Annotated in this window: 47 protein-coding genes; 20 read left to right on the top strand and 27 right to left on the bottom strand. The window is 71.0% G+C overall.

Features of this window, described 5'->3' with window-relative positions; genetic code table 11:
- Nucleotides 1-181: 181 nt before the first annotated feature.
- The 8 genes from ACFYR3_RS12960 to ACFYR3_RS12925 all read left to right on the top strand — a co-directional run bounded on the left by ACFYR3_RS12960 (nt 182) and on the right by ACFYR3_RS12925 (nt 9390).
- Nucleotides 182-1375 (top strand): helix-turn-helix domain-containing protein, encoded by a 1194-nt coding sequence (locus ACFYR3_RS12960; RefSeq protein WP_355851171.1) that lies wholly within the window; start codon nt 182-184, stop codon nt 1373-1375.
- Nucleotides 1376-1590: 215 nt separating this feature from the next.
- Nucleotides 1591-2364 (top strand): IclR family transcriptional regulator, encoded by a 774-nt coding sequence (locus ACFYR3_RS12955; RefSeq protein ID WP_355851169.1) that lies wholly within the window; start codon nt 1591-1593, stop codon nt 2362-2364.
- On the top strand, nt 2361-3446 hold the full coding sequence (locus ACFYR3_RS12950) for an SMP-30/gluconolactonase/LRE family protein (protein ID WP_389282802.1): 1086 nt from the start codon (nt 2361-2363) through the stop codon (nt 3444-3446). Before ACFYR3_RS12955 ends, ACFYR3_RS12950 begins: the two co-directional genes overlap by 4 nt.
- A gap of 175 nt (nt 3447-3621) precedes the next feature.
- Complete coding sequence (locus tag ACFYR3_RS12945; protein WP_355851163.1) at nt 3622-4980, top strand: extracellular solute-binding protein; 1359 nt, start codon at nt 3622-3624, stop codon at nt 4978-4980.
- Nucleotides 4977-5918, top strand: a complete 942-nt coding sequence (locus ACFYR3_RS12940) for a sugar ABC transporter permease (RefSeq protein ID WP_355851160.1) — start codon at nt 4977-4979, stop codon at nt 5916-5918. Before ACFYR3_RS12945 ends, ACFYR3_RS12940 begins: the two co-directional genes overlap by 4 nt.
- The gene (locus ACFYR3_RS12935) at nt 5915-6793 is read left to right on the top strand and encodes a carbohydrate ABC transporter permease (protein WP_389282801.1); all 879 of its coding nucleotides are present in this window, start codon (nt 5915-5917) and stop codon (nt 6791-6793) included. Before ACFYR3_RS12940 ends, ACFYR3_RS12935 begins: the two co-directional genes overlap by 4 nt.
- An 18-nt stretch (nt 6794-6811) precedes the next feature.
- A complete protein-coding gene (locus tag ACFYR3_RS12930) occupies nt 6812-7780 on the top strand; it encodes an arabinan endo-1,5-alpha-L-arabinosidase (protein ID WP_355851154.1) in 969 nt (322 codons plus the stop codon).
- Between the two features lie 107 nt (nt 7781-7887).
- A complete protein-coding gene (locus tag ACFYR3_RS12925; RefSeq protein WP_355851151.1) occupies nt 7888-9390 on the top strand; it encodes an alpha-N-arabinofuranosidase in 1503 nt (500 codons plus the stop codon).
- On the opposite strand, the gene ACFYR3_RS12920 is transcribed toward ACFYR3_RS12925, so the two are convergent.
- The 10 genes from ACFYR3_RS12920 to ACFYR3_RS12875 form a co-directional block, all read right to left on the bottom strand.
- Nucleotides 9387-12380, bottom strand: coding sequence for a beta-galactosidase (locus tag ACFYR3_RS12920; protein ID WP_389282798.1), 2994 nt, complete (start codon nt 12378-12380; stop codon nt 9387-9389). The genes ACFYR3_RS12925 and ACFYR3_RS12920 overlap by 4 nt on opposite strands.
- 276 nt (nt 12381-12656) lie before the next feature.
- Nucleotides 12657-13394 (bottom strand): intradiol ring-cleavage dioxygenase, encoded by a 738-nt coding sequence (locus tag ACFYR3_RS12915; RefSeq protein WP_389282797.1) that lies wholly within the window; start codon nt 13392-13394, stop codon nt 12657-12659.
- 420 nt (nt 13395-13814) lie between these two features.
- Entirely contained in the window at nt 13815-15506 is a 1692-nt protein-coding gene (locus ACFYR3_RS12910; RefSeq protein WP_389282795.1) for an aminotransferase class I/II-fold pyridoxal phosphate-dependent enzyme, read from the bottom strand.
- A gap of 229 nt (nt 15507-15735) precedes the next feature.
- Nucleotides 15736-16881, bottom strand: a complete 1146-nt coding sequence (locus ACFYR3_RS12905) for an aldose epimerase family protein (protein ID WP_355851140.1) — start codon at nt 16879-16881, stop codon at nt 15736-15738.
- A gap of 51 nt (nt 16882-16932) precedes the next feature.
- Nucleotides 16933-18177 carry a multiple monosaccharide ABC transporter permease gene (gene mmsB, locus ACFYR3_RS12900; RefSeq protein ID WP_355851137.1) on the bottom strand — a complete coding sequence of 415 codons (1245 nt, stop codon included), beginning with the start codon at nt 18175-18177 and terminating at the stop codon, nt 16933-16935.
- Nucleotides 18174-19724 carry a multiple monosaccharide ABC transporter ATP-binding protein gene (gene mmsA, locus ACFYR3_RS12895; RefSeq protein ID WP_355851134.1) on the bottom strand — a complete coding sequence of 517 codons (1551 nt, stop codon included), beginning with the start codon at nt 19722-19724 and terminating at the stop codon, nt 18174-18176. The genes mmsB and mmsA overlap by 4 nt, the downstream gene beginning before the upstream one ends.
- A gap of 44 nt (nt 19725-19768) precedes the next feature.
- On the bottom strand, nt 19769-20878 hold the full coding sequence (gene chvE, locus ACFYR3_RS12890) for a multiple monosaccharide ABC transporter substrate-binding protein (protein WP_355851131.1): 1110 nt from the start codon (nt 20876-20878) through the stop codon (nt 19769-19771).
- Nucleotides 20879-21019: 141 nt separating this feature from the next.
- Nucleotides 21020-21988: a hypothetical protein gene (locus tag ACFYR3_RS12885; RefSeq protein WP_355851128.1), complete on the bottom strand. Its 969-nt coding sequence runs from the start codon at nt 21986-21988 to the stop codon at nt 21020-21022.
- 118 nt (nt 21989-22106) lie between these two features.
- Nucleotides 22107-23111 carry an alcohol dehydrogenase catalytic domain-containing protein gene (locus ACFYR3_RS12880; RefSeq protein ID WP_355851125.1) on the bottom strand — a complete coding sequence of 335 codons (1005 nt, stop codon included), beginning with the start codon at nt 23109-23111 and terminating at the stop codon, nt 22107-22109.
- A complete protein-coding gene (locus ACFYR3_RS12875) occupies nt 23108-24265 on the bottom strand; it encodes a mandelate racemase/muconate lactonizing enzyme family protein (RefSeq protein ID WP_355851122.1) in 1158 nt (385 codons plus the stop codon). Before ACFYR3_RS12875 ends, ACFYR3_RS12880 begins: the two co-directional genes overlap by 4 nt.
- 253 nt (nt 24266-24518) lie before the next feature.
- On the opposite strand from ACFYR3_RS12875, the gene ACFYR3_RS12870 reads away from it, so the two are divergent.
- The gene (locus ACFYR3_RS12870) at nt 24519-25292 is read left to right on the top strand and encodes a hypothetical protein (protein ID WP_389282791.1); all 774 of its coding nucleotides are present in this window, start codon (nt 24519-24521) and stop codon (nt 25290-25292) included.
- Between the two features lie 378 nt (nt 25293-25670).
- Here ACFYR3_RS12870 and ACFYR3_RS12865 read toward each other — a convergent pair whose 3' ends face one another.
- On the bottom strand, nt 25671-26120 hold the full coding sequence (locus ACFYR3_RS12865; protein WP_355851116.1) for a MarR family transcriptional regulator: 450 nt from the start codon (nt 26118-26120) through the stop codon (nt 25671-25673).
- Nucleotides 26121-26230: 110 nt separating this feature from the next.
- Here ACFYR3_RS12865 and ACFYR3_RS12860 point away from each other — a divergent pair, with 110 nt between their 5' ends.
- The 3 genes from ACFYR3_RS12860 to ACFYR3_RS12850 all read left to right on the top strand — a co-directional run bounded on the left by ACFYR3_RS12860 (nt 26231) and on the right by ACFYR3_RS12850 (nt 29468).
- Nucleotides 26231-27253, top strand: a complete 1023-nt coding sequence (locus ACFYR3_RS12860) for an NADP-dependent oxidoreductase (RefSeq protein ID WP_355851114.1) — start codon at nt 26231-26233, stop codon at nt 27251-27253.
- 427 nt (nt 27254-27680) lie between these two features.
- Complete coding sequence (locus ACFYR3_RS12855) at nt 27681-28544, top strand: hypothetical protein (protein ID WP_389282789.1); 864 nt, start codon at nt 27681-27683, stop codon at nt 28542-28544.
- Nucleotides 28545-28637: 93 nt separating this feature from the next.
- Entirely contained in the window at nt 28638-29468 is an 831-nt protein-coding gene (locus ACFYR3_RS12850) for an EI24 domain-containing protein (RefSeq protein ID WP_389282787.1), read from the top strand.
- 24 nt (nt 29469-29492) lie between these two features.
- Here ACFYR3_RS12850 and ACFYR3_RS12845 read toward each other — a convergent pair whose 3' ends face one another.
- Both ACFYR3_RS12845 and ACFYR3_RS12840 read right to left on the bottom strand, forming a co-directional pair.
- Nucleotides 29493-30806 carry a pyroglutamyl peptidase gene (locus ACFYR3_RS12845; RefSeq protein ID WP_389282785.1) on the bottom strand — a complete coding sequence of 438 codons (1314 nt, stop codon included), beginning with the start codon at nt 30804-30806 and terminating at the stop codon, nt 29493-29495.
- 249 nt (nt 30807-31055) lie between these two features.
- Nucleotides 31056-31631: a TetR/AcrR family transcriptional regulator gene (locus tag ACFYR3_RS12840; protein WP_355851104.1), complete on the bottom strand. Its 576-nt coding sequence runs from the start codon at nt 31629-31631 to the stop codon at nt 31056-31058.
- Between the two features lie 103 nt (nt 31632-31734).
- Here ACFYR3_RS12840 and ACFYR3_RS12835 point away from each other — a divergent pair, with 103 nt between their 5' ends.
- Nucleotides 31735-34197 (top strand): glycoside hydrolase family 3 C-terminal domain-containing protein, encoded by a 2463-nt coding sequence (locus ACFYR3_RS12835; RefSeq protein ID WP_355851101.1) that lies wholly within the window; start codon nt 31735-31737, stop codon nt 34195-34197.
- A gap of 67 nt (nt 34198-34264) precedes the next feature.
- Here the strand turns inward: ACFYR3_RS12835 and ACFYR3_RS12830 are convergent, their stop codons facing one another.
- On the bottom strand, nt 34265-35239 hold the full coding sequence (locus ACFYR3_RS12830) for an aldose epimerase family protein (protein ID WP_356782303.1): 975 nt from the start codon (nt 35237-35239) through the stop codon (nt 34265-34267).
- A 10-nt stretch (nt 35240-35249) separates the two neighbouring features.
- Complete coding sequence (locus tag ACFYR3_RS12825) at nt 35250-36143, bottom strand: SGNH/GDSL hydrolase family protein (RefSeq protein WP_355851095.1); 894 nt, start codon at nt 36141-36143, stop codon at nt 35250-35252.
- Nucleotides 36144-36452: 309 nt separating this feature from the next.
- On the opposite strand from ACFYR3_RS12825, the gene ACFYR3_RS12820 reads away from it, so the two are divergent.
- Complete coding sequence (locus ACFYR3_RS12820) at nt 36453-36947, top strand: DUF3145 domain-containing protein (RefSeq protein ID WP_261702513.1); 495 nt, start codon at nt 36453-36455, stop codon at nt 36945-36947.
- 108 nt (nt 36948-37055) lie between these two features.
- Here ACFYR3_RS12820 and fabF read toward each other — a convergent pair whose 3' ends face one another.
- The 5 genes from fabF to fasR all read right to left on the bottom strand — a co-directional run bounded on the left by fabF (nt 37056) and on the right by fasR (nt 42036).
- Nucleotides 37056-38327: a beta-ketoacyl-ACP synthase II gene (fabF, locus tag ACFYR3_RS12815; protein ID WP_355851092.1), complete on the bottom strand. Its 1272-nt coding sequence runs from the start codon at nt 38325-38327 to the stop codon at nt 37056-37058.
- 127 nt (nt 38328-38454) lie between these two features.
- Complete coding sequence (locus ACFYR3_RS12810; RefSeq protein ID WP_261702511.1) at nt 38455-38703, bottom strand: acyl carrier protein; 249 nt, start codon at nt 38701-38703, stop codon at nt 38455-38457.
- 75 nt (nt 38704-38778) lie between these two features.
- The gene (locus ACFYR3_RS12805) at nt 38779-39810 is read right to left on the bottom strand and encodes a ketoacyl-ACP synthase III (RefSeq protein WP_355851089.1); all 1032 of its coding nucleotides are present in this window, start codon (nt 39808-39810) and stop codon (nt 38779-38781) included.
- Nucleotides 39811-39823: 13 nt separating this feature from the next.
- Complete coding sequence (locus tag ACFYR3_RS12800) at nt 39824-40741, bottom strand: ACP S-malonyltransferase (protein ID WP_389282781.1); 918 nt, start codon at nt 40739-40741, stop codon at nt 39824-39826.
- A gap of 89 nt (nt 40742-40830) precedes the next feature.
- Nucleotides 40831-42036 (bottom strand): fatty acid biosynthesis transcriptional regulator FasR, encoded by a 1206-nt coding sequence (gene fasR, locus ACFYR3_RS12795; protein WP_355851083.1) that lies wholly within the window; start codon nt 42034-42036, stop codon nt 40831-40833.
- Between the two features lie 94 nt (nt 42037-42130).
- On the opposite strand from fasR, the gene ACFYR3_RS12790 reads away from it, so the two are divergent.
- Nucleotides 42131-42787 (top strand): pirin family protein, encoded by a 657-nt coding sequence (locus ACFYR3_RS12790; protein ID WP_355851258.1) that lies wholly within the window; start codon nt 42131-42133, stop codon nt 42785-42787.
- A 154-nt stretch (nt 42788-42941) separates the two neighbouring features.
- On the opposite strand, the gene ACFYR3_RS12785 is transcribed toward ACFYR3_RS12790, so the two are convergent.
- Nucleotides 42942-43541, bottom strand: a complete 600-nt coding sequence (locus ACFYR3_RS12785; RefSeq protein ID WP_389282779.1) for a TetR/AcrR family transcriptional regulator — start codon at nt 43539-43541, stop codon at nt 42942-42944.
- 96 nt (nt 43542-43637) lie between these two features.
- On the opposite strand from ACFYR3_RS12785, the gene ACFYR3_RS12780 reads away from it, so the two are divergent.
- Nucleotides 43638-44459, top strand: coding sequence for an NAD(P)H-binding protein (locus ACFYR3_RS12780; protein WP_389282777.1), 822 nt, complete (start codon nt 43638-43640; stop codon nt 44457-44459).
- A gap of 183 nt (nt 44460-44642) precedes the next feature.
- Here the strand turns inward: ACFYR3_RS12780 and ACFYR3_RS12775 are convergent, their stop codons facing one another.
- Both ACFYR3_RS12775 and ACFYR3_RS12770 read right to left on the bottom strand, forming a co-directional pair.
- A complete protein-coding gene (locus tag ACFYR3_RS12775; protein ID WP_355851077.1) occupies nt 44643-45464 on the bottom strand; it encodes a serine hydrolase domain-containing protein in 822 nt (273 codons plus the stop codon).
- A gap of 19 nt (nt 45465-45483) precedes the next feature.
- A complete protein-coding gene (locus ACFYR3_RS12770; RefSeq protein ID WP_355851074.1) occupies nt 45484-45954 on the bottom strand; it encodes a GNAT family N-acetyltransferase in 471 nt (156 codons plus the stop codon).
- A gap of 96 nt (nt 45955-46050) precedes the next feature.
- Here ACFYR3_RS12770 and ACFYR3_RS12765 point away from each other — a divergent pair, with 96 nt between their 5' ends.
- Both ACFYR3_RS12765 and ACFYR3_RS12760 read left to right on the top strand, forming a co-directional pair.
- On the top strand, nt 46051-46533 hold the full coding sequence (locus ACFYR3_RS12765; RefSeq protein WP_355851071.1) for a MerR family transcriptional regulator: 483 nt from the start codon (nt 46051-46053) through the stop codon (nt 46531-46533).
- The gene (locus tag ACFYR3_RS12760; RefSeq protein ID WP_355851068.1) at nt 46530-47546 is read left to right on the top strand and encodes an aldo/keto reductase; all 1017 of its coding nucleotides are present in this window, start codon (nt 46530-46532) and stop codon (nt 47544-47546) included. Before ACFYR3_RS12765 ends, ACFYR3_RS12760 begins: the two co-directional genes overlap by 4 nt.
- A gap of 53 nt (nt 47547-47599) precedes the next feature.
- On the opposite strand, the gene ACFYR3_RS12755 is transcribed toward ACFYR3_RS12760, so the two are convergent.
- The 3 genes from ACFYR3_RS12755 to ACFYR3_RS12745 form a co-directional block, all read right to left on the bottom strand.
- The gene (locus ACFYR3_RS12755; protein ID WP_355851252.1) at nt 47600-48463 is read right to left on the bottom strand and encodes a DUF4429 domain-containing protein; all 864 of its coding nucleotides are present in this window, start codon (nt 48461-48463) and stop codon (nt 47600-47602) included.
- Between the two features lie 66 nt (nt 48464-48529).
- Complete coding sequence (locus tag ACFYR3_RS12750) at nt 48530-49738, bottom strand: alpha/beta hydrolase (RefSeq protein ID WP_355851065.1); 1209 nt, start codon at nt 49736-49738, stop codon at nt 48530-48532.
- A gap of 515 nt (nt 49739-50253) precedes the next feature.
- On the bottom strand, nt 50254-50943 hold the full coding sequence (locus tag ACFYR3_RS12745) for a TetR family transcriptional regulator (RefSeq protein WP_355851062.1): 690 nt from the start codon (nt 50941-50943) through the stop codon (nt 50254-50256).
- Nucleotides 50944-51064: 121 nt separating this feature from the next.
- On the opposite strand from ACFYR3_RS12745, the gene ACFYR3_RS12740 reads away from it, so the two are divergent.
- Together ACFYR3_RS12740 and ACFYR3_RS12735 are read left to right on the top strand one after the other, a co-directional pair.
- Entirely contained in the window at nt 51065-52687 is a 1623-nt protein-coding gene (locus ACFYR3_RS12740; RefSeq protein ID WP_389282774.1) for an MFS transporter, read from the top strand.
- Nucleotides 52688-52790: 103 nt separating this feature from the next.
- Complete coding sequence (locus ACFYR3_RS12735; protein ID WP_355851056.1) at nt 52791-53090, top strand: small hydrophobic protein; 300 nt, start codon at nt 52791-52793, stop codon at nt 53088-53090.
- Between the two features lie 134 nt (nt 53091-53224).
- Here the strand turns inward: ACFYR3_RS12735 and ACFYR3_RS12730 are convergent, their stop codons facing one another.
- Nucleotides 53225-54004 (bottom strand): potassium channel family protein, encoded by a 780-nt coding sequence (locus ACFYR3_RS12730; RefSeq protein WP_389282772.1) that lies wholly within the window; start codon nt 54002-54004, stop codon nt 53225-53227.
- Nucleotides 54005-54137 lie beyond the last annotated feature (133 nt).

Genomic DNA, 54137 nt, shown 5'->3' with positions numbered 1-54137 from the left:
CTCCGACGAAGGGGAGTCCGGGCGAGGCCGCCCCTCCGGCGCGGGCCGTGGCGGTCCGCCCGGCACGGGCCGCCTTCGCCCTCCCGGCGCCGGACGCGACACCCCGGATCCGGACCAGGACCCGGACCGAAGCGCACCGGGCCGCCCGGGAACCGCTCCCGCGCGCTCGGCCTGGCACGATGTGCCCCGCCTCCAGGTACGACAGTTCGCGACGATCGCCATGGCCGAGGCGCCGGTCCTCGCCGAGGAGATCCTGCGCGAGATCCGCCGCGAGTACCCGCAGTTGCCCCTCGTCCTCGACGACTCCGGCGAGCCCATGGCCCTGGTCGGCATCCGCCGCGCCATCGAGGTCTTCGTCCAGCACCTGGAGACGGCGGAGGGCCGCCCCCGCGTCCACCCCGAGGTCTTCCAGGAATTCGGCCGGGGCGAGGGCATGCACGGCCGCACCCTCGACGCGCTCCAGGCGATCTACCGCCTGGGGGTCAGACTCGCCTGGCGCCGGTTCGCGGAGATCGGGCAGCGGGTCGACATCCCGCCCCCGGCGATGTACGAGCTCGTCGACGCGGGATACGAGTACCTGGACGGCCTCGTCGACCAGTCCGTACGCGGCTACGCCGAGGCCGCCGCCAGGCAGGCCGGGGAGCGGCTGCGTCTCCAGCGCCGCCTGATGGAGCTGCTGCTCTCCGAGCACCACTCCCGGGGCGACACCGAGGGGCTCGTCGAACGGGCTGCCCGGATCGGCTGGCCGCTGCCCGACCGGCTGGCCGTCGGAGTACTGCTGCGCCCGGCCCGGGAAGCCGTCGCGCCCGCCGTCGGACCGGGCGTGCTGCTCGACATGGAGTACGAGCGGCCGCGCATGGTCGTGCCCGAGCCGGCCGCCGCGGGCCGCCCCGAGCTGCTGCACAGGGCGCTGACCGGGTGGGCCGGGGCGATCGGGCCGCCGGTGCCGCTGGCCGACGCCGCGAAGTCGCTGCGCTGGGCCGAGGCCGCCGTACGCCTCATGGAGCGGCGGCTGCTTCCCGCCGGTGAGGTCCTGTACTGCACCGAGCACACCGAGGCCCTGGTGCTGCTCCAGCCCGAGGAGCTGATCGACGATCTCGCCCTGCGCTGCCTGGAACCGCTCGCCCACTGCGGGCCCACGCACGGCCGGCGGCTCGCGGCGACGTTGCTGGCCTGGCTGGAGACACGGGGAGGCGCGCCCGAGGTCGCGGCCCGTCTCGGTGTCCACCCGCAGACCGTCCGTTACCGCCTCCGGCAGATCAGGGAACTGTGGGGCGACGAGATCGACGACCCCGACCGGCGGTTCGAGCTGGAACTGGTGCTCCGCGCACAACGCCTCCGCGGCGAACTCGGAGACCCCCGTCCTCGCCGCTGACCCGGCCGCCGCCCCCGCCCGTCCGGCCGTCGCGCCGGGTGCGAGGATCCATCGCGGGGGTCGCCGTGGGGTCTGTCGTGGGGTCCGCCACGGGCACCGCCGAGCAGGGGGCGCCCCCAAACCATTGCCCGCCCGAGGGCACTATGACTAGCCTGGCCTCTGTTCGTCATCCCGATCGTCTGTTGAAATTTCGAACAAAAGAGAGGGGGCCGGTTGTGGGACGCCTCGTACCTGCCGTGACCCGGGCTCTGGACATACTGGAGCTCTTTCTCGACGGGGACGGGACTCTCTCCGCCCCCGACATCGTGCGCAGACTCCAGCTGCCGCGCACGACCGTGCACGAACTGGTGACCACGCTCGCCGCCCGCTCGTACATCGTGCAGGTGCCCGGTCAGCCGGGACGGTACCGGCTCGGCGTACGCCCGTACCAGCTCGGCAGCCGCTACGCCGAGCAGCTCGACCTCGCGGCCGAGGGCCAGCAGGTCGCCCGCTCCGTCGCCGAGACCTGCGACGAGACCGTACACGTGGCGATCCTCGAAGGCACCGACGTCATCTACATCGCGAAGGTCGACTCCACGCACGCCGTCCGCATGGTCTCGGCGGCCGGCCGCCGCCTTCCCGCGCACTGCACCTCCGTCGGCAAGATGCTGCTCGCCTCCCTCACCGAGCCGGAGCTGACCTCACGCGTCCCCGACGACGCCGACCTCGTCGCGATGACGCCCAACAGCATCACCGAGCCGGGCGCCCTGCGTGAGGCCCTCGCCGAGATCCGCAGCCGCGGGATCGCCGTCGAGAGCCGTGAGTCCAATCCGGACGTCAGCTGTGTGGCAGCCCCGGTGCGCGACCGTGCGGGGCAGGTCGTCGCGGCGCTCTCGATCTCCGTACCGATGATCCGCTGGAGCGACGAACGCCGCGTCGAGCTGGAGCAGCTCGCGGCGAAGGGCGCCGCCGAACTGTCCGAGCGGCTCGGCCACCGGAACGTGCGATGACCGCCGTCGAGGTCGCCGCCGTCGAGGTCGCGGTCCCCGCGCACGCGGCGCTCGGCGAGGGCCCGACCTGGGACACCCGGGCGCGCCGGCTCATCTGGGTCGACGTCCTCGGCTCCCGGATCCACACCTACGACCCCGCCTCCGGCCGCCGCACGGTGATGACCACCGAGCAGCACGTGGGTGCCGCCAAGCCTCGGGCGGGCGGCGGCCTGGTCGTCAACCTCCGCGACGGCGTGGGCCTTTACGGGCCGGCGGACTCAGGAGGGTCCACCACCGGTGCCACCGGTGCCACCGGTGCCACCGGTGTCGCGGGAGCCCACGGTGTCGCGGGAGCCGCGGGAGCCGCGGGAGCCGCGGGAGCCGCGGGAGCCGCGGGAGCCGCGGGAGCCGCGGGAGCCCACGGACCCGCCGGACCCGCCGGACCCGCCGGACCCGCCGGACCCGCCGGTGGCACCGGTGCCACCGGTGCCAAGGCTTCCGCCGGTGCGTTCCGCTGGCTGCACCGGGAGCCCGTCCCCGGCCGGCGTGCCAATGACGCGGCCGTCGCTCCCGACGGCTCACTCTGGGCCGGCACCATGCGCTACGACGAGGCACCCGGCGGGGGCACGCTGTCGCGGATCGCCCCCGACGGCACGGTCCGCCCGATCCTCGACGACGTGACCGTCAGCAACGGCACGGGCTGGAGCCCCGACGGGCGCCATGTCTACTACGTCGACTCGCCGACCCGCCGCATCGACGTCTTCGACATCGGCGACGATCAACTCCCGTTCGGCAGGCGCCCGTTCGCGACCGTGGAGGACGGATTCCCCGACGGTCTGACGGTGGACGCCGACGGCTGCGTCTGGGTGGCCCTCTGGGACGGCGGAGCGGTCCGCCGCTACACGCCGGACGGCACGCTGGACCGGGTCCTCGAACTGCCGGTCCGCCGCCCCACCGCCTGCGCGTTCGGCGGCGCCGACCTCACCGACCTGTACATCACCACCGCCCGCACGGGCCTGACCGCACCGCACCCGATGTCCGGCTCCCTGCTCGTCGTCCCCGGCGCGGGCAAGGGCCTGCCGCAGCCGGAGTTCGCCGGATAACCGACACACCCGAAGCCCCGTCGCGAGTCCCCGCCCAGGTGCCGGTCACCGGGCGGGGACTCGCGTTTTTGCGCCACTGATTTTGCGCAAACCATTGACGAGTAAGCGCTTCCTATCTACGGTCCCGTTCGAAGTTGCGATCACCTGACGAAATTTCGAACAGTGGGAGCACGGTATGGGACGACCTGGCCTGAACCGCAGGCAACTCCTCTCCGCGGTGGGCGGGCTGACGGTCGCGGGCAGTCTCGGCTTCGCCGCGCTCGGCACCGGCGCGGACGCGCTCGCCTCCGGCGCGAGCACCCGGGTCCGTTACTGGAATCTCTTCACGGGAGGCGACGGGGCCAACATGGTCGCGATGGTGGACGCCTTCCGTAAGGAACATCCCGGCATCGCGGTCAAGGATTCCACCCTCACCTGGGGCGACCCGTACTACACGAAGCTCGCGATGGCCGCCGCGGGCAACCGCGCGCCGGACCTCAGCGTCATGCACCAGGGCCGCGTGCCCGGCTTTGCGCCCGGCCGGCTCCTGGACCCCTGGGACATGGACCTGCTCACCAAGTACGGCGTCCGGGAAGCCGACTTCAACCCCGTGCTCTGGAAGCGCGGCATCGTCGACGGCAAGCTCTACGCCCTGCCCCTCGACATCCATGTCCAGCTGAGCTTCTACCGGACGGACGTCTGCCGAAAGGCCGGCCTGCTCGACGCGGACGGCAAGCTGCCGACCGCGACCTCCACCGACGACTGGTTCGCCATCCTCAAGGAGGCCAAGAAGCAGCTGAAGGACGGACAGCAGACCCTCGGCCTGCACGCCTTCGACCAGAACTTCTCCTGGTGGTTCTTCGTCGCCTTCTACCAGCAGCTCGGCGGCGGCTACTTCGACGACGACCGCACCGACGTCACCTTCGACACCGACAAGGCCACCCAGGTCCTGGAGTTCCTGCACCAGCACGTCGCCGACGGCTACACGATCGTCGGCCAGACCGACGCCGAGGCGTTCCTCGCCGGATCGCCGTTCGTGTGGGAGGGGAACTGGTCGGTTCCGTACTTCAGTGGCGAGAAGGTCGGTTACGGGGCCCAGCCGCTGCCCCCGGTCTTCGGCACCCCGGCCACCCACGCCGAGTCGCACTCCTTCGTCCTGCCGCACCAGGCCGACCGCGGCGGCCCCGCCAACGAGGGCGCGCACCTGCTGGCCGCCTACATGGTCAAGCACGCCACCGCCTGGGCGGGCGGCGGCCATGTCCCCGCCTATCTGCCGACCTTCCAGGACCCGGCCTACCTCAAGCTGATCCCGCAGAACGAGTACTCCCGTCCGGCCATGGAACACCCGGCCACCGAACCACGCATCTGGTTCGCCGGCTCCACCGGCACCCTCGCCAAGCGGATCGGCCCGGTCGTCGCCTCCTCCAACGTCGGCTCCGCGAAACCGGCCGCCGCCGCCCGCCGGATGAAATCCGTCCTGGAGGAACTGCTCGCCATGCGGAACCCGATGGACGGCCGCACCGCCGCCCAGGAGCTGAAGGGAACCGCGGCGTGACCACCACCCTCGCCCCCGCCACCGGCCTGCGGCCCCGCGCGGCCACCGCGACCGAATCCGCCCGCGTGCGCTGGGGCCGCCGGTTCCAGCACGGCGGCTGGTTCGTCGCCCCGTTCTTCGTGCTGTACGGGCTGTTCGTCGTCGTCCCGGTCGTGCGCGGCCTCTACCTCAGCCTCACCGACGCCAACATTTCCGGCGACCACACCCGCTTCATCGGCCTCGACAACTACCGCGAGGCGTTCCGGGACCGCCTGGTGTGGAACTCGCTGTGGCACAGCGTCCAGTTCACCCTCTACGTCGTGCCCTGCATCGTCGTCGTGGCCCTCCTCATGGCACTGATCGCCCACCACATCACCCACCTGAAGTGGCTGTGGCGGCTGTGCTTCTTCGCGCCGTTCCTGCTCCCGTCGGCCGTGGTCGGCAACCTGTGGTGGTGGCTGTTCCAGCCCACCAACGGCATGGTCAACCACGTCCTGGGCATCGACACCCCCTGGCTCACCCAGAAGTCCACCGCCATGATCGCGGTCGTCGTCGCGACCCTGTGGTGGACGGTCGGCTTCTCCTTCCTGCTCTACCTGGCCGCGCTCCAGAACATCCCGCACCACCTGTACGAGGCGGCCGAACTCGACGGCGCCAACGCCTTCCAGCGGATGCTGCACATCACCGTGCCGAACCTGCGCAACATCACCGGCCTGGTGTTCGCCCTCCAGGTCCTCGCCTCGCTCCAGGTCTTCGACCAGGCGGTCGTCATGTACCAGTTCGGCCCGGGGCCCGAGGAATCGACCCGCACCTTCGTGCAGTACACCCTCGAACAGGGCTTCACCAGCTACCGCGTGGGCTACGCCTCCGCGATCTCCTTCATCCTGTTCCTCATCATCGCGGCCGTCGCCCTCGGGCGGATGTGGCTGCTGCGGCTCCGCGAGGAGGACGCCCGATGACCACCGCCGACCCGACCACCACCGCCCCGACTCCCGTACCGCGCAAGGCCCGCAGCACCTGGACGCCGGGACAGATCGCGCTGACGGCGGTCGCCGCCGCGCTGTCCCTCGTGTGGCTGGCCCCGCTCGGCTGGGCACTGTCCACCTCGCTGAAGTCCCCGACCGAGTCGGTGACCTCCCCGCACTGGATCCCCGACCACCTCACGGTGGCGTCCTGGAAGAGCGTCCTCGAAGCAGGCAACATCCCCAACTGGTTCGTGAACTCCCTGGTGGTGTCGGTCTGCGTCACCTTCGTCGTGCTGCTCGTCGCGTCCCTCGCCGGATACGGCTTCGCCCGCACCGAGTTCCGCGGCAAGTCCGCCCTGATGGCCCTGACGATGGCGGGCCTGATGTTCTCCCCGGCCATCCTCGGCGTCCCCCTCTTCGCGACCGTGCAGTCGCTCGGCATGGTCGACACCTACTGGGGCATGATCCTGCCGCAGTGCGCCCCGGCGGCCATGGTCTACATCCTCTACAAGTTCTTCCAGTCGCTGCCCCGCGAGCTGGAGGAGGCCGCGTTCATCGACGGCGCGGGCCGCTGGCGGATCTTCTTCACCATCGTCCTCCCGCTCTCCAAGCCGTCCCTGTCGGCGGTCGGGATCTTCACCTTCATCGCCTCGTGGAACAACTTCCTGTGGCCGTACATGGTGACCAACAACCCCGACCTGATGACCATGCCGAACGGCATCGCCACCGTGCAGAACTCCTTCGGCATCATCTGGCCGCAGCTCATGGCGGGCGGCCTGATCGCGGGCCTCCCGCTGATCGTCGTGTTCGTCTTCTTCCAGAGCCAGATCGTGCGGGGTGTCGCCCACACCGGTCTGGCCGGCCAGTGACCGGACGAGGAGCCCCAGTTGACCGCGTACCGACTCGCCGCGCTGCTCGCCGCGGCCGTCGTCGCCCTGCTGCCGACCACCGCACAGGCCGACGTCGGCTACCCCGACCCGCAGCCGATCACCGGACAACAGATCATCCATGACCCGACCGTCATCCACCTCAAGTCCGGCGGATACGTGGCCTATTCGACCGGCGGAGTGATCGGCGCCCGCCTCTCCCGGGACCGGGTCCAGTGGGACGATGCGGGCAACGCCTTCGCCACGCCGCCGAGTTGGTGGTACGAGTACAACTCCACCGGCGACCCCTGGGCCCCGGACATCTCCTACCGCGCCGGCCGCTACTGGCTGTACTACGCGGTCTCGTCCTGGGGCACCAACCACTCCGCGATCGGCGTCGCCACCTCCCCGAGCGGGCTGCCCGGCACCTGGACCGACCACGGCAAGGTCTTCACCTCGGACACCACCGACACCTGGAACGCCATCGACCCGGCGGTGACCGGCGCCGACGGCAGGCTCTGGATGACGTTCGGCTCGTACTGGACGGGCATCCGCATGGTCGAACTGGACCCGGGGACAGGCAAGGCCGAGGCCGCCGCCCCCGTCCACCACCTCGCGACCCGCCCGGACGCCCCGTACGCCGTCGAGGGCCCGTACGTGGTCCAACACGGCCGCTACTACTACCTGTTCGCCTCGTACGACGCGTGCTGCGCGGGCGTGAACTCCACGTACAAGATCAGGGTGGGCCGGTCGACGTCGGTGACCGGCCCGTACACGGACAGCACGGGCACACCGATGCTCGACGGCGGCGGCGACCTCCTGCTGGCCGGCCACGGCCGCTACATCGGCCCCGGCGGAGAGTCCGTCTTCCGGGACGGCGGCCAGGACTGGCTCGCCTACCACTACTACGACGCGGACGACAACGGCACACCCAAGCTGGGCCTGAACAGGCTGAGCTGGACGAAGACCGGCTGGCCCGTCGTCGGCTAGGGCGGTGCGGGGCCGCGTCGGTACGCGGCTCCGCGGCGTGGCCGCGACGGACCGCACAGCCCATGAAACACAGGTACTCCCCTCAAGGCGCCCCCCGAAAGGACCCCATGCGCACCGCCCGCTTCGCCCTCGACCCCGCCTTCACCATCGGCGAGGTCAACCCCCGTCTCTTCGGATCCTTCGTCGAGCACCTCGGCCGCTGCGTCTACACCGGCATCTTCGAACCCGGCCACCCCGCCGCGGATCCCGAAGGCCTGCGCACGGACGTGCTGGAGCTGGTCCGCGAGCTCGGTGTCACGGCAGTCCGCTACCCCGGCGGCAACTTCGTCTCCGGCTACAACTGGGAGGACTCGGTGGGCCCCGCCGAGGAGCGGCCCCGCCGCCTCGACCTCGCCTGGCGCTCCACCGAGTCCAACCGCTTCGGTCTCAGCGAGTACATCGACTTCCTGAAGAAGATCGGCCCGCAGGCCGAGCCGATGATGGCCGTCAACCTCGGCACGCGCGGGGTCGCCGAGGCACTGGAGCTCCAGGAGTACGCCAACCACCCTTCCGGAACGGCCCGTTCCGACCTGCGGATCGCGCACGGCGACAAGGACCCGTTCCGCATCGGGCTCTGGTGCCTCGGCAACGAGATGGACGGCCCCTGGCAGACCGGCCACAAGACCGCCGAGGAGTACGGCCGGCTCGCCGCCGAGACCGCCCGCGCGATGCGGCAGATCGAGCCGGACCTCGAACTCGTCGCGTGCGGATCCTCGGGGCAGGGGATGCCGACCTTCGCCGAGTGGGAGTCGACGGTCCTCGCCGAGACGTACGACCTCGTCGACCACATCTCCCTGCACGCCTACTACGAGGAGACCGACGGCGACCGGGACTCCTTCCTCGCCTCCGCCGTCGACACCGAGTCGTTCATCGAGAACGTGGTGGCCACCTGCGACCACGTGGGCGCCCGCCTGAAGTCCGCGAAGAGGATCAACCTCTCCTTCGACGAGTGGAACGTCTGGTACCAGAGCCGGCCCAACCCGCACCCGGTCGAGGACTGGCAGGAGGCCCCGCGCCTGCTGGAGGACGCCTACTCCGTCACGGACGCGGTCGTGTTCGGCTCGTTGCTCATCGCGCTGCTGCGGCACGCGGACCGGGTGGCCGTCGCCTGTCTCGCCCAGCTCGTCAACGTCATCGCGCCGATCATGACCGAACCGGGCGGCCCGGCCTGGCGTCAGACGACCTTCTACCCCTTCGCGCAGGCGTCGGCGCACGGGCGCGGGCAGGTCCTCGACGTCCGGGTGGACTCGCCGACGTACCCGACCCGCAAGTACGGCGAGGCCGACCTGCTGCACGCCACCGCGGTGCGCGCCGAGGACGGCTCGGTCACCGTCTTCGCCGTCAACCGCAGCCAGGCCGAGTCGCTGCCGCTCGAAGTCGCCCTGAACCGGATGGGGTTGACGACGGTCGTCGAGCACAGAGCACTCGCCGACGCCGACCCGGACGCCACCAACACCCTGCACGACCAGGAGCGGGTCACCCCGCACCCCGTCGAGGGGACCACGCTCCGGGAAGGCACGCTGAGCGCCGTACTGGAGCCGCTGTCCTGGAACGTGATCCGGCTGGCCTAGGACCTGTCCTGGGCGGTGCTGGGGCCGGGGGAGTCCACCGGGGTCACCGGTACTCCTCCGGCCGCGCTCCCCAGCAGCGTCAGTTCCACCCGGCCGGGGCCGGCGGGTGTGGTCCCGTCGGACAGCACCGCGAGGGCCAGTGTGTTGCGCCCCCGTGTGCGCAGCACCCCGTTGGGCAGGACGAACGTGTGCTGGGGCCCTACGTCGTTGATGTACTGGCCCATGTTCCAGCCGTTCAGGAAGATCTGGACACGATAGGCGCGGGCCGGATCGTCGGTGAGGGTGAGCCCGATCGAGGCGTCCACTCCGGCGTCCACGGCGAGCCGGAAGCCGGTGCGGTACCAGGTGACGCCCTGCCGTCGTTCGGCGCGCGGGAACCCGACGGCCTTCCAGCCGCCGTCCGCGAACCCCGGCAGATGCCAGCCGTGCCGCTCCCCGTGCAGACCTCCGGTGTTCAGCGGTCCGCGCACCGGATCGGGGGCCGCCGCGCCCTGGACGCGCCAGCGGATCGCGGGAGCGGCCCCGGCGAAGGCGACGGCCGTCAGACCCCGGGCCGCCTTGTGCGCGTCGTTAGCCTTCCCGTCCTCGTCGTGCTGCATCCGCCGGACCAGGACGGACAGCACATGGGAGTGCCCGTCCCGCGGCCGGACCGGAAAGGTGGCGGTGGCCGCCCAGGTCCCCTGCCGAACGGTCTTCTTGTCCGGCACCGGCATCCGGTGCGTGCCCAGCGCCTCACCGTCCAGCCAGGCCATCAACAGCCCCTGTGCGCCGGCGACATAGGAGAGGGACACGGACTCCGCGTCGCCCGCGTCCGCGAAGTGCCCGCGGTACCAGACGTCGCCGTAGTGGAAGCCGTAGTCGTCGGCGAACAGCACGGGCTGCCCGGCGGGGACGGGAGTGATGCTGTACGAGGACGTCCTGTCGGTGACCCGCCACGCCGTGTCGTCGTAGTCGGCGGCCGATTCGGGATTCTCCCCGGCCCGGCGCCAGTCGGTCAGGGCGGGCAGCCGCACCTGGTCCACGCCGGCCAGCGGCCGCTCGGCCCGCAGGCTGCCGGAGGCGGTGGCGAGGGACTTCAACGTGCCGTGGTTCCAGACGAGTTCGCTCATCCACCGCGGCCCCCACACCTCCAGGTCCGCCGCCTCCACCGTGTCGCCGGTGAGGTGGACGGCCGTGCCGCGCAGGGCGGCCGTGCGCAGCAGCGCCGGGCCGCGCACCAGCACCGGACCCGACGGAGTGTCGTACCGCCACAGCACGCGGGAGCTCTCGTCGTCGGCGAACAGCAGGAGCAGGGGGGCGGCGACACCGCCGCCCTCCACCCGGACCCGGGTGATGCCGTCCAGCACGGCGTCGATCCGCAGCACGCCGTCCCCGTAGTTGTGCCCGGCCTCCCCGTCCAGCACGGTGACCGTCGGCTCGCTCGCGGACTCCAGGCAGGTGTGCGTCGACTCGCCCGCCCGGCCCGTGAACACCGCGATGTCCTGCCGTCCCGCGGTCAGCCACAGCATCGGCTGGGCGGTGGAGTAGCTCAACTTCCTTCGTCCCAGGGCGATACCGGCGGCGAGCAGCCGGGCGTCGAGGCCGGGCACCGGCACCGCGACGGTCGTGCCCGCGAGCGGGACGGAGGCGACGGCCTCGGCGGACGAGTCGTTGCGCAGGACGTGGAAGTGAGCCTTCGTGTCCGGGTTGACGAGGTGGTACGCCTTGATGCCGGGACCGGCTCCCGGGTAGTCGCCCGGGACCGGATCGGCGGGGTCCAGCTTCGCCAAGTCGGGCACGGAGTGCAGCAGTTGGCCGATCTGGTGCATCGGGACGAGCTTCTCGGTCGGCTGACGTGCCTCGTCGAGGGCGGCCCCGTAGTCGTACGACGTGTAGACGATCGGCGCGGGCAGCCAGCCCCAGGACGTGCCGCCGAAGGTCATGTAGACGTTGTGGACCGTGATGCCGTTGGCGAGGTTGGTGAGGTAGAAGCGCCGCTCGTAGGCCGCGTCCCGGGTGCGGCGCGACTGGGCGTAACCCAGGCCGTCGAACTCCGCCCCGCCCCACGGGTCGAACCAGCCGCCTCCGAACTCGGGGATGAACCCCGGCGTGTCGGGACTCGCGGTCGAGCCGCCCTTCATGCCGCCGGGGCCGAAGTACCCCCAGTCCGGTGGTGTCTTGAAGGGGGAGGGGTAGCCGTCGAAACCGTAGAGGTAACGCCCGCTCTCGCCGCCCGTGTCGAAGGTGCCGGGGGCCCAACGGCCGTTCCTGCCCTTGTCGTTGTGGAAGAGCGGCACGTCGATGCCGTCCGCCCGCACCTTGGCGTACAGGTGCGCCATGTAGTCGCGGCCGGCGGGCTCGGTCACGTGGTCGTCGTACTCGTTCTCCAGTTGGTAGAGGACGATCGTGCCGCCGCCGTCGGTATGGAGGTGGCGGGCGGCGATGCGGTCGACGGCGGTCAGCCACTCGTCGACGTACTTCAGATAGGTCGGGTCGGAGGTGCGGGCCACCCCCGGGGTGGCGGTCAGCCAGCCGGGGAAGCCGCCCGCGTCGACCTCGGCGTTGATGTACGGACCGGGGCGCAGGATGACGTACAGCCCGGTCTCGGCGGCGGTCCGCAGGAACAGGTCGAGGTCGCGGACCCCGGTGAAGTCGTACTGCCCGGGGGCGGGGGAGTGGTAGTTCCACGCGACGTAGATGCTGATCGCGTTGTACCCGTGGGCGCGCAGTTTCTGCAGGACGTCCCGCCACAGGGACGGGCTCGGCAGCCGGAACGGGTGGACCTCTCCGGACCAGATCACCAGGCGCCTGCCGTCGATCAGCATCGAGTAGCGGTCGAAGCCGACCGTGTGCGCCCTGCCGTCGGCGGTGGGCGGTGCGGGCGCGGGCCCGGTGGGTGCGAGAGGCGTCCTTCCTGCCGCGCACGCTTCGCCGCCCCCACTGCCGCTCAGCGAGAGGCCGAGTGCGGCGGTGCCCGCGAGTGCGCTGAAGGTACGTCTGCTCAACACCATGCGGGTTCTCCCGGGGACGGCGACGGGGGTCCCCCGCTCGGTCCGATACCGAGAACCCGGGGGAGGTGCGGCCATTGTCCACAGGGGCAGATCATTTGATGGTCGTATGACGATCTCGGCGCGGGGGATTACGCGGTATGGGCGTGACCGGAGGGGCGCGGAACGCCGGAAACGGCGACCCGTCGTCTCATCCGTCACTTCCGTCCCATCCGTCGCGGCCGGGGGCGGCCCGCGAGGTCGCGGACCGCCCCCGGCCTCCGTGGGGGGAAAGGCGGGTCAGCTCGTCACGACGCCGAGCGTCAGGGTGCCGGTGTAGCCGGCGGAGGTGGTGCTGCCGAGGGCCGTCAGGGTCAGGAGGCCGGAGGGGGCGCCTCCGTCGTCGTAGACGGAGTCCTGGGCGAGGGTGGTGCGGGTGACCTTGTTGGTCGAGTACGGGGACACCTTGGCCATCGCCACGGTGATCGTCTCGTTGAAGAAGAGCTGGCCGGTGTGGAGTTCCTGGCCGCCGGTGAAGGAGCCGTCGGAGGTGAGGGTGACGCCGGTGTGCACCTTGACGTGGATGTGCACGCAGCGGCCCCGGTACCAGCCGGGGTAGATCGTGGTGAGGTTCGCGACGCCGGACGCGTTCGTCAGGACGCCGCCGCGCAGGAACGTGCCGTCGTCCGCCTCGCTGTGGCCGTTGTTGCCGACGAAGCCGGAGTACTCGCCGAGCGCGTCGCAGTGCCAGATCTCCACGAGCGCGTTGCTGATCGCCGCGCAGGTGGAGTCGTCGACGACGGTGAGCACCAGCTTGAGCGGGGCGCCCGCCTTGCCTTCGGTGACGTCGGCGCGGACGAGCTGTCCGTCGAGGTAGTAGGGGCCTTCGGTCATCTCCTTGGTGAGGGTGCAGACGGCCGCGGCGGCGGGGACCGCCGCGCCGACCGCCAGTGCCGCGGCCGTGGCGCCCGTGGCGATCAGTACGGTTCGGCGCCCGAGCGGGGCCTCTGACATGTCTTTCGAGGGGGAATCTGTCATGGACACGGCACCATAGGAGTGGATGCTGTCGGTAGGCTGTCAGTTCCGCAAAGTGACAGCACGTCAAGTTGCTTGTTGGACACCTTGCCCGGCCCCCGGCCCGGAGTGCGGTCCGCGCGGTCGACTTGGGGAGGGCCGCCCGGGGGCCGCCGCCGACGCGGAGGACGCGCCGGTCTCCGACCGCACAGGGGTGCGTCGGGAGGCGGGGACGGGTGAAAGGCGAAGGCGTCGGTGCCTCGGATCCGCGGGCACCGCGCCGTGGTGTCCGGCGCGGGTGTTCGCGGCACCGGGCACAAGGGTCCCTCCGGCGTCGGGCGGGCGTACTTCTGCCCTGCCCGACGCCGTCGGTCACGGGCGGTTCCCGGCGGCCGGCCCGGTGGCAGGCCGCGCGGAGGTCCGCCCGGCGATATGAGTGGCCTTCTAACCGGCCTGGTTGTACAGCATCGCGCCCACGGCTCCCCAGCCGGCGTCCGCCTGGGGCGGCGGTGGTTCGGGCTGTGTCCTGCCCCGGACCTGGGCCGCCGTCAGGCCGCCCTGAGCGCCCATGGAGGGGGCGCCCGCCATGCCGGGCATGCCCGTCTGGGCGGCCGGCTGGAGACCGGCCGACTGGGCCGGCCCGGGCATCGCCGCGGGCGGCATCTGGGCCGGCATCGCACCTGGGCCCTGGGCCGCGGCCGGCCAGCTGGTGGGCTGCGGAGTGGGGTAGCCCGGGGCCGCCATGGGCTGCTGCTGGGCCGGGTAGACCGGGGCCGCGACGGGCTGCTGGGCGGGGTAGGGCGATGCCGCGGCGGGCCGCGCCGGCGGACCGGGCGGCAGGCTGGGCTGCGGGGCGGCCGCCGCCACCGGCTGGGGCTGAGCGGGCTGTCCGGGCCAGGCGTTGGCCTGGGCGGCCAGCCCCTGCATGCCCGCTCCGTTGGTCGAGCCGACGAGACGGTCCACCATGGCCGTACCCGAGCTGTAGCCGGCACCGTTGCTCAGCTCGGGTGCGGCGGTTGCCTTCCTGGATCCGTAGAGCACCTGCTCCAGGCCGGCCACCAGGCGACGCACGTCCGTCTGGGGTCGTACCACGAGTCTCAGGAAGCGGCTGGACGAACCGACCTTGTTGCCGCACTCGCGGACCAGGATGCGGTGCTCGGTGAGCAGCCGGTCCCGGACCACGGTGCCTTCGGCGCCGACGGGGAGGCGTACGAACAGGAAGTTGCCCTGCGAGGGGTAGATCGTCAGACCGGGCAGCGCGGAGAGCTGGCGGGCCATGTCGAGCCGGTCGCGGCGGACCATGTGCAGGCTCTCCATGTATTCGGCGCCGTGGTTCTTGAGCATGAACACCACGGTCTCCGCGAAGGAGTTGAGGTTCCACTTCGGCAGCATCGAGCGGACCTTGCCGGCCAGCGAGGGGTTGGCGACCATGTAGCCGAAGCGGATGCCGTGCAGGCCGAAGTTCTTGCCGAGGCTGCGCAGCACGATGACGTTGGGCCGCATGACCGCGTCCTCGACCACGCTGGGCTCGGACTCGGCGTCGGCGAACTCCAGGAACGACTCGTCGATGATGACCAGGTCCAGATCGGCCATCGCGTCCATGAACTGGATGACCGACTGGCGCGGCAGGAAGCCGCCGTCGGGGTTGTTCGGGTTGCAGATGACGGCGACCCTGGTGCCGCGGGCGCGGATGAACTTGGCGTACGCGGCGAGGTCGAGCGCGAAGCCGGTGGACTCCTGGAGCGGGAACATGTCGACCCGCTTGCCGGTCTCCATGGGCTGGTCGGTCCAGCGGCCGAACGTGGGGACGGGTATGGCGAGGGACTCACGGACCAGCAAGTGATCGATCCATGTGATGAGTTCGGTCGAACCGTTGCCCATCGCGACGCACTGCGGCGGAAGTTGGAGCAGCGAGCACAGCTCACTGGTGATCGTGTCGGCACTGCTCGGGTAGTAGGTGATGATCTCGCGCAACCGGCTCGCGAGTTCGTCGAACATCGCGGGCGTGGGGAAGTACGGGTTGCAGGGAATACAGAAATCCACCGGGCCGGCTCCGTCGCCCTCCCGCGTCAGTGCGGCCATCGACGGGCTGTGCGCCGCGGTGCCGCGAAAGAGCGAGGTGACATTGCCGGCCATGGAACCTCCGTATAGGGCGAGCCCGCTGGGGAGGACGGGCCCTCCGTCTTTGGGTGGCCCGCGCGGGGGAGCACGGGCCGCCCTTCCATACGGATACGGATGTGGCGCTGTTCAATCACTGCGCAATCGTGCGGATGTTGTGAACCGGCTGTGAGGACCGGTCACGCAACGAGCACATGTACGTGTGGGGTTCGGTCACGCGCCGAACGCGTGCACCGGTGAGGTCCGGTCAGGCACCGAACGAGTGAACCGTGGAGGTCCGGTAGGTCTGCCCCGGTCGCAGCACCGTCGACGGGAACGACGGGTGGTTCGGGGAGTCCGGGAAGTGCTGGGTCTCCAGGCACAGGGCGTCGCCCTGGCGGTAGATGTGGCCGCCGGTGCCGACCAGGGTGCCGTCCAGGAAGTTGCCCGAGTAGAACTGCAGGCCGGGCTCGGTCGTCGCGATGCTCAGGGTGCGGCCGGAGGACGGGTCGCGGAGCGTCGCGACATGCCGGGGCCTCGCCGTGCTGCCCTTGTCGAGAACCCAGTTGTGGTCGATGCCCTTGCCGTACAGGAGCTGCTGGTGGGCCACCCGGATGTCCCTGCCGACGGTCTTCGTCCGGCGGAAGTCGAAGGGGGTGCCGGCGACCGCGGCCAGTTCGCCGGTGGGGATCAGGCCCGAGTCGACGGGGGTGAAGCGGGCGGCCGCGATCTCCAGCTCGTGGTCGTAGATCGAGCCGCTGCCCTCACCGGCGAGGTTCCAGTACACATGGCTGGTGAGGTTGACGACGGTGGCCTTGTCGGTGGTGGCCTCGTAGTCGATGCGCCAGTCGCCGTGCCCGGTCAGGGTGTAGGTGACCTTCGCCCTGAGCGTGCCGGGGTAGCCCATCTCGCCGTCGATGCTGGTGTAGTGCAGGACGAGTCCGACGTCGGAGCCCGAGGTGAAGCCCTCCACGTCCCAGACGTGCTTGTCGAATCCCTTGGCGCCGCCGTGCAGGCTGTTGACGCCGTCGTTGACGGAGAGCTGGTAGCCCTTGCCGTCCAGGGTGAACTGCCCCTTGCCGATGCGGTTGCCGTACCGGCCGATCAGCGCGCCGAAGTACGGGCTGCTGGCCACGTAGTCGTCGATGTTGTCGAAGCCCAGCGCGACGTTCCGGTACCTGCCGTGCCGGTCGGGGATCTCCAGGGACTGGACGATTCCGCCGTACGACAGGACCTTGAGCCGCGTCCCGCCGTTCTCCAGCGACCACCGGTGGACCTTCGTCCCGTCGGCGAGCTTGCCGAAGAGCTCCTTCTCGGGCTTCCTGCCGCCCGAGGCGTGCGCCGTGCCGATGGTGGCCGCGGTTAATCCCGCTGCCGCCGCGCCTGCGATGACCGTGCGTCTGCTCATGTCCACTGCGGCTCCTGCAAATGGAGGGGCCCCGCCTTTCGGCGGGGCCCAGCTGAGTTACGAACCGGACTTGCGCTTGTTCCACACGTCGAACCCGACCGCCGCCAACAGGGCCAGGCCCTTGATGACCTGCTGCCAGTCGGTGCCGACACTGAGGAGGTTCATGCCGTTGTTCAGCACCCCGAGGACCAGGCCGCCGATGATCGCGCCGAGGACGGTACCCACACCGCCGCTCATGGACGCGCCACCGATGAACGACGAGGCGATCGCTTCCAGCTCGAAGCTCAGGCCGGCCTTCGGAGAGGCCGCGTTCAGGCGGGCGGCTACCACCAGACCCGCCAGGGCCGCGAGCATGCCCATGTTCAGGAAGACATAGAAGGTGACCTTCTTGTCCTTGACGCCGGACAGCTTCGCCGCCGGGAGGTTGCCGCCGATCGCGTAGATGTGGCGGCCGAAGACGGCGTTGCGCATCATGTAGCCGTAGCCGACGACCAGCGCGCCGAGGATCAGCAGCACGATCGGCGCGCCCTTGTAGCTGGCGAGCATCATCGTGACGGTGAGGACCGCGGCGACCAGCGCGACCAGCTTGAGCAGGAACAGCTTGGCCGGCAGCACGTCCAGCGAGAACTCCTGCTGGCGCTTGCGGTCACGGACCTCCTGCAGGACCACGAAGACGATCACAGCCAGGCCCAGCAGCAGCGTGATGTTGTGGTAGTTGGTGCTCGGGCCGACCTCCGGCAGGAAGCCGTTGCCCATCTTCTGCAGGCCGCCCGGGAACGGGCCGAGAGTCTGCCCCTTGAGCAGGATCTCCGTCATACCGCGGAAGATCAGCATGCCGGCGAGGGTGACGATGAAGGACGGTATGCCGAGATAGGCGATCAGGAATCCCTGGACCGAGCCCGCCACGGCGCCCACCGCCAGGCTCAGCACCAGGGCGACGGGCCACGACACGCCGTGCTGCACCGTCATCACGGCCGCGAACGCGCCCACGAACGCCGTCAGCGAACCGACCGACAGGTCGATGTGGCCCGCGATGATCACCAGCATCATGCCGATCGCGAGGATCAGGATGTAGCTGTTCTGCAGGACCAGGTTGGAGACGTTGTGCGGCAGCAGCGTGCTTCCGCCGGTCCAGACGGCGAAGAGGGCGACGATCAGGCCGAGGGCGATCAGCATGCCGTACTGGCGCATGTTGCGGCGCATGCCGTCGAGCATCAGCCGCACCAAGTTCTCCCCGGTGTCGCCGCTGCCGCCCTTGCCCGGCGGTGCCTCGGCCGGGGTGTTGGTCACATCGGTGCTCATCGCGTTACCTCTTTGTCCTTCGTCATCTGACGCATCAGCACTTCCTGCGTGGCCTCGGCCCGCGAGAACTCACCTGTCAGCCGCCCGGCAGCCATGGTGTAGATGCGGTCGCACATGCCGAGCAGTTCGGGCAGCTCGGAGGAGATGAAGATGATTGCCTTGCCCTCGGCGGCCAGCTTGTCGATGACCGTGTAGATCTCGAACTTGGCCCCCACGTCGATGCCGCGGGTCGGTTCGTCCAGGATCAGCACGTCCGGACCCGCGAAGATCCACTTGCTGAGGACGACCTTCTGCTGGTTGCCGCCGGAGAGCTTGCCGACCGGCTCGAAGACGGTCGGCGCCTTGATGTTCATCGACTTGCGGTAGCGCTCGGCGACCTGGCGCTCCTCGTGCTCGTCGACCAGGCCCCGCTTGGCGACCTTGGCCAGGGCGGTCAGCGAGATGTTGCGGTTGATGGTGTCGATGAGGTTCAGGCCGTAGTGCTTACGGTCCTCGGTGACGTAGGCGATGCCGTGGCCGACCGCCGCCGCGACGGTCTTGGTACGGATCTCCTTGCCGTCCTTGAGGACCGTGCCGCCCGCGTACCGGCCGTACGACCGTCCGAAGACGCTCATCGCGAGCTCGGTGCGGCCGGCGCCCATCAGACCCGCGATACCGACGATCTCCCCGCGCCGCGCATGGAGCGACACGTCGTTGACCACCTTGCGCTGCTGGTCGATCGGATGGTGCACGGTCCAGTCGCGGATCTCCAGCGCCGGGGCCGCGCCCTCCTCCGCGTGGTGCGGGGTGCGCTCGGGGAAGCGGTGGTCGAGGTCCCGGCCGACCATTCCGCTGATGATCCGGTCCTCGGTCGTCTCCGGCGCCTTCACGTCGAGGGTCTCGATGGACTGGCCGTCGCGAAGGATCGTCACCGAGTCGGCGACCTTGCGGATCTCGTTCAGCTTGTGGGAGATGATGATCGAGGTGATGCCCTGTTTCTTCAACTCCAGTATGAGATCGAGGAGTTTGTCGCTGTCCTCGTCGTTGAGCGCCGCGGTCGGCTCGTCGAGGATGAGCAGCTTCACCTTCTTCGAGAGCGCCTTCGCGATCTCCACGAGCTGCTGCTTGCCCACGCCGATGTCGGCGACGCGGGTCTCCGGGTGATCGGTCAGACCGACCCGGCGCAGCAGCTGCGTGGCGTGCCGCAGCGTCTCGTTCCAGTTGATGAACCCGCCCCTGGCGTGTTCGTTGCCGAGGAAGATGTTCTCCGCGAGGGAGAGGTACGGCGACAGCGCCAGTTCCTGGTGGATGATGACGATGCCGTGCTGTTCGCTCGCCCGGATGTCCCCGAAGCGGCAGACGTCACCCTCGAAGAGGATCTCGCCCTCGTAACTCCCGTGCGGGTGGACGCCGGAGAGGACCTTCATCAAGGTCGACTTGCCGGCGCCGTTCTCCCCGCAGATGGCGTGGACCTCGCCCTGGCGGACGGTCAGCGTGACGTCCGACAGCGCTTTGACGCCGGGAAAGGTCTTGACGATCGAGCGCATTTCCAGGACGGGTCCCGCCATGGTCGTGCCTTCCAATCACTAAGAGATCAGTGGGACGGGGTGGGTTACTTGAGCTCGTCCGCCGTGTAGTAGCCGCCGTCCACCAGGACCTGCTTGTAGTTGGTCTTGTCGACGCTCACCGGCTGGAGCAGGTAGGCGGGGACGACCTTCGAGCCGTTGTCGTAGGTCTTGGTGTCGTTGGTCTCCGGCTTCTTGCCGTTGAGGGCCGCGTCGACCATGTTCGAGGCGATCTTGGCCAGTTCGCGGGTGTCCTTGTAGACGGTCTGCGTCTGCTCGCCCGCGATGATCGACTTCACCGAGGCCAGCTCGGCGTCCTGGCCGGTGAGGACCGGCAGCGGCTTGCTCTTGGAGCCGTAGTCGTCCGACTTCAGCGCCGACAGGATGCCGATGGAGATGCCGTCGTACGGCGAGAGGACCGCGTCGACCTTCTTGCTGGCGTACGACTTGGTGAGGATGTCGTCCATGCGCTTCTGGGCGGTGGCGCCGTCCCAGCGCAGGGTGGTGACCTGGGTGAGGCCGGTCTGGCCGGACTGCACGACGAGCTTCTTGCTGTCGATGTACGGCTGGAGCACGCTCATCGCGCCGCCGAAGAAGTACTTCGTGTTGTTGTCGTCGTTGGAGCCGGCGAACAGCTCGATGTTGAACGGGCCCTTTCCGTTCTTGAGACCGAGCTTGTCGACGATGTAGTTGGCCTGGAGCTCGCCGACCTTGCTGTTGTCGAAGGACGCGTAGTAGTCGACGTTCTTCGTGCCCAGGATCAGACGGTCGTAGGCGATGACCGGGATGTGGGCGTCCGCGGCCTCCTGGAGAACGTTGTCCAGGGACTTGTTGTCGATGGCCGCGACGATCAGCGCCTTCACGCCCTGCGTGATCAGGTTCTCGATCTGCGAGACCTGCTGCTGGGGGTCGTCCTCGCCGTAGACCAGCTTGGTCTTGTAGCCCTTGGACTCCAGGTTCTTCACGACGTTGTTGCCGTCGCCGATCCAGCGCTCGGAGGACTTCGTCGGCATCGCGATGCCGATGGTCCCGCCCTTGCTGCTGCCGGTCGCTTCGTCCTTGCTGCCGCCGTTGCCGCTCTGGCCGCAGGCGGTCAGGGCGAGGGCGAGGGAGGCGGCTCCGGCTATGGCGGTGAGGGCGGCTCTGCGGTTACGCATGATCATCATCCTTGATGTCTTGGACCGGGCTCGGTCTCGCGGAACTCGAATACTCCGGGAGCTTTGAGAGAGGAAGGCCGAGAAGGTGTGTTGGATTGTGCGCGACTGTGTCGGCTTGTGTGAAGGGGGTTTGTGCGAACGTTATGAGGGAGTGTCGAACCGTGAGAGCGTGCCGGGCAGACGGGTGCCGAGCGGCGCCATGTCGCCGTCCGCTCCGTGCCGTGCGAGCAGGTCAAGGGCGAGCCGGCCGCGCCGCACCCTTTCCCGGGCCGTGCTCAGCGTCAGGTCCCGCAGATGGTGTCCGTACGGGTAGATCCCGGGGGTCTTGGACAGCCCGAACTTCAGATACAGCGGTGCGCCGCGGCGGATCAGCTCGGCGACCTCGTACATCCGTATGTACCCGCCGAGATCGTCGGGGGCCTCGATGTACATGTCCATGGGGGCGGCGGAGACCCGCCGGATCTCGGTGAGATGGCCGAGCGTCAGATCGCTCGGCACGTTCACCGAGTCGGCGCCGAGGCTCTCGTACACGGCGTACGAGGCCGGGTTGACCGGACCGATCAGCGCCGAGACCTTGAGGGTGGTGTCGGCCGGGATGATCCCGGCGACCCGCGCCCGGTGCAGCGTCCACAGCACGCCCTCGTCGGCGACGAGCAGGCACTTGACGCCCAGCTCCGTCGCCCGGACGGCGTCCTCGACACAGCCGGCCACCGCGTCGTGGCCGCGGGCACGCAGGCCGCCGCCGCGCGAGTCGGTACGGGCCGAGGCACCGATGTCCCAGATGCCCCGCGGGCCGGTGAACAGGCAGAGTTCGATGTCGCGTTCACCGGTGGCCTCGACCATCTCGGTGATCTCGGCGTCGGTCAGCATCCAGACACCGCTGCCCTGGCTGATCCGGTGGATCGGCACATCGAGCCGCGAGGACTCCTTGAGGACCGCGGCGAGCGCCTCGGGCCCCTCCACGGAGGGAACCTCGGTGCGCCAGCGACCACCTCCGGGGAAGGTGTGCGGCGAGGCGTCGGCGGGAGAGAGGGCGGGCGCGCCCAGGCCGAGCGCGGCGAGCGCGCTCTCACCGGGTCGACGGGCTGCCGTAGGGGAGGCGTCGGTCACGAGCTGTCCTTCACGTTCGATATTTCGGGCGGAGTTCGCGGCTAGGGGTGTGCGGGAGCCTGGTGTACGCCGGTACGGGGCCGTCAGGAGCCCCCGTACCGGCGTACGGCTCGGGTGGTCACGGCTTCAGCAGAACCTTGCCGACCTTGGGATCACCGGACCCCACCAGCTCGATGGCCTCCGGGAACGCGGCGAGCGGCAGCTCGTGCGTCACCAGCGGCAACGGATTCAGCAGACCGGCGCCGAACACCCGCACCGTGTGCGCCCAGGCCTCCGGCGGCGCCCCGAACACGGTGTGCACCTCCAGCTGCCGTACGACGAGATCGGTCGGATCGAGCCCCTCGGCACCCGGTGCCGGGATCCCCGTGAGGACCAGGCGTCCGCCGCGCCGCAGCAGGGAGGCGGCGGTGCGCGCGGCGGACACGGACCCGGCGGTCTCGACGACCACGTCGAAGTCGTCCGGGAGTTCCTGGTCCCTGGTACGGAAGTCGGTGGCGCCGAAGTCCTTCGACAGCGCCGCCCGGTCCGGGCGGGTGCCGACCACGAGCAGCTCGGCCGGCGAACCCGCCCTCAGGAACTGCACGGCGAACATCCCGAGCGTCCCGGTGCCCACCACGGCCACGCGCTCACCGGGCCGGGCGTTCGCCTTGAGCGCGGCGGCCGCGATGCAGGCGGCCGGTTCGAGCAGGGCGGCGGCGGTCAGATCGGCGTCGTCGGGCAGGACGTGGAGCAGCCGCGCCGGCAGCGTCAGCGTGCTCGCCATCGCGCCGGGCTGGGTGAACCCGGTCTCCTCGTACCCGGCCGTGCACAACGTTGTCTCGCCCGCGTGGCAACGGTCGCAGACCTGGCAGTTGCGGAAGCCCTCACCGACGACCTTGCGGCCGACCAGCGTCGCCGGAACACCGGCGCCGACCTTCTCGACGGTCCCGGACCACTCGTGACCCGGGGTCAGGGGGTAGCGGACGTAACCCTCGGGCCGGTTGCCCTGGTAGACCTCGCGGTCGCTGCCGCAGATGCCGACCGCGTGCACCCGTACGAGCGCCTCGCCCGCCGACGGCCGGACCGGCTCGTGCGGGGTCAGCCGGTGCTCGCCCGGACCCTCGATGACGACCGCGGTGCTCACTTCGCCCCCTTGGGCTTGCGCTGCTCCCAGCCGTCGGCCCACAGGTCGAACCGCGCCTGCTGCTGCGGGAACTCGGCCGCCGCGTCGACGTCCAGCTCGACGCCCAGACCGGGCTCGTGGGACAGCTCGAAGTAGCCGTCGACGACCTGCGGGGCGCCCTTCACGACCTTCTTGATCTCCGCGTCCGCGAAGTCGTTGAAGTGCTCCAGGATCTTGAAGTTCGGTGAGGTGAAGCCGACCTGGAGCGAGGCGGCGGTCAGCACCGGGCCGCCGACGTTGTGCGGCGCGACCAGGACGTAGTGCGCCTCGGCGGTGGCCGCGAGCTTCCGGGTCTCCCAGATGCCGCCGATGTGGCCGACGTCGGGCTGGATGATGTCCACGGCCTGGCTCTCGAAGAGCTCACGGAACTCGATGCGGTCGTGGATCCGTTCACCGGTGGCGAGCGGGATGTCGACCTTGGCGGCCACCTTCTCCAGCGCCTTGAGGTTCTCCGGCGGCACCGGCTCCTCCAGCCACGCGGGCTTGAAGGGCGCGAGCTCGTGGGCCAGCCGGACGGCGGTGGACGGCGAGAAGCGGCCGTGCATCTCCAGCATCAGCTCGGTCTCGGGCCCGATCGCGTCGCGCACCGCCTCGATGAGCGACACCGAGTACAGCGTCGCCGCGTGGTCGAGCTCGAAGTGGCCGGTGCCGAAGGGGTCGATCTTGAGAGCCCGGTAGCCCCGCGCGACGACCTCCTGCGCGGCCTTGTGATAGGCCTCCGGGGTCCGTTCGGTGGTGTACCAGCCGTTGGCGTACGCCTTGACCTTGTCGGTGACCTTGCCGCCGAGGAGCTGCCAGACCGGCACCCCGAGCGCCTTGCCCTTGATGTCCCAGCACGCCATCTCGATGACCGCGATGCCGGACATCACGATCTCGCCGGCCCGCCCGTAGTCGCCGTACTTCATCCGGCGGACCAGGTCCTCGACGGCGAACGGGTCGGAACCGAGAATATGGTTGGCCTGCGCCTCGTGCAGATAGCCGATCAGCGCGTCGGTGTGGCCCAGCATGCGGGTCTCGCCGACTCCGGTGATGCCCTCGTCGGTGTGCACCTGGACGTAGGTCAGGTTCCGCCAGGGTGTCCCGACCACGTGTGTGGTGATTCCCGTGATGCGCACGGCAGATGCCCCCTGCTGCTCTAGCTCTGTTCGAAATTTCGTCACACGTTCGAAATGCTGGCGTGACAGTAAGGACGCGGCCCGGGGAGTGTCAATGGGTCGCGCGCATAACGGTTTGGACGCGATGGGCGCAGGATGGCGGGGAATGTTCGGGGGTGTCCGGGTCCGACGGACCGGAATGCTTGATTCCGCACAGAACTTTCACAACTGCCCCTAGGAACGTTACCGGCGGTGACCCTAGTCTTCCCGCGTCATGGACTACTGCCACGTGTGCCGAAGGCACCTCAACGGCGCCCTCGCCTGTCCCGGGTGCGGCACCCCGGTCGACGAACTCGGCGCGGACGCTGAGGAGGCCGACGCGCGCCCGGAATCGGGCGGCGACGCCGACGCGTACCACGGTGGGGACGGCGACGCCCAGGGGCGCTCCGGGCGCGCTGCGCGACGGCGCGGGGACCGTGGCCGGGACGCCGGAAGCGATGCCGGGAGAGGTGCCGGGAGTCCGAGCGGCCCGAAGGCCCCGGTCGGCACCAGTCGGCGTGACCGCAAGGCCGCCGCACACCGCCGTCGGCGGCGCCGCACCCTGTTCGTCGCGGTGGGCTTCGTTCTCGCGGCCGGCGGTCTGAGCCTCGCCGAACTCGGCGTCGACGCACCCGGGCTGGGCCCGAGTCCCGCGGCGGCCGGCGGGGAGTCGCCGGACGGCTCGGCCTCCTCGGCGGCGTCCTCGCATCCGAAGAGTTCCCCGTCGGACTCCGCCTCGGCCACCCGTTCACCCGGCTCCTCGTCGTCGCCCTCCGGATCCGCCTCCGCGTCCCCCTCCGCGACTCCCACGGCGACGAGCGAGAAGAGCGCCGCGGGTGGGTCGGCGAGCGCCGGCGCGCTCCCGGGCCGGTCCACCTCGGCCCCGGCGAGGGGCTCTTCGTCCCCCCGGACATCGGCCCCCGCCACCGCGGCACCCACGACGTCGGCGCCCACGCCGGCCCCCTCGTCCTCGGACGCGTGCAACCGCTTCTTGTGGTGGTGCACGTAACGCCTGCCGGCGCCCAACCGGGCCCGCTACGGCCCCGACACGCCGCTGACGGGTCATCGTGCCGGTCGCGCGATGACCCCGACACGCCGACGACAGGGCCCGCGCCGGTCGGGGCGACGGTCCCTTTCCGGGGCATCCACGGCGATTCCGCCCGGCGGAGTCGGCGGATCGCGACAGAACCCGATGGAACCTGACACAACGTGACAGGCTCGGGCGGAACGCCACAGACCCTGGCAGAACCCGACAGAAACCGACAGCTCCCAGTCGCTCCCGGTCGGTTCCGGGGAGGCCGCCGCCCGCGCCGTGAGGCGTTCGGCCCCACCGCACCCCACCGCACCCCACCGCACCGGCATCGGGACCGGGACCGGGACTGGCGTGTCAGTCGCTGTCGGCGTCCTCGCCCAGCATGCGGCGCAGCAGGTCGCGCAGGGCCAGCCGTTCCTGATCCGAGAGTTCCGCCAGGGGCTCGCGGGCGAAGTTCAGTGAGTCGCGCAACCCCCCGGCGATCTTGCACCCCTCGGCCGTAGCCGCGGCCAGTTTCACCCGGCGGTCCGCCGGGTCGGGGCGCCGCTCCACCAGTCCCCGCGTCTCCAGCCGGTCCACGATCCCCGTGACGTTCGACGGCTCGCACTTCAGCTTCTGCGCCAGGCGCCGCATCGGCAGCGGCTCCAGCGAGAGCAGGCTCAGCAGTCGCGCCTGTGCGCCGGTGAGGGCGTGCTCGGCGGCGGCGTCCTCGTACTCCTCGTGGTAGCGGGCCACCACCGTGCCGATCAGCTCGACGACCTCCATGGTCAAGGGGTCGATCCGTGGTCTCTTGTGGGTGGCCATGCCTCCGAGCGTACCGCGTTACTTGACATCATGAAATATTCAGGCGCATGGTTGTTTCAGGTACTGAAGTATTAGAGCCGCTCGCCGGTCACCGTGAAAGGCGCACCCTCATGTCCGAGATCCCCCAGCTTCCCTCCGTCGGCCGCGAATGGCACCTGGTCAGCCGTCCGGTCGGCTGGCCCGAGCCCGCGGACTTCGCCCTCGTCGAGGCCGAGGTCCGGCAGCCGGGTCCCGGCGAGGTCCTGGTGCGCAACGCCTACGTGTCCGTCGACCCGTACATGCGGGGCCGCATGAGCGCCGCCAAGTCCTACGTCGCTCCCTTCGAGCTCGGCAAGACCATGCAGGGCGGCGCGGTCGGCGAGGTCATCGCCTCGAACGCCGAGGGCATCGAGGTCGGCGACCATGTGCTGCACTTCCTCGGCTGGCGCGAGTACGCGATCGTGGACGCCAAGCAGGCCGTCAAGGTGGACCCGGAGGCCGCGCCGCTGTCGACGTACCTCGGCGTCCTCGGCATGACCGGCCTCACCGCGTACGCCGGGCTCCTGCGCACCGCCTCCTTCAAGGAGGGCGACTCCGTCTTCGTGTCCGGCGCCGCCGGTGCCGTCGGCAGCCAGGTGGGCCAGATCGCCAGGCTCAAGGGCGCCTCGCGCGTCATCGGCTCCGCCGGGTCCGACGAGAAGGTCAAGCTGCTCGTCGAGGAGTACGGCTTCGACGCCGCCTTCAACTACAAGAACGGCCCGGTCTCCCAGCAGTTGCGCGAGGCCGCCCCCGACGGTGTCGACGTCTACTTCGACAACGTGGGCGGTGACCACCTGGAGGCCGCCATCGGCTCGCTGAACCGGGACGGCCGCATCGCGATCTGCGGGATGATCTCCGTCTACAACAGCACCGAGCCTGTCCCCGGCCCCAGGAACCTGGCCCGGCTGATCCAGACCCGCGGCCGCATGCAGGGCTTCCTCGTCGGCGACAACTACGACCTCCAGCAGGAGTTCGTCCAGGAGGTCGGCGCCTGGGTCCGCTCCGGTGAGCTGAAGTACGCCGAGACGGTCGTCGAGGGCATCGAGAACAACGTGGAGGCCTTCTTCGGCGTCCTGCGCGGCGACAACGTCGGAAAGATGATCGTCAAGCTCTGACCGTCGGCCCCACCGACGGGACCCCTGTCCGACGGCGCTCGTCGCACACGGCGCTCGTCGCACACGGCGCTTGTCGCACACGACGATGGCCGCCGCCACGACGATGGCCGCTACGACGGGGGCCGCCACGACGACGACCGCGACGGCCCCGGGTCGACTCGAGCCGACCCGGGGCCGCGCCGGGCCGCCCCGGTTCGGCCCCGGGTCGGTCCGGACCGGTCCGGGCGGTACGGCGAGGTGTGTCTTTTCGACTCTGGCGCAACAAGGGCGCCCTCCCGCCACAAAGGCCCTCGCGTCCGCCCCGACGGCCGTCATGGACGCCCCGGACGGCGCATCACCGGGGGGCCGGAGCGGGCATGCTGACTGCGGCACCCGGCCCGATCCGCCGGACAGGTCCCGGCGGCGACGCGTGCGGCGAGGAGAGCCCATGTCCCCGATTCCGTCGCTCCCCAGCAGGGAGGACGTGCTGCGCCTGGTGCGCGGCACGACCGACATCACCGGCCAACTCCTCGACACGGCGGGGAACATCACCAGGATCGCCGTCAACACCCTCGACCCCCGGGACGGCTCCGGGACGGAGGCGCTGCGCGTCCTGCGCGAGACGACGGCCGAACTGGCCGAGGCCAGCGCCTCGCCGCAGGCGCAGGAGGCGTTCTACAAGATCGTCGACACCCTGACTCGGCTCGGCACCAGCGGGGCGCCGCTCGCCGTGCACCCCGTGAGCGAACCCGCCCAGGCGCTGCTCGCCGCGATCGGCGACAGCCTGCTGCCCGTGCTCGACGCGGTGGAACCCGCCGTTCAGGAGGCCGTCGTCGTGCTCGGCGAGCTGATCGAGGCCACCTCACCGCTGCTGCCGGCGGCGGCCGGCGTCGCGGCCGGGGCCCTGCTCGCGCTCACTCCGGTGATCCGGGCCTCGGCGGAGGTACTGCGCGACTCCTCGCCCGAACTGCGCCGCGTCGTTGACGCGTTGACGGCCGCGCTGGCTCCGCTGCTGCCCCTCCAGGTGGCCCTGGCCGAGCGGGTGGCCGCCGCGGGAGCCGGAGCCGTCCGCGCCGGACTTCCGGCGCTCGCCGATCTCACGGAGACCGCGGCCGCCGCGGTGACCGCGGCGCGCCCGCTGCTCGTCGCGGGCGAGGAGCTCCTCGTCGCCGGCCTCGAACAGCTCCAGCCCGTGATGATGGGTTCAGCCCACCGGGCCGGCCGGGTCGCCCGCGCCGCCGCGGTCCGCGTCTCGGCCGCGATCGCGCCCGCGGCGGACCGGGGGGTGGTGGTCGCCGTCACCGTCGCGTAGGGCCGCCCCCTGCAAGGGGTCACCCCCGCCCCGTGTCGAAGCCGTCACCACCACGCACTGGGGTCCGCCGCGACACCCCGATAAAGTTGCCCCATGCGCGATCTTGGGGTGGGCTTCGGCTATTTGCTGCGCGGCCAGCGGTGGGTGGCCCGGCACGGGAAGAGTTACGGATTCGGGTTGCTGCCGGGTCTCATCACGCTCGTGCTCTACGCGGCGGCGCTGGTCGCCCTCGGTGTGTACGGGGAGGGCTTCGTCACCTGGGCGACGCCGTTCGCGGACGACTGGACCAGCCCCTGGTCAGGCCTTTTCCGCGGTTTCCTCACCGCCGTGCTCTTCGCTCTCGCCCTCCTCCTCGCCGTCCTCACCTTCACCGCGGTCACCCTGCTCATGGGCCAGCCCTTCTACGAGAACCTCTCGGAGAAGGTCGACCGGGACGTCTCCCCGGACGGCACGGCCCCGGAGTCGGGGCTGCCGCTCTGGCGCGAACTGTGGATCTCCGCGCGCGACAGCCTCCGTATCCTCGTGCGGGCACTCGTCTGGGCCGTCCTCCTCTTCGCGCTCGGCTTCGTTCCGTTCATCGGACAGACCGTCGTCCCGGTGCTCGGCTTCTTCGTCACCGGCTTCTTCCTCACCGAGGAACTCGTCGCCGTCGCCCTGCAACGCCGGCGCGTCGACCTCCGGGCGCGCCTCGCCCTGCTCCGTTCCCGCAAGACACTGGTCTGGGGCTTCGGCACCCCACTGGGCCTCGCCTTCCTCGTTCCGTTCGTCGCGGTGTTCCTCATGCCGGGCGCCGTCGCGGGTGCCACCCTGATGGCCCGGGACCTGCTCGGCGAGGAGATCGAGGAGAGCGGGGAGGGCGATGCCGACGAGGACTCGGACAGGGCTTCCGACGAGGCTTCCGAGGAGCAGGGCGCCACGTCGTGACCGAGACGCCCGCCGTCGCCGTCATCACGGTACGGGCGGGGCGGTCGCGTCCACGGCCACTGTCAGGATCGCCCGCACCTGCGCGATGATGTCGAGACGGTTGCGCACGAACTCCGGGTCCGTCACCGTCCCGGTCGCCGGGTCCGTGTTGTCCGGGCCGAACTGCAGGACGGGCGTGTGGACATGGCCGCCGGGCAGCCTCGCGCCCAGGCCGAGGCGGTCCCGCAGCAGCGTCGCCCGGTAGGCGATCTCGTTCGACAGATAGTCCCCGCCGCCGCCCGCGCGGGCCTGTGATCCCGGGGTAGGCCCGTCGGCGCGTACGACAGGGTCGGCCCCTCCCGCCGGGATCTCGGTCACCGAGGTGTGGTCGTAGACCGGGAAGCGGCCCGTGTGGGCGGCGACGATCTCCGCGTACGGGAGGGTCGTCGTCGTCCACTGGGGCTGCGAGGCCGGGTCGGTGACCGGGACGGTCCCCGTCACCGAGACGTTGTCGTTGTCCGGAAAGCCGCCCCGCCAGGCCCCGTTGGTCCGTTCCACGTCGAACCGGCCGACGCGGCCCTGGCTGACCGTCGTGAACAGGTCCACCTGCGGGAGGTACGGCCGCAGGGTCCGCTCCACCGTCCCTTCCGGGGAGCCGGACGCCGGGGAGGTGCCGCCGGTGAAGTCCTGCCAGCGGACCGGGAACACGACGGTCTCCACGCGTGCCGGACCGTCCGCCGTTCTGATCGTCGTGCCGTCGAGAGCGAGCGCGGTCGCCCCGGACGGATTGGAGATCCGGATGTCACGGTCGAGCGTGAACGGGTCGAACCCGGTGACCAGGATGCGCTTCACCCCGCGGTGGGGTCCCGTGCGCGGCGGGTAGCGCACGGAGTCATGACCGCGCGAGCTCCGCTCCAAGTCGTCGAGCAGGCGGACGCGTTGGGCCCCGGTCAGCCCGAACCCGGGGTTCCACTCCCGCACTTCGCGCGTCATGCCGAGCCGAGCCCAGTACAACGGCCGGTCGTCGTCCCGGCTCAGGTCGCCGCCCGCCGGGCCCCGGCCCTGCGCGCGGTCGACCGCCCGCCGCCACAGCCGCGCGCCCTCCCGGGCCACGATCCGCTCGGCCCGCGCGTACGAAGCGGCCCGGCCCAGCGCCCGGACCAACTCCGGTGCCACGGTGTCGAATCCGGAACGTCGCAGGATCTCCTGGGGCGCGGCCCCGTCGAGCCGCCGCTCCTCGACCGTGGGGGTTCCGGCCGCGGAGGTCCCGGCCGTCGTCGCCGTCGCGGCGGGCGTCACGGTGAGTCCCGCCAGCAGCGCCAGGCCGAGGATGCCGATCCGAACACGTAACTGGGTCAAGGGAGTTCGGGCCTTCCGTCAGGTGGGGGTGCTGTCGGACGGCGGCAGTATCCCGTGACGCGGGGGGTGTCCACCATGGCGCGGGGCGGAAGTGGCCGAAGGGCATGGGCCGTTGTCCGGGACGGACGGCCATCGGTGGTGCGGTGGGCCCCGGCGGACGCCCTCACCCAGTGGCCTCGTGGGACGGTCGGTCATCGCCCCGTGGCCTCGCAGGACAGTCCGCCCCCACCCAGTGGCCCCGCAGGGCGGTCAGTCCTCGCCCAGCAGCATGAGGAAGTCCCGGAACGCGGCCGGCATGTCCACCGACTCCGGGTCCAGCAGCCACTGGTACTGCAGCCCGTCCATCACGGCGACGAGCAGCGGAGCGGCGCGCTCCGGCGTGAGACCGCTCGGCAGCCGCTCGCCGTACTCGGCGCGCAGAACCGAGGCCATGTTCGCGCGCACCGCGGTGTAGCGCCGGGTGAAGAACTCGCGTGCCGGGTGCCCCTCCGTGACGCTCTCGCCGAGCAGTGCCGAGAAGGTCTGGATGATCCCGGGCCGCATGGCGTTGTACTCGACCAGCGAGACGAGCAGGTCGGCCCGCCAAGTGGTGTCGGGCAGGGCGTCCCACTGGTCCCGCTCCTTGAGCACGGCGACCAGCAGGGCCTCCTTGGTGGGGAAGTGGTGCAACAGGCCCTGCTGGGTGAGGCCCACGCGCTCGGCGACCGCGGCGAGGCTCGCGCCCCGGTAACCGCGTTCGGCGATCACCTCCAGCGCGGCGCGCACGATCTCCGCGCGCCGCTCCTCACTCCTGGTCCTGGTCGCCATGGCGTCACCGTACGGCATCCGATCACCCCCATTGTAACGGCCACATCACGAAACCTACCGCTCTACAGGTGGCCGATGCAGGATGGGGGAGACCGACGGCTTTCAACGAGGAGGTGCCGCCATGGCGGAGACTGCGGTGGAGACGGCGAAGGACCGGAACGACACGGAGGCGGACGCGGCCCGCGAGGCCGTCGTCGAGGCGGCCCTCGGTCGGCTCGACCTGGACGCGAAGGCCCGGCTGCTGTCCGGCCGGAACATGTGGACGCTGCCCGCGCTCCCCGAGATCGGACTGAAGTCCCTCGTCATGTCCGACGGTCCGATCGGCGTCCGCGGCGTCCGCTGGACCGCCGACGACCCCTCCGTGGCGCTCCCCTCGCCCACCGCGCTCGCCGCCACCTGGGACCCGGACCTGGCCCGCCGGGCCGGCACGCTCCTCGCCCAGGAGGCCCGCCGCAAGGGCGTCCACGTCCTGCTCGCCCCCACCGTCAACCTGCACCGTTCACCGCTCGGCGGCCGCCACTTCGAGGCCTACAGCGAGGACCCCCTGCTGACGGGCGCGATCGGCAGCGGCTATGTACAGGGCGTGCAGTCCGGCGGCGTCGGCACCACCGTCAAGCACTTCGTGGCCAACGACGCCGAGACCGACCGCTTCACGGTGAACAACCTCGTCTCCGAACGCGCCCTGCGCGAGCTGTACTTGGCCCCCTTCGAGGCCATCGTCGAGAACGCCCACCCGTGGGGCATCATGACCGCCTACAACTCGGTGAACGGCACGACGATGAGCGAGCACCGCTACCTCGTGAACGAGGTCCTGCGCGGCGAATGGGGCTTCGACGGCTTCAACGTCTCCGACTGGAGGGCCGCCCGCTCCACCACGGCCGCGATCGAGGGCGGCCTCGACGTCGCCATGCCCGGCCCCGGGACCGTCTACGGCCCGCCGCTCGCCGCCGCCGTGCGCGCCGGCGAGGTCGCGGAGGCCACGGTCGACGCGGCCGTCCGCAATGTGCTGCGCCTCGCCGCCCGCGTCGGCATCCTGGAGGGCGCCGAAGCCGTCGTGAGCGAGCCGCCCGAGGCCGTGGACGGGGAGGCGCTCGCCCGCGAGATCGCCCGCCGCGGCTTCGTCCTCGTCCGCAACGAAGGCGCCCTGCCGCTCGCCGAGGGACACCGGGTGGCTCTCATCGGCGCCGCCGCCCGTGACGCCCGTGTCCTCGGCGGCGGCTCCGCCACCGTCTTTCCCGCCCGGATCGTCTCGCCCCTCGACGGCCTCACCGCCGCCCTCCCCGAGGGCAGCCTGACGTACGCCGTCGGCGCCGACCCGACCGTGGAACTCCCGGTCGCGGACAAGGGGTTCGAGCTGCGCGCGGTCTGCCGCGACGCCGCCGGCGAGATCATCGCCACCGCCTCCGCCCCGAACGGCCAGATCCAGTGGATGGGCGACGACCTGCCCGAAGGAGTCACTCACGACATCCTCCACACGGTCGAACTCACCGGCACCCTCACACCGCGCGACAGCGGCCCGCACACCTTCGGTATCAAGGGCATCGGCGCGTTCACCCTCACCGTCGACGGCACGACGTACTTCGACGACGTCCAGGGCACCGACAAGGACCGCCCCTTCGTGACGATCTTCGGCGCCCCGGTCCCGCGCGGCCAGGCCGAACTCACCCGGGGCGAACCGGTCGAGGTCTCCCTCACCCATGTCGTCGCGTTCCCCGACGGCATCCGGATGAAGGTGGTCGGCTTCTCGCTCGCCCACCAGGAGCCCGTACGCGACCCGGACGAACTGATCGCCGAGGCCGTCGAGGCGGCCCGCGCCGCCGACACCGCCGTCGTCGTGGTCGCCACCACCGACCGCGTCGAGTCCGAGGGCTTCGACCGGGCGGACCTCGGGCTCCCCGGCCACCAGGACGAACTGGTGCACGCCGTCGCCGCCGCCAACCCGAACACCGTCGTGGTCGTCAACTCCGGCTCCCCGGTGGAACTCCCGTGGCGCGACGAGGTCGCCGCCGTGCTCCTCAGCTGGTTCCCGGGCCAGGAGGGCGGCGCCGCCCTCGCCGACGTCCTCACCGGCGCCCACGAGCCGGGCGGTCGCCTCCCCACCACCTGGGGCTCCCTCGCCGACGCCCCGGTCACCCAGGTACGCCCGGCCGACGGCGAACTCCCGTACACCGAGGACGTCTTCATCGGCTACCGCGCCTGGGAGAAGGAGGGGAGGACCCCCTCGTACGCCTTCGGCCACGGCCTCGGCTACACCGACTGGACGTACGAGTCCATCGAGGTCGAGGGCACGACCGTCACCGTCCGCGTCCGCAACTCCGGTGAGCGCGTAGGGCGGGAGGTCGTCCAGGTCTACCTCGCCCCGGCGGAACCCGGCACCGAGCGGCCCGTCCGGGTGCTCGCCGGTTTCGCGGGAGTCGAGGCCGCACCCGGTCAGAGCGTCGAGGCCGTCGTGGAACTCCCGCGCCGCGCTTTCGAGATCTGGGACACCATCGCGGGCAGCTGGGCGTTTGTGAAGGGTTCGTACGAGATTCAGGCAGGCCGTTCCCTCGAGGACCGCCGTCTGAGCACGATGATCGAGGCGTAACCAGCGCGCGCCGCTTCGGCGAGCCCCGGTCCGGAACCTGACCTCCGGACCGGGACTCGCGGTCTCTCTAGGACCGTACGGAGAACCCGTACACCGTCTCCGACCTGTACACGTCGCCCGGCCGCAGCTCCGTGCTCGGGAAGTCGGGCCGGTTCGGGGAGTCGGGGAAGTGCTGGGTCTCCAGCGCGATGCCGTCGTTGGGGGCGAAGGGGTCGCTCAGATGGTCGGCGGTGTAGAACTGGAGACCTGGTTCGGTGGTCGCGACCGTCAGTACCCGCCCGGACGCCGGATCGTGCAGCTCGGCGACCTCCACGGGAGCGCCGGTGAGTCCCTTGTCGAGCACGTAGTTGTGGTCGTAGCCCGCGCCGGTCTTGCGGGACTCCCGGAAGTCGAAGCGCGTGCCCTCGACCGGGTCGAGTTCCCCGGTCGGGATGAGGTCCGCGTCCACCCGCGTCAACCGCGAGGCGTCGAGGCGGAGTTCGTGCCCCAGCGCGCTGCCGGAGCCGCTCAGGTTCCAGTACGTGTGGTTCGTCAGGTTCAGTACGGTCGGCGCGTCGGCGACCGCCTCGTAGGCGATCCGCAGCGCGCCCCGCTCGTCCAGCGTGTACGTCGCCGAGACCTCCAGGCGACCGGGGAAGCCCTCCTCGCCGTCCGGGCTGACCCGGAAGAGCCGCACCCCGTGTTCCAGCGGCTCCGCGTCCCACACGCGCTTGTCGAAGCCGCCGTCGCCGCCGTGCAGCGAGTTGGGCCCGTTGTTCGGGTCCAGGTGGTACGTCACTCCGTCCAGCGAGAAGCGGGCGCCCCCGATCCGGTTCGCGTACCGCCCGACCAGCGCGCCGAGGTACGGCTCCGGATGGGCCGTGTAACCCGCCAGGTCGGGGAAGCCCAGTGTCACGTCAACGGCTCGCCCGTCCCGGTCCGGCACCTCGGCCGACTGCACGATCCCGCCGTACGTGAGCACACGCACCCGGACCCCGGCGCGCTCCAGCGTCCAGCGATGGACCGGGGTGCCGTCGGAAAGTGTGCCGAAAAGTTCGCTCATGAGGGAAACCCTAGGTCACCGGTTTGCGCGAGGTGACGGTCCGGTAGGCGATCTCCGCGAGTCGTGCCTGTCCGTCCCTGCTCGGATGGAACCAGTCCCAGTGGCTCAACTGGTCCGTACCGAAGCGGTAGTCGAAGACCGCGTCCCCGTCGAAGCGGCAGCGCCGGTCCTTGGCGCACACCTCACGCAGCACCTGGTTGTACGCCTTCACCCGGTCCTGCACCTGCCCGCGCCGCAGGGTCGCCGCCGAGCCCAGCGAGTCCGCGTCGCCGAGCATCGAGGGGCAGATGCCCAGTTTCCAGACCTGCTTGCCCAGCGGATTGCCGCGCCCCTGGGACCACAGGCGCTTGAGATCCGGCACGCTCGACACATACACCTGGGTCTTGGGCAGAGCGCCGCGCAAGGTGTCCATCGCGTCCTGGAACCCGGCCCGGAAGTCGGCGACGGACGTCATCGCCGAGGCGGAGGAGCGGCAGGCGTCGTTGGCGCCCGCCATCACCGTGACCAGCTCCGGCCTGCGGGTCGCCGCCTGCGCCATCTGGCCGGAGAGGTCGGCCATCCGCGCGCCGGTGACCGCGTAGTTCCAGCTGCGCTCGGCCGCCCCGGTGGCGCCGAGCAGCCGTACGGCAAGACTGTCGACCCGCGGATCGCTGCCGGTCGCCCACGACACCTCGGGGCAGTCGGACAGCACACTGCACGCGTCGAACCCGCGCGTGATGGAGTCGCCGACCGCCGCCATGGAGTCCGGGCTGCGGTCCCAGACCGGCGTGGGCCTCGGGGACGGCCGGGTCCCGCTGGGCGCGGAGGAGTTGCCACCGGTGGCGTCGCACGCGGCGACGCCCAGGAGAGCCGCCGCCGCGGCGACGGCGAGGACGGCCCGTGAACGGTGGCTGCGATTCCGCATCCCCTGGTCTCCTCGTTCGTTGTACAGGGTTGGTCGGCACCCGTCCTGCGCGGTCGGTCGCACCACGTCGTACACGGTCGGTCGCACCGCGTTCCCATGGGGCGGCCGCCTCCACCCGGGAGACGACCCCGGACCCCCGGCAAGGGAGTCCGGACGCGTCCCGCCGGGTGAAACCTCGGCGGTTCACGGCGCTTGGACCGACGGTACGTCACACTCCTTGCGCCGCCGCAGGGTAGCCTCGCCACGTGGCCGCCCTGCCACTGCCGTTCCGCTAAGTTACAAGATGTCTCGCTCTGTCCGGAGGCCCCAGTGACGACACGTGGAGTTCTCTACGTGCACTCCGCGCCCCGCGCGTTGTGCCCGCACGTCGAGTGGGCGGTCGCGGGGGTGCTCGGCACACGCGTCAACCTCGACTGGATCCGGCAGCCCGCCGCGCCCGGCACCTGGAGATCCGAGTTCTCCTGGAAGGGCGAGGTCGGCACCGCCTCCAAGCTCGCCTCCGCGCTGCGCGGCTGGCACCTGCTGCGCTTCGAGGTCACCGCCGAACCGTGCCCCACCGCCGAGGGCGAGCGCTACAGCTGCACCCCCGAGCTCGGCATCTTCCACGCGGTCACCGGCATCCACGGCGACATCCTCATCCCCGAGGACCGGCTGCGCGCCGCGCTGCTGCGCTCCCAGCGCGGCGAGAGCGACCTGGAGGCCGACCTCGCCAAGCTCCTCGGCAAGCCCTGGGACGACGAGCTGGAGCCCTTCCGCTACGCGGGCGAGGGCGCCCCGGTCCGCTGGCTGCACCAGGTGGTGTGACGCTCCGTCAGGGGAGCGGGACCGCAACCGAAGAACGAAAGACGTGTGGCCCGTACCCCTTGAACCAGGGGTACGGGCCACACGTCATTCGGAACAGGGAACCCGGCGTCAGACGCTGCGGAACGCCAGCACCACGTTGTGCCCACCGAAGCCGAACGAGTCGTTCAGCGCGGCGATACGGCCCTCGACGGGCAGCTTGCGCGCCTCGCCGCGGACGATGTCGGCGGCGGCCTCGGCCTCGGGGTCGAGGTTCTCCACGTTGATGGTCGGCGGCGCGAGCCGGTGGTACAGGGCGAGCACGGTCGCGACCGACTCGACGCCACCGGCGCCACCGAGGAGGTGACCGGTCATCGACTTGGTCGCGGAGACCGCGAAGTGGTCGGCCTCGTCGCCGAACACCTTGCGCAGCGCCTTCAGCTCGGCCACGTCACCGGCAGGCGTCGAGGTGGCGTGCGCGTTCACGTGCACGATCTCGGCCGGGTCCAGGTCGGTGTTGTCGAGCAGGTTCTGCAGGGCGTGCGAGATGCCGCGGCCCTCGGGCTCCGGCTGCACGATGTCGTGCGCGTCGGCAGAGATGCCCTGGCCGACCGCCTCGGCGTACACCCGGGCGCCGCGCTTGGCGGCGTGCTCGGCGGACTCCAGGACGAGGACGCCGGCGCCCTCGCCGAGGACGAAGCCGTCACGGGCGACGTCGTAGGGGCGCGAGGCGCCCTGCGGGTCGTCGTTGTTCTTGGACATCGCCATCATGTTGCCGAACGCGGCGATGGGAAGCGGGTGGATGGCCGCCTCGGTGCCACCGGCGACGACGACGTCGGCGCGGCCCGTGCGGATCATCTCGATGGCGTAGCCGATGGCCTCGGCGCCGGAGGCGCAGGCGGAGACCGGGGTGTGCACACCGGCGCGGGCGCCCACGGCGAGCCCCACGTTGGCGGACGGACCGTTCGGCATCAGCATCGGAACGGTGTGCGGGGAGACACGGCGTACGCCCTTCTCCTTCAGCACGTCGTACTGGTCGAGCAGGGTCGTTACGCCACCGATGCCGGAGGCGATGACAGTGCCCAGCCGGTCGGGGTCGATGCTCGGGTCCTCGCCCGCCTTGTCGGTGAAACCGGCGTTCGCCCAGGCCTCCTTGGCCGCGATCAGCGCGAACTGCGCCGAGCGGTCCAGGCGGCGGGCCTGCGGGCGGGGAATGACCTCGCCCGGCTCCACGGCGATCTGCGCCGCGATACGGACAGCCTGGTCGGCGGCCCACTCCTGCTCGAGGGGGCGGACGCCGGAACGTCCGGCGATCAGGCCCTCCCAGGTAGAGGCTGCGTCGCCACCCAGCGGTGTGGTTGCGCCGATACCGGTGACGACCACGGTGCGATTGGTCGGGCTCACGGGAATTCTTTCTCCAACGGATACGAGGATTCAGCGGCGCCACCGCCGGGTGGCGGGGCATCAGCCAGGGTGAACCGGGGCACACGGCCCCGGTGAACCCGGACGGTCGGCCCAGGTGACCGGAAGATCAGGCCTGGTTCTTGAGGATGTAGTTCGTCGCGTCGCCGACGGTCTTGAGGTTCTTGACGTCGTCGTCCGGGATCTTGACGTCGAAGCGCTCTTCGGCGGCGACGACGACCTCGACCATGGACAGCGAGTCGACGTCCAGGTCGTCGGTGAAGGACTTGTCCAGCTGGACGTCCTCGGTGGGGATCCCGGCGATCTCGTTGACGATCTCGGCGAGACCTTCGACGATCTCTTCCTGAGTGGCGGCCATGTCAGGCGCTCCTTCGGTGTGTTTCCAGAGGGGTGGCGGTATTCCGTACGGACCGGATGATCCGGTACGGAGTGCCTAGGGGAGGGTAACGACCGTCGCGGCGTACACGAGACCCGCCCCGAAGCCGATCACGAGCGCGGTGTCGCCGCTCTTCGCCGCACCGGTCGCCAGGAGCCGCTCCATTGCGAGCGGAATCGAGGCGGCCGAGGTGTTGCCGGTGGTGCGCACGTCACGCGCGACCGTGACGTGTCCCGGCAGTTTCAGCGTCTTCACCATCGAGTCGATGATCCGCTCGTTGGCCTGGTGGGGAATGAAGACATCCAGGTCGTCCGAGGAGATCCCGGCCGCGTCCAGCGCTTGCTGAGCGACCTTCGCCATCTCGAACACGGCCCAGCGGAAGACCGCCTGGCCCTCCTGCGTGATGGCAGGGAACTTGATCTCGCCCTTGGAGTCGAGCGGGAGCTCCGAGACGTCGCCGACCCTGAAGCGGTCCCACGGCACGGTCTGCTTGATCGTGCCGGCCTTGTCGCCCTCGCTGCCCCAGACGGTGGGGCCGATGTGCGGCTCCTCGGAGGGACCCACGACGATCGCGCCCGCGCCGTCGCCGAACAGGAAGGCCGTCGCGCGGTCCTCCAGGTCGGTGAGGTCGGACAGCCGCTCCACGCCGATGACGAGGACGTACTCCGCCGAACCCTCGACGATCATGCCCTTGGCGAGGGTCAGGCCGTAGCCGAAGCCCGCGCAGCCGGCCGAGATGTCGAAGGCCGCGGCCTTGTTCGTGCCGAGCTTGTCGGCGATCTCGGTGGCGATGGCCGGGGTCTGGCTGAAGTGCGACACGGTGGCGACGACCACGGCGCCGATCTGTTCGGCGTTGATCCCGGCGTCGGCGATGGCCTTGCCCGACGCCTCGATCGACATCGCGGCGACGGTCTCCTCGTCGGAGGCCCAGTGCCGGGTCTCGATGCCCGAGCGCGAGCGGATCCATTCGTCGGACGAGTCGATCGTCTCCAGGATCACCTCGTTGGGCACCACCCGGACGGGACGGTAGCCGCCGACGCCGAGGATGCGCGCGAAAGGAGCGCCCTTGGGTGCCTTGATCTTCGACATGCTCTCGGGCTCCTTAGGCCGCGCTGTGCTCGGCGATGAGCTCGCGAGCCGCGTCGAGGTCGTCTGGTGTCTTCAGGGCCAGCGTCGTGACACCGGGCAGGGCGCGCTTGGCGAGACCGGTCAGCGTGCCGCCGGGGCACACCTCGATCAGCGCGGTCGCGCCGAGCTTCTGGAAGGTCTCCATGCACAGGTCCCAGCGGACCGGGTTGGCGACCTGGCCGACCAGGCGCGAGACGACCTCGGCACCGGAGGCGACGGCCTGGCCGTCCCGGTTCGAGACGTAGGTGACCCGCGGGTCCGCCGGACTCAGTTCCTCGGCGGCCTTGGCCAGCGCCTCGACCGCGGGGGCCATGTGGACGGTGTGGAACGCGCCCGCCACCTTCAGGGCCACGACCCGCCGGACGCCCTCGGGCTTGTCCGCCTCCAGGGCGGCCAGCTGCTCCAGCGTGCCGGCGGCGACGATCTGGCCCGCGCCGTTCACGTTCGCCGGGGTCAGCCCCAGCTTCTCCAGGTGCGCGACCGTCGTCTCGGGGTCTCCGCCGAGCAGCGCCGACATACCGGTCCGCGTGACGGCGGCGGCGTCGGCCATCGCCAGGCCGCGCTTGCGTACGAGGGACAGCGCGGTGGTGTCGTCGAGCACTCCCGCGAACGCGGCGGCGGTGATCTCGCCGACGCTGTGTCCGGCGACGGCACCGGGGGTCACGTCCCCGAGTGCCGCGGCGGACAGGAGGCCGGCGGCGACCAGGAGCGGCTGGGCGACAGCCGTGTCACGGATCGCGTCCGCGTCGGCCTGCGTGCCGTAGTGGGCAAGGTCGAGCCCGATGGCGTCCGACCACGCGGCGAGGCGTTCGGCGGCGCCGGGGAGGTCGAGCCAAGGAGTCAGGAAGCCGGGCGTCTGAGCGCCCTGGCCGGGAGCGACGAGTACGAGCACTCTCACACTCTCTCTTGTGGACGGCCACGGCCGCCCGTGGGGACAGGGACGAAGAACACGAGAGGGAATTGTAGGTCCCCGACAAAAGGCTAGGTCTGGGGATCTCCATCGGCCAGACGCCCCAGGATCAGCGCGATCCGCAGCGTGAACGCGGATCGTACATCCGAGGGCGACCAGCCGGTGACGTCAGTCACACGTCGGAGCCGGTAGCGCACGGTGTTGGGATGGACGAACAGCATCCGGGCGGCGCCTTCGAGGCTGCTCGCCTGCTCCAGATACACACTGAGCGTCTCCAGGAGCGCGGAGCCCGCTTCCTCCAGCGGTCTGTAGATCTCCTCCACCAACTGCTCGCGGGCGGACGGGTCCGAGGCGATGGCGCGCTCGGGCAGCAGATCGTCCGCCAGCACCGGGCGCGGGGCGTCCTGCCAGGCAAAACACGCCTTCAGCCCGGCCGCCGCAGCCTGCGCGGAGCGGGTCGCGGCGAGCAGATCGGGCACGATCGGCCCGGCGACGACGGATCCGGCGGCGAACGGACCGATCAGTGACTTGGCGACGGCGAGCGGGTTGTCGCTGCCGCCCGCGATGACGACCAGCCGGTCCCCGAGCACCCCCGTCAGCACCTGCAGCTTGGCGTGCCGGGCGGCCCGCCGGATCGCCTCGACCGTCAGTTCGCTGTCACCGTCGGGCGCGGTGCCCAGCACGACGCAGACATGTTCGGGCGAGTTCCAGCCGAGCGCGGCGGCCCGGGAGACGGCGCCCTCGTCGGCCTCCCCGGAGAGCACGGCGTTCACGACGAGCGATTCGAGCCGGGCGTCCCAGGCGCCGCGTGCCTCCGCCGCCTGCGCGTACACCTGGGCGGTGGCGAAGGCGATCTCGCGGGCGTACACGAGCAGCGCCTCGCGCAGCACGCCCTCGTCGCCGGGAGCCGCCACCTCGTCGATGGCCGACTCCATGACCTCGATCGTGGTCCGCACCATCTCCACCGTCTGGCGCAGGGTGATGGCCCTGGTCAGCTCGCGTGGCGCGGTCCCGAAGACATCGGTGGAGATGGCCTGCGGCGCGTCCGGGTGCCGGAACCACTCGGTGAAGGCGGCGATACCGGCCTGGGCGACCAGCCCGATCCAGGACCGGTTCTCCGGGGGCATGGCCCGGTACCACGGCAGCGTCTCGTCCATCCGCGTGATGGCCTGGGCGGCGAGACTGCCGGCCGACTTCTCCAGCCGCTTGAGGGTCGCGGTGTGCATCTGGACGTCATGCGCTGGGCGCTCGGTCTTGCGGGCTTCGGGTTCGGGCACGGGACAAGACTGCCTTATCCGGACGGAGCTGTGCGGCGGCGGGTCGCAAGTAAGCGCGGGGCGTTCGCCTGGCCGGGGCTACGGTGGTCGAGTGATGGACGTCCGCCGCGCCGACGAGCGCTACCGCGGAGGGGACCCGGCGGCCGGGATCTCCTCGCTCCACGCCTTTTCCTTCGGCCCGCACTACGCCCCCGACAACCTCCGCTTCGGCGCGGTGATCGCCTGCAACGAGGAGCGGCTCGCCCCTGGCGCCGGCTTCGACGAGCACCCGCACAGCCACACCGAGATCGTCACGTGGGTGGTGGAAGGAGAGCTGACCCATCGCGACTCGGCGGGCCACGAGACGGTGCTGCGCCACGGCGACGTCCAGCGGCTGAGTTCCGCGGGCGGCGTCCGCCACGTCGAGCGCAACGACGGCGAGCTGCCGCTGGTCTTCGTCCAGATGTGGCTGGCCCCGATGGAACCGGGCGGCGACCCGGCGTACGAGACCGTCCGCGGTATCGCCGACTCCACCCCGTACGCCGTCCCCGAGGCGGGCGCCATGCTCCATGTGCGCCGGCTGACGGCGGGCGAGCGCACGGCGGTCCCGGACGCCCCCTTCGTCTACGTCCATGTCGTACGCGGCGAGGTCCGGCTGGACGGCGTGGAGCTGGGGGAGGGCGACGCGGCCCGCGTCATGGACGCGAAGGACATGGAACTGGTCGCCGGAGTTCCCGCCGAGCTGCTGGTGTGGGAGATGACGACCGTCTGACGCGGACGCCGGGCGTGCCGTCCGGACAGCCTCCGACGCCGACGCGCCACTCCCAGCGCCGGCGCGTCCAGTCCTGCGTCGACCGGTCGCCTCCGACGCGGACGCGCCGCCCCCCGACACCGGCGTGTCCATCCGCGCACAAGCGCGTCCAGCCCTAGGCCGGAGCGTCGAGTTCGCGGATCAGCCGATCCCCTTCGCGGGTCATGATCTCCGGGTCGCGCAGGGCGTTGGAGAGCAGGGACATCCCCTGGTAGGCGCCGACGAGCGTCAGCGCGCGGCCCTCCGGGTCGGCGACGCCGATCTCCCCGTACTGCCGTTCCACCCAGTCCAGCAGTTGGCGGACGACCCGTCCCGCCAGGAGATCGAGGCCGCCCTCGTCCCGCTTGTCGAGCTCCGCGGCGAGGGTGCCGGTGGGGCAGCCGTAGCGCGCCGCGGTGTCCCGCCCGGAGACCCATGCCGTGATGAGCCCCTTGAGGCGGTTCCGCGGCTCGGGGAGCTTGTCGAGCTCGTCGGTGAGTTCCCGCAGGTGGCCGGCGTGTTCGGCGAGAGCGGCCTCGACCAGCTCGTCCTTGGTCTTGAAGTAGTAGTACACGTTGCCCGCCGGGACCTCGGCGGCACGGGCGATGTCGGCGATCGTCGTGCGCTCCACGCCCTGCTCGTGCAGCACCCGGGCCGCGGCCGCCGTCAGCTGCCGCCGCTTGCCGGCCGCTTTGGCCCGCGGCCGCGTTCCCCGGGACATCTCTGAGTCAGTCACCCGACTGACTATAGACAGCGGCATTTCTCCTTGCTAGCGTCCTGCCCATCGGAGTTAGTCAGTCGACTAACTAACTTACGGGTCGAGGAGATCGACATGTACGTGGTGACGGGTGCGACCGGGAACGTCGGACGCGCGCTGGTGCGGACGCTCAGTGGAGCCGGACTGCCGGTGACGGCGGTGGCCCGGAAGATCACCGGGGACGAGGTGCCCGAAGGCGTCCGGGCGGTCGCCGCCGACCTGGCCGAACCGACCGGGCTCGGACCGGCGTTCGAGGGCGCCGAGGCACTGTTCCTGCTGGTCGCGGGCGAGGATCCGACGGGCGTCCTGGACGCGGCGAAGACCGCCGGAATCCGCCGGGTGGTGCTGCTGTCCTCGCAGGGTGTGGGAACGCGCCCGGAGGCCTACGGGCACCCGGCCCGCTTCGAGAAGGCCCTACGTGAGTCCGGCCTCGACTGGACGGTCCTGCGGTCGGGCGGGATGGACACCAACGCCTTCGCCTGGGCCGGGTCGGTCCGCGCCCGGCGCGAGGCCGCAGCGCCGTTCGGCGGCATCGGTCTGCCCTTCGTCGACCCCGACGACGTCGCGGCCGTCGCGGCGGCCGTCCTGCGCGAGGACACCCACGCGGGCGCCACCTACACACTGACCGGTCCCGCGCCGACCACTCCGCGCGAACGGGCCGCCGCGATCGGCGCCGCCCTGGGCGAGCCGGTGCGCTTCACCGAGCAGACCCGCGAGGAGGCGCACGCCCTGATGGCAGGCTTCATGCCGCTGCCCGTCGTCGAGGGCACCCTCGCCATCCTGGGCGAGCCGACCGAGGAGGAGCGGCGGGTCGCCCCCGACGTGGAACGCGTCCTCGGCCGCGCGCCGGGCACCTTCGCCGCCTGGGCGCAGCGCAACGCGGCGGCGTTCCGCTGACCGCGCCCGGGGCGGCCGACGGGCGGCGTCAGCAGGTCGGGCCGCGTCGGCAGGCGGGTCCCGCGTCGGCAGGCAGGTCGGGCGGCGTCGGCAGGTTCCGCGGCGTCAGCAGGTCGGGCGGCGTCGGCAGGTCCCGCGTCGGCAGGTCCCGCCTCGGCAGGGCCAATGTGAGCAGGTCCCGCGTCAGGAGGCGAGGTCGGCCAGCACCGCGTCCGTGAACGGGGTCCACGCCTCGACGGCCCAGGGCCCGAAGGTCCGGTCGGTCAGCGCGACACAGGCGGCTCCCACGGCCGGGTCGACCCACAGGAACGTACCGGCCTGCCCGAAGTGGCCGAAGGTCCGCGGTGAGGACGAACTCCCCGTCCAGTGGGGCGACTTGGAGTCGCGGATCTCGAAGCCGAGCCCCCAGTCGTTGGGGCTCTGGTGGCCGTACCCCGGCAGCACGCCCTTGGTCCCGGGGTACTGGACGGTCATCGCCTCCGCGACCGTACGAGGGTCCAGCAGGCGGGGCGCCTGGAGCTCGGCGGCGAAGCGGACGAGGTCGTCCACCGTCGAGACACCGTCCTTCGCGGGCGAACCGTCCAGCGTCGTCGCGGTCATGCCGAGCGGTTCGAGGACCGCCTGACGCAGATACTCCGCGAAGGGCATGTCCGCGGCCTTGGCGATGTGGTCCCCGAGCACCTCGAACCCGGCGTTGGAGTACAGCCGCCGCGCCCCGGGCGTGAAGGTCGCCCGGTGCTCGTCGAAGGCCAGACCGGAGGTGTGCGCGAGCAGATGGCGGACCGTCGAGCCGGCGGGCCCGGCCGGTTCGTCGAGCTCGATCGCCCCCTCCTCGTACGCGACGAGCGCGGCGTACGCGGCGAGCGGCTTGGTGACGGAGGCCAGCGCGAAACGGTGCCCGCCCGGCCCGTACGAGCCGGCCACCGCGCCGTCCGCGCGGACGACCGCCGCGGCGGCGGTGGGAACGGGCCAGTTCGAGATCAGCGCCAGACTCTGCAAGGACATGCCCACGAGCCTAAGTCGTTCACAGGCTCAGCCGCATCGAGGGGTCCCGCTTGCGGACGAACCCGAGGGCCGCGTAGAGCGGCTCGGCCTCGGCGGACGCGTTGAGGTCGACCTGCGCGACACCCCGCTCGCGGAACCAGTCGAGGAGCGTCTCCATGCAGGCGCGGGAGTAACCGCGGCGCCGGACGTCCGGATCGGTGGCGACGCTGAAGACGTACCCGACCGCGCCGTGCGGGTTGTCCGCCCGCCCGATCCGGTACTCGACCGTCCCGGCGGCGAGGGCCGCGAGAGCCCCCGGCCGGTACGGGTGGTCGACCACGAAGGCGGCGAAGGATCCCCCGGGATCGGCGAGCTTCCCGCGTACGGTGGGCAGCGACGCGGCGTGCCACTCGGTGGAGGAGCCGACAGCGAACACCGAATCGATCATCACCTGGCGCAGGCGCAGCACTTCCCGGGCGTCCTCGGGCGTGGCGCGGCGTACGAGACTCATGATCCGCACGGTAACCACCGCCTCCCGGCCACGTCCTCGCAATTTCGGCGGATTCGGCTTGCCTGGAGTGCACTCCAAGGTTTTAGCGTGGGGGTCATGACGGTGATGGAGACCACAGCCGAGGCCACCGGGACGAGCACCGGGACCGACTTGTGCGCCGGCCCTCCCGAGCGGGAGCGGCGCCCGGACGGCCAGGACAACTACACGATCAGCGAGGTCGTCGACTTCACCGGCCTGAGCGCACACACCCTGCGCTGGTACGAGCGCATCGGGCTGATGCCGCACATCGACCGCTCGCACACCGGCCAGCGCCGCTACAGCAACCGCGACCTGGACTGGCTGGGCCTCGTCGGCAAGCTCCGGCTCACCGGGATGCCGGTCGCCGACATGGTCCGCTACGCGGAGATGGTGCGCGCGGGCGACCACACCTACATGGAGCGCTACGAACTCCTGGAGGCGACCCGCCGGGACGTCCAGGCCCGGATCGCGGAGCTCCAGGACACCCTCGCCGTGCTCGACAGGAAGATCAGTTTCTACGGTGACGCGGGGCGCGCCCTCGCGTCGGAGAGGTCTCGATGACCGACAGCAGGATCAGGGCGGTGCGGCTCGGCAAAGAGGGGCCCGAGGTCGGTGTGCAGGGCCTCGGCTGCATGGGCATGACCTGGGCGTACGGACCGCCGGACGCCGACGCCTCCCGGGCCGCCCTCCACCGGGCGCTGGAACTCGGCGTAACGCTCTACGACACCGCCGAGGGCTACGGCCGCGGCGACAACGAGAGGTTCCTCGCGCCGTTCCTCAAGGCGCACCGGGACGAGATCGTCATCGCGACCAAGTACGGCGTCACGGTCCCGCCGGACAACCCGCGCAAGCGGATCATCCGCAACGACCCGCCCTACATCCGCCAGGCCGTCGAGGGCAGCCTCCAGCGCCTCGGCGTCGATGTGATCGACCTCTACTACATGCACCGACGCGATGTGAACGTGCCGATCGAGGAGAGCGTCGGCGCGATGGCCGACCTCGTCCGCGAGGGCAAGGTCAAGCATCTGGGCCTGAGCGAGGTCACCGCGGGGGAACTGCGGGCCGCCCAGGCCGTGCATCCCATCGCGGCCGTCCAGTCGGAGTGGTCGCTGTTCAGCCGCGACATCGAGACGAACGTGGTGCCCGCCGCCCGCGAGCTGGGCGTGGCGCTCGTCCCGTACTCACCGCTGGGCCGGGGCTTCCTCACCGGCTCCTTCGGCAACGCCGACCAGGACCTTGCGCAGGACGACGTCCGCCGCACCCAGCCCCGCTTCACCGGCGAGAACGCGGCGGCGAACGTGGCGCTCCTCGCCCCGATCCGTACCGTCGCCGACGCCCGTGGAGTCTCGCTCGGCCAGATCGCGCTGGCCTGGGTCCAGCAGCGGGCGAGTGTCCACGGCCTGACCGTCGTACCGATCCCGGGTACCACCCGGCGCGCGAGGGTGGAGGAGAACACGGCGGCCACCGGCATCGCCCTGACCGAGGACGAGCTGGCCCTTCTGGAGCCGATCGCGGCCGCGGTCGCGGGCGACCGCTACCCCGACATGTCGTTCTCGTCGGCGGGCCGGGAGTGAGCGCAGCCTAGAGCCGGTACCGGTGCCGGTGCTCCCGGCACCGGCACCCGCGGTCACAGCTGCGCCAGCAGTTCCGCCTTCTTGACGGAGAACTCCTCGTCCGTGAGGAGCCCCGCCTCGTGCAGTTCCCCGAGGTGCCGGATCCGGTCGGCGATGTCGGCCGGGTCCCGGCGCGGTACCGCGGACGCGGCCACCGGCGCGGGACTCGCGGAGCGCGCGGCGGCGAGCACGGCCGCCGCGAACGGCAGCGACTCGTGGACGGGCCCGTACCCGAGTCCGAAGACGACCGCCGCCGGGTCCTGGTCCGCCTGGGTCGGCTGCGCCGGCGCGGGCTCCCGCCGCAGCAGGCGCAGATGGCCCTCGAACACCTCCGGGGAGCGCCATTCGACCCCGCACAGTCCCGAGACCGGGAAGGTCTGGTCGCCGGCCTTCCACTTCGCCGAGGACGCGCCCGTCCAGAACCACCGGAAGGACACCGTCCTGCCGTCGAAGGAGGCCTTCCCGTCGTAGGCCTTGAAGTGCAGCGGTCCCTCGGGAGGCTTCACGAGATAGCGCTCGGCGGGCTCGTCGTCCTTGGTGAGCTGTCCGCGCAGCTCGTCCGCGTAGTACTCGGCCAGCGTCTCGCGCTCGGCCGGCAGTACCAGGCGGTAGGGGTCGCACCCCTCCTTGAGCTGTCCCGCGGCCGCCTCCATCAGCGGATCGGCGCCGGGCCTCGGCACCGCACGCAGAACGACCGTGCCTCGCTTCCCGGGCGTCAGCGTCACCGCCGCGATCGCCTCCAGGGGGATACGGCGTTCGCCGAGCGCCTGGAACAGCTTCGGCGAACGGATCCCCCGTTCGAAGCGGATGAGCACGGAGTCGGACTCGAACTCCCAGGCGGCATGAAATCCGGCCAGTACGTCACCCATGCGGGCCATCGTATGCGGCACGCAAGCCTCCGTCGCCTCTCTGGGCGGACCGCAGTTTTTCGTCCTCTACGCGCGTCAGGCCGACGTGCCGACGGACAAACCCGTCCGGCACACGTCATCATCGTGCGCGCATCGGACAGCGCGGTACGCGCCGATCCCGATCTCCGCGAAGTTGCGGAGACTCTCCGTGCCCGGCTCGAAGTAGCCGGCGTGCCCCTTCGCCCCGTCGGCGGACAGGACGCGTGCCCCGAACCCCTTCGACACCGGGTCCGCACCGTGTCCGAGACCGCCGACCTCCAGGTGCGGCACGTCCTGGATCCAGTCGTCCGCGTCGCGCATCGCCCAGACCCGGGCGGTGGTGTGCAGGTTCGCCGCCTTCGCCGCCCGCATGCCGGGGCTGCCCGCCACCGCTATGTCGGACACTCGGGAAGGCAGCGAGGAGGCGGCCACCCCGCACAGGACCGAGCCGTAGCTGTGGCAGTACAGCGCCACCTCCGTGCTCCCCGGCAGCGCCCGCACCAGCGCGTTCAGCCGCACCGCGCCCTCTTCGGCGCGCATGGCGGTGGCCGCGTCCATGCCGAGCCCGTTGGGCGCCGTGTAGTCGGCCCACGCGATCACGGCGGTACGCGTGAGCGGGGCCGCCGAGCGCTCCGCCCTGTACAGGGAATCCGCCATGCCGACGGGCGCCGAGTACTGCTTGAACGTGCGCTGGAAGGTGAGCAGGTCGGTGTCGACACCGGGCACCACGACCGAGACGCGGCGGGCCGTGTCGAGGTCGCCGAAGACCTCGGCGACGCGCCCCGAGCCGTTGGGGTCGAAGGCGAGGATCTTGCGGCCCTTGTGCAGCAGTGCTTCGTAGCGGTGCATCCGGCGGCCCGCGTCGTGCTGGCCGAACGAGGACAGCCGGTTGTCGTGCATGCGCTTGTGCTCGACGGTGCGCTCGTGCTTCAGCGCGAGCCGGTTCGCCGCGTAGCGCAGCGTCACCGGCGCGCCGTTCATGTTGCCGACCGCGAGCGGATAGCGGTGGGCGAGCCGGGAACGCTGCTGCGCGTCGAGCGTGGTGAAGAAGTGGGCCAGCCGGCCCGGAGCGGAGTCCGGTTCGGGCAGCTTGTGCCCGGCGATGAAGCCGTGCTCCCACGCGGAGCGGGACGCCTGGAGGGGGGAGGGCTCGCGGTGGCTGTGGAGCGCGGTCCAGCCACTGGTGGCCAGCATCACGAACACCACGGCCAGCGCGAGCAGTGCGCGCCAGGCGTTGAGTTGGGGGGGTGTGTCGAAGGAAGTCACTGAGAGGACACCCTAGGAGAAGGGAGCAGCCTCCCGTTAAACGAGTGACTGGGATCACGTTTCCGATGGGGTAATTGGGGCAAACCGGGTTCAGTTTGAGATAAATAGTGACACTCTGTGCGTGCATCTCTGCGACGCGTGTGCGATATGTGACGCTCCGCGTGGGGGTGTTGTGATTCCGCGGGGCTGCCGCGGGGGATCTCGCGCGGCAGCCATCCGTACAACGAGCGCGGGCATGCGCGAGGTTCCGCACGCGGGCACGGGCCGGATTCTGTACGCGGGCGCGCGCCGGGATCCGTACGTGGGCATGCGCAGAGTTCCGTACGAGGGCAAGCGTCGAGTCCCGTACGCGGACATGCGCGGGGTTCCGCGCGCGAGCATGCGCCGGGTTCCGCGCGGGCACATGTCGGGTTCCGTATGCGGACTTCGCCGGTTGCCGCGCGTGGACATCGGGGGCATCGCGGGGTGTCGCGCGGGGGTGTCCCAGGGTGACACCGCGAAGCGTCACCGGACGGTCACCGCGGCGCGGTGCCCCACTTCTCCGCCAACGCGGGCCCCACATGGTCGAGATAGGTCGCGGTCAGCTCGCGGATCGCCTCGACGCTGGTGTCCTCGCCCGCGCCCCACAGGCGGCCCGTCACCCGCATCACCCCGCCGAACACGGCGACCGCGATGCGCGGGCGCGGGTCCGTGTCCACGTCGAGGCCCTCGCGGTCGGCGATCAGTCGCGCGATCTCCTCCTCGATCTCCTCCGAGCGACGCAGATGGACGGCGAGCAGCGCGGGTGTCGACTCGATCAACTGGTAGGTGCGCATGTGCAGTTCGATCGGCACGACGGCCTCGATCGCCTCGCCGATGGTGTCCCAGCTCTCCAGGACCGCCCGGCGCAGCGCCTCCAACGGGGCCTCGTGGGGCGGCCGTTCGCGCACCGCGGCGATGAAATGCGACTCGGCGAGCCGCTGCAGGAAGAGCGCGGCGTCCTCCTTGCCGGCGAAGTAGCGGAAGAAGGTGCGCTGGGAGACGTCGACGGCCTCGGCGATCTCGTCGACGGTGGTCCGCTCGTACCCCTGGGCGGTGAACAGTTCGAGGGCGGCCCGCAGCAGTGCGTCCCGGGTGCGCTGCTTCTTGCGCTCCCGCAGCCCGGGGCGTGACGCCGCCGGCTCCGCCGCGCGTTCCGTCTCCGCCGTGCCGACCGTGTCCGTCATGGTGTCGCGATCTCTCCTGTCCGAACTGTTCGCCCAGTTCAGCCTATCTGTGAGTCACGTGACAGTTACCGACTTGTGAATCGGTTTGTCAATTGTCAGTGGCTGTCACTAGCCTCGAAAAATGACTAGTCAGACCACCATCGACAAGACGGGCCCGGAGGACAAGACTCCGGTCTCCCCGTTGGACCAGGCTCCGTCCACGGGCCTGCGCGGCCATCCGTGGTTCACCCTCATCACCGTGGCCGTCGGGGTCATGATGGTGGCCCTGGACGGCACCATCGTGGCCATCGCCAACCCCGCCATCCAGAAGGACCTCGGCGCCAGCTTCGCCGACGTCCAGTGGATCACCAACGGCTACTTCCTCGCCCTCGCGGTCACCCTGATCACCGCGGGCAAGCTCGGCGACCGGTTCGGTCACCGGCAGACCTTCCTCATCGGCGTGGTCGGCTTCGCGGCCGCCTCGGGCGCCATCGGGCTCTCCAACAGCATCGCCCTCGTGGTCACCTTCCGCGTCTTCCAGGGCCTGTTCGGCGCGCTGCTGATGCCGGCCGCGCTCGGCCTGCTCCGCGCCACCTTCCCGGCCGAGAAGCTGAACATGGCGATCGGCATCTGGGGCATGGTCATCGGCGCCTCCACCGCGGGCGGCCCGATCCTCGGCGGTCTGCTCGTCCAGCACGTCAGCTGGCAGTCGGTGTTCTTCATCAACGTGCCCGTCGGCGTCATCGCGCTGGTCCTCGGCGTGCTGATCCTCACCGACCACCGCGCCGAGAACGCCCCGCGATCCTTCGACGTGCTCGGCATCGCGCTGCTCTCCGGCGCCATGTTCTGCCTGGTCTGGGCGCTCATCAAGGCCCCGACCTGGGGCTGGGGCGACGCCCTGACCTGGTCGTTCCTGGGCGCCTCGCTCCTCGGCTTCGTGCTCTTCGCCCTCTGGGAGAAGCGCGTCAAGGAGCCGCTGATCCCGCTCGCGTTGTTCCGCTCCGTGCCGCTGTTGGCCGGTGTGGTCCTGATGGTCCTGATGGCCATCGCCTTCCTCGGCGGACTGTTCTTCGTCACCTTCTACCTGCAGAACGTCCATGGGATGAGCCCGGTCGACGCCGGTCTGCACCTGCTGCCGCTGACCGGAATGATGATCGTGGGCTCGCCGCTGGCCGGCGCACTGATCACCAAGGTGGGCCCGCGCATCCCGCTGGCGGGCGGCATGGCGCTCACCGCGATCTCCATGTTCGGCATGTCCCGGCTGGAGACGGACACGAGCAGCCTGGTCATGTCGCTCTCGTTCGCGGGCCTCGGCCTCGGTCTCGCGCCGGTCATGGTCGGAGCCACCGAGGTCATCGTCGGCAACGCCCCGATGGAGCTCTCCGGTGTCGCCGGCGGTCTCCAGCAGGCCGCCATGCAGATCGGCGGCAGCCTCGGCACGGCCGTCCTGGGCGCCGTGATGGCCTCCAAGGTCGACGGCGACCTCGCGGGCAACTGGACCGACGCCAAGCTGCCGCCGCTCACCCCGGCCCAGCTCGACCAGGCCTCCGAGGCGGTCCGGGTCGGCGCCGCGCCGGTCACCGAGGACACTCCGGCCGCCATCGCCGCGCAGATCACCGATGTCGCCCACAACACCTTCATCTCCGGCATGAGCCTCGCCTGCCTCGTCGCCTCCGGTGTCGCGGTCGTGGCCGTCTTCGTCGCGCTGCTCACCAAGCGGGGCGAGAACGCGGAGGCCGCGGGAGCGGGCGGCGGACACATCTGACGGACGGGCCCGCGCACCGGCAGGCCTGGTGGCGTGGAACGGGGGTACCCGACTCATCGACCCGAACCGACCGAGAGGTCACGGGAGTTCAGGAGTTGATGAGATGGCGGGCTTCGGAAGCGGTACGCGCAAGTACCCCCGTTCACGTGGCCGGATGGGACCACGGACCGGGCCGGACAGCGCGACCCTGGGCATCATCGGAGTCGTGTGTGCGGTGGCCGGATTCTTCACGCTGGGAATCGTGCTCGGGCCGGCCGCGATGGTCTGCGGCTGGCTCGCGATGGGCCGCCGCTGGACCGGCTCCGGGCCGGTGCCGGCCCTGATAGCCCTGGTGCTGGGAGCGATCGACACCCTCCTGGCGGTCATCTGGCTGGCGGGCGGCGCGGGCAACGGCCTGCTCTGACACCGGCCGGGCAGCGGATATCGACAGTGGGCCCCGTGCCGCCCCGAGCGGCGCGCGGGCCCACTGGTCCGTACGGGGGCGTTCCACGGTCCCCAGGTCCCCCAGGCCCCCCAGGTCCGTGTGTCCCCCGGGATCTACGTGGGGGAGTGTTCTTCCGACCCGGCCGACAGGGGATGCGGCAGGATTCCCGGGCCGCCGGTCAGGGCGGCGACCTCTGCCCGCAGGGCCCGTACCTCCGCCGTGAGTGCCTCGATCGCCGCGGTCTGCCGTCGCTCCTCCACGTCGTCCTTCTCGAACCGTGAGATGAACCAGGCGGCGATGTTCGCGGTGACCACACCGAGGAGGGCGATCCCGGAGAGCATCAGGCCGACCGCGAGGACGCGGCCCATCCCCGTGGTCGGGGCGTGGTCGCCGTACCCCACGGTCGTCATCGTCGTGAACGACCACCACACCGCGTCACCCAGCGTCTTGATGTTCCCGTTCGGCGAGTCCCGCTCCACCGACAGCACGGCGAGCGAGCCGAACATCAACAGGCCGACGACCGCGCCCCCGACGTACGTCGTCAGCCGGATCTGCGAGGCCATCCGCGCTCGCCGCCCCACCAGCATCAGCGTGGAGACGAGCCGCAACAGCCGCAACGGCTGGAGGATCGGCAGGATCACGGCGCACAGGTCCAGCCAGTGGTCGCGGACGAAGGACCGCCGCTGCCGGGCGAGAGCGAGCCGGACGAGGTAGTCGGTGGCGAAGGCCCCCCACACCACCCACTCCACCAGCGTGCAGACGAACGTCACCGAAGGGCCGGCGTCGCTGTCCACGATCGGCACGGCGTACCCGAGGGCGAACGCCACCGCGAGGACGAGCAGGGGCCGCTGGGTGTGCAGCTCCCAACGGGCCTGCGCCGATTCTTGATTCATGCGCGCATCGTAGAAAGAAAAAGAGTGAGGGGCGGGGGGGGGCCCCCCCCCCCCCCCCCCCCCCCCCCCCGCCCGCCGGCCCCCCCCCCCCCCCCCCCCCCCCCCCCCCCCCCCCCCCCCCCCCCCCCCCACG

Origin of the sequence: Streptomyces sp. NPDC005784 (genome assembly GCF_042871525.1) — a bacterium.
Lineage (GTDB): Bacteria > Actinomycetota > Actinomycetes > Streptomycetales > Streptomycetaceae > Streptomyces.
Note: the sequence above shows the minus strand (reverse complement) of the source record. Positions and strands in the feature narration are given on the sequence as shown.

Coding starts and splice junctions, on each gene's coding strand:
- ACFYR3_RS12805 (WP_355851089.1), bottom strand. CDS start 39,810: ATGTCGAAGATCAAGGCACCCAAGGGCGCTCCTTTCGCGCGCATCCTC.
- ACFYR3_RS12925 (WP_355851151.1), top strand. CDS start 7,888: ATGCGCACCGCCCGCTTCGCCCTCGACCCCGCCTTCACCATCGGCGAG.
- ACFYR3_RS12740 (WP_389282774.1), top strand. CDS start 51,065: ATGACTAGTCAGACCACCATCGACAAGACGGGCCCGGAGGACAAGACT.
- ACFYR3_RS12850 (WP_389282787.1), top strand. CDS start 28,638: ATGCGCGATCTTGGGGTGGGCTTCGGCTATTTGCTGCGCGGCCAGCGG.
- ACFYR3_RS12825 (WP_355851095.1), bottom strand. CDS start 36,143: ATGCGGAATCGCAGCCACCGTTCACGGGCCGTCCTCGCCGTCGCCGCG.
- ACFYR3_RS12945 (WP_355851163.1), top strand. CDS start 3,622: ATGGGACGACCTGGCCTGAACCGCAGGCAACTCCTCTCCGCGGTGGGC.
- ACFYR3_RS12840 (WP_355851104.1), bottom strand. CDS start 31,631: ATGCCGTACGGTGACGCCATGGCGACCAGGACCAGGAGTGAGGAGCGG.
- ACFYR3_RS12780 (WP_389282777.1), top strand. CDS start 43,638: ATGTACGTGGTGACGGGTGCGACCGGGAACGTCGGACGCGCGCTGGTG.
- ACFYR3_RS12860 (WP_355851114.1), top strand. CDS start 26,231: ATGTCCGAGATCCCCCAGCTTCCCTCCGTCGGCCGCGAATGGCACCTG.
- ACFYR3_RS12835 (WP_355851101.1), top strand. CDS start 31,735: ATGGCGGAGACTGCGGTGGAGACGGCGAAGGACCGGAACGACACGGAG.
- ACFYR3_RS12830 (WP_356782303.1), bottom strand. CDS start 35,239: ATGAGCGAACTTTTCGGCACACTTTCCGACGGCACCCCGGTCCATCGC.
- ACFYR3_RS12865 (WP_355851116.1), bottom strand. CDS start 26,120: ATGGCCACCCACAAGAGACCACGGATCGACCCCTTGACCATGGAGGTC.
- ACFYR3_RS12730 (WP_389282772.1), bottom strand. CDS start 54,004: ATGAATCAAGAATCGGCGCAGGCCCGTTGGGAGCTGCACACCCAGCGG.
- ACFYR3_RS12915 (WP_389282797.1), bottom strand. CDS start 13,394: ATGACAGATTCCCCCTCGAAAGACATGTCAGAGGCCCCGCTCGGGCGC.
- ACFYR3_RS12765 (WP_355851071.1), top strand. CDS start 46,051: ATGACGGTGATGGAGACCACAGCCGAGGCCACCGGGACGAGCACCGGG.
- ACFYR3_RS12790 (WP_355851258.1), top strand. CDS start 42,131: ATGGACGTCCGCCGCGCCGACGAGCGCTACCGCGGAGGGGACCCGGCG.
- ACFYR3_RS12745 (WP_355851062.1), bottom strand. CDS start 50,943: ATGACGGACACGGTCGGCACGGCGGAGACGGAACGCGCGGCGGAGCCG.
- ACFYR3_RS12855 (WP_389282789.1), top strand. CDS start 27,681: ATGTCCCCGATTCCGTCGCTCCCCAGCAGGGAGGACGTGCTGCGCCTG.
- chvE (WP_355851131.1), bottom strand. CDS start 20,878: ATGCGTAACCGCAGAGCCGCCCTCACCGCCATAGCCGGAGCCGCCTCC.
- ACFYR3_RS12935 (WP_389282801.1), top strand. CDS start 5,915: ATGACCACCGCCGACCCGACCACCACCGCCCCGACTCCCGTACCGCGC.
- ACFYR3_RS12950 (WP_389282802.1), top strand. CDS start 2,361: ATGACCGCCGTCGAGGTCGCCGCCGTCGAGGTCGCGGTCCCCGCGCAC.
- ACFYR3_RS12920 (WP_389282798.1), bottom strand. CDS start 12,380: ATGGTGTTGAGCAGACGTACCTTCAGCGCACTCGCGGGCACCGCCGCA.
- ACFYR3_RS12870 (WP_389282791.1), top strand. CDS start 24,519: ATGGACTACTGCCACGTGTGCCGAAGGCACCTCAACGGCGCCCTCGCC.
- ACFYR3_RS12770 (WP_355851074.1), bottom strand. CDS start 45,954: ATGAGTCTCGTACGCCGCGCCACGCCCGAGGACGCCCGGGAAGTGCTG.
- ACFYR3_RS12810 (WP_261702511.1), bottom strand. CDS start 38,703: ATGGCCGCCACTCAGGAAGAGATCGTCGAAGGTCTCGCCGAGATCGTC.
- ACFYR3_RS12755 (WP_355851252.1), bottom strand. CDS start 48,463: ATGGCCCGCATGGGTGACGTACTGGCCGGATTTCATGCCGCCTGGGAG.
- ACFYR3_RS12735 (WP_355851056.1), top strand. CDS start 52,791: ATGGCGGGCTTCGGAAGCGGTACGCGCAAGTACCCCCGTTCACGTGGC.
- ACFYR3_RS12775 (WP_355851077.1), bottom strand. CDS start 45,464: ATGTCCTTGCAGAGTCTGGCGCTGATCTCGAACTGGCCCGTTCCCACC.
- mmsA (WP_355851134.1), bottom strand. CDS start 19,724: ATGGCGGGACCCGTCCTGGAAATGCGCTCGATCGTCAAGACCTTTCCC.
- ACFYR3_RS12910 (WP_389282795.1), bottom strand. CDS start 15,506: ATGGCCGGCAATGTCACCTCGCTCTTTCGCGGCACCGCGGCGCACAGC.
- mmsB (WP_355851137.1), bottom strand. CDS start 18,177: ATGAGCACCGATGTGACCAACACCCCGGCCGAGGCACCGCCGGGCAAG.
- ACFYR3_RS12760 (WP_355851068.1), top strand. CDS start 46,530: ATGACCGACAGCAGGATCAGGGCGGTGCGGCTCGGCAAAGAGGGGCCC.